The organism is Moheibacter stercoris (assembly GCF_040545805.1).
Lineage (GTDB): Bacteria > Bacteroidota > Bacteroidia > Flavobacteriales > Weeksellaceae > Moheibacter > Moheibacter stercoris.
This window is the reverse complement of record NZ_JBEPMO010000002.1, coordinates 57672-115342: the sequence shown is the minus strand read 5'-3', so window position 1 is coordinate 115342 and position 57671 is coordinate 57672. Positions and strand designations below refer to the sequence as shown.

The following is a 57671-nucleotide window of genomic DNA, read 5'->3' as shown; positions in this document are numbered from 1 at the left end:
TTCGTCAAATTCCTCTTCTTCCAAACTATATTGTTCCAATAGTTCTAACATTTCAGAATGACTTTTTCCCGATTGAACATCTGGGTGAATGCGTTTTTTCGGCAAAGCCAAAAGCGTCATTTCATAGATCATTTGGGCGATATTAATCGTGAATTCACCTTGCGGTATTACCCAAACTTCATCATCGGAATCATCGAATTCACTTCCAAATTTTACGATGATTGAGCTTTTCCCACTGATTTTTTCCTCGTAAGGCTCATTGGTTAAATCACAATTCACTTCAATGGTTCCCGATAATTGAAAATGCAATTCCAAAAAATTGTTTTTCTTATCCAAAACCAAATCCAATCGTAAATTCGGATGTTGAAAATCCTGATCAAATTCAAACAAATCAAAGAACGACTGAGTAATTGGAAACTCAAACTCATGTTGTCCCAAAGGCAAACCTGCAAAGGAAACATTATAATACCTGAACTTCTCCATAACTCAAACGGTCGGCAAAGATAATACATCTAACTGAAAAACAAGAAGGTTTTTGGGTTAAATTTTACTTTGCCTTAAATTTTATCTTGTATTAAATTAAAATTCTGAGATTTATTCTCTTTTTAGAAAGAAGAAAAACAAAATCTATTTTTACCTTTCTCTTTCTGGTTTTAATTCTCTTGTCTTTAAAACATTACTCGTCAAATCCTTGTATTCTTTGCGTTTCTCATAGATGGAAACTGCAGTATACAAAGCTTCTCGGAAGGAAGTTTCGTCTGCAATTCCTTTGCCGGCAATGTCGTATGCCACTCCATGATCGGGTGAAGTACGTACAAATGGCAAGGAGGCTGTATAATTCACACCGTCTTCAAAACACAAAGTTTTAAATGGAATCAAGGCTTGGTCGTGGTACATTCCCAAAACCGCATCAAACATTTCCAAATTCGTTGGATTAAAGAAACTATCCGCAGCATAAGGTCCAAATACCAAGATTCCTTGTTCGTAAACAGTTTGAATCGCTGGTACAATGATTTCTTGTTCTTCCGAACCCAAAAGTCCGTTATCACCCGAATGTGGATTTAATCCCAAAACCGCAATTTTGGGTTTGCGAACCCCGAAATCCAATTTCAAGGAATCGTGTAAAGCCTTTATTTTTTGAACAATACCTTCTTTGGTAATTTGTTCAGAAACCTCTTTCAAAGGAATATGTTGGGTCACCAAACTTACTTTTAAGGTATCGGTTACCAAAAACATCAAAGGATTTCCACCCCAAACATCTCCTAAATATTCGGTATGTCCTGGGAAATTGAATTCTTCGGACTGAATGTTTTTCTTGTTAATCGGTGCTGTAACCAAAACGTCACAATCCCCATTTTTCACAGCTTCGGCAGCGGCTTTTAAGGATTCGAAAGCCATACGTCCAGAAATTTCGGTTGCTTTTCCGAATTCCATTTGAACAGGTTCTTTCCATAAATTCACGACATTGATTTTGCGGTCAACTGCTTTATCAGCCGAATTGATTCCAAAAAATTGAATGGATTCTTCTTTGACTAAATTTTTAAAATGATTCAAATGTTTGGTAGAACCAAAAATGACCGGCGTGAAGAAATCCAAAATGTTTTTATCCTTCAAAGATTTTACAATGATTTCATAGCCGATGCCATTGATGTCTCCAACGGAAATGGCAATTCTCGGTTTTCTATCCTGTGTATTCATAGAATCAAATAATTTGTGCAAAGTTAGGATTTATGTTCTGAGTTGAAAATGGAAGCAAGGAGTTTTTTGAATTCTACTTCTTAATTCACCAATCCTTTCTTCATCCAAGCGATTAAATCCCAATAGTTTTGAGGGACAATTCCGTGGCCGCTTCGGTATTCGTGGTATTCGTTTTGGATGCCCAATTCATCTAACATTGGTTTTCCTTTTCGTGCCCATTCGACTGGAATTACCATATCGTCAGTTCCGTGAGAAATGAAGAAATCTAAATTGGAATAATCGCGATTCACGTCCAAATCTCCAATGAAATTCGGTTCCGGATACCCACTTAGACAAGCGATGTGTTTTACTTTATTCGGATAATTCAATGCAATCGAATAGCTCAAAATGGCGCCTTGACTAAATCCGCATAGCCAAACATTTTCATCGTCTAGATTTTCTTGTTGAATGATTGCTTCGATGAAATCAACCAATTTGTCACGCGAAGCAAGGCCTTGTGGAACATTGTTGAATTTTTCCATATCCACGAAATTGATTTCGTACCAAGCATACATCCCAAATTGTAGCATATGCATTCCTTGAACGCTGATCACGTGGAATTCGTCAGGTAAATCTTCTGCGAAACCAAACAAATCTTCTTCATTACTTCCGTATCCGTGAATCAAAATAATCACCGGATTTTTCTCTTTCTGCACGCGCGGTTTGCGCTCCAAATAATTGATGCCCACTAAATTTTTCATTCAACAAAATTATTAATTATGCGGTGGAATTTAATTTAAAATTCTAAATTTTGAATTTTGAATGATGATTAATAAGTTTCTTCCTCATCATCATCGTAGGTTTTCGCGATTTTTTCGATGTTCAAACTTCTCGCCATTGCATCAAAAATCTCTTTGTAAACACCGTTTTGATCATAAATTTCGTCGTGCGGACCAAATTCCATCACCTTTCCTTTTTCCATTGCATAAATTCGGTCGGAATCGATGATTTGGGAAATACTATGCGAAATAATAATTACCGTTCGATTCTTTTTAATCGCATCCAAACTGTTTTTAATTTGTTCGGTCGCAATCGCATCCAAACTCGCCGTTGGTTCATCCAAAAAGATAATCGGCGGATTTTTCAAAAACATTCGCGCAATCGCAATTCGTTGTTGTTGTCCACCTGAAAGTAGCAATGCATTGCTTTTGAATTTATCGGGCAATCCCATCACTTGATCGTAAATATAGGCTTGTTTCGCCGCTTCCATCACTTCCTCTTCGCTTGCGTGCGGATTTCCATATCGGATGTTTTCCTCAATCGTTCCCGAGAAAATGTGGTTCTTCTGCAAAACCAATCCAATATTGTTTCGGAGGAATTGTGTATCGTAATCCTTCAATGGAACGCCATCCAAATAAATTTCGCCCGAAGTCGGTTCGTAGAATTTATCCAACAAATTGATAACCGTACTTTTTCCAGCACCGCTCAATCCGACCAAAGCTGTAATCTTGTTGGGAAGAATTTCCATATTGACATCAAACAAAGCTTGGGTTCCGTTCGGATAATGGAAATCTACGTTTTTCATTTCAAATCTTCCTTCCAATTTCTCCGGAATATAGGTTCCGGAATTTTCTTTTTCCTCGTCGGCATTTAGAATTCCGAAAAAACTTTCCGAATAAATCATTGCATCGTTCATTTCGTCAAAAATGCGGTGCAATTGCCCAATCGGTGCGGTTACATTGCTAAACAACAAAATATGAAACATAATCATCCCGATGCTCATTTGCCCATCCAATACCAAATAAGCCGTTAAAATGATGATGATCACCACGCCAATTTGTTCCACAAAGGTTTTGATTCCATTGAAAAGGAAAGATGTTTTCTGGGTTTTCAATTGGTTTTCGGTCAAATCAATTTGAATTTGATTTTGTTTGGCCGATTCGATTTGTTCGCGATTAAAAGACTTAATTACGGTAATAGATTGTATGATATTGACAATTCCTTGACTTTTAGATTCACGGAAATTTCGCATATTTCTACGCCATCCGCTCAATGTACGCGCTTGTTTGATGGTGATGTACATATAAACCGGAACGATCATCAATCCTACAAAACCTACCCAAAAATTCGCATTGAACATCAAAATCAAAGCAATAAGGGAATTCGCAAAAAGCGGTAAAATATTGATGAAAAAGTTCTGAACCAAACGCGTCAAACTTTCAATTCCACGGTCAATTCGGGTTTGTAATTTCCCCGATTCGTTGTCTTCGGCAGTATAAAAAGCCATTCGGTACGTCAAAACTTTATCAACAACGGCTTGTGCCAAATCTCGCGAAACATAAATTCGGAGCTTCTCACCATAGAATTTCTGTCCAAAAGTGATGAAAACATTCACGATCTCCTTTCCCATCAAAATCAAGGTAATCGTAACGAGAATGTAAAATCCGGTTTCAACGCCTTCGCCTTTTTCGACCAATTTATTGATTTCGTCAACGGTATATTGTAGGGTCAAAGCGTTTACCTGAGCGGTAAATGAACCAATTAAGGTTAAAAACAAAGCAGCAAAAACCAGCCATCGATAGGGTTTTACATAAGGCCATAGGTTTTTAAAAAGTTGCATTAAAGACATAACTCAAATGTAGGAAATCTTGTGATGTAGCAAAAAATAAGAAGTTGAATTTTACTATGTAACCTAAGTTACTGTACAGGATTTTTTGGACAATTACTTTTGCCTCATAAAATTAGAAGATTATGTTTTTTCAACAAGTTTATGAGAAATCTTTGGCACATTTCAGTTATGTAATTGGTTGCCAAATGACGGGTGAAGCGATTGTAATCGACCCCAAAAGAGACATCGATACCTATTTAGAAATCGCAAAAGCGGAAAATCTTTCCATCCAATACATTGCCGAAACCCATATTCACGCAGATTACCTTTCGGGGAGCCAAGAATTGGCACACGTGACGGGAGCGCAACTTTTGTTGTCCGATGAAGGTGGAGCTGACTGGCAATATGATTTTCCACACATCGGATTGAAAGATGGCGATTCTTTTAAAGTAGGAAATTTGGTTTTTGACATCTTGCATACGCCAGGTCATACGCCTGAAAGCATCAGTTTTTTATTGACTGACACGATGGCTTCGCCAGAACCGGTGATGATTTTTACAGGTGATTTTGTTTTCGTAGGTGATGTAGGTCGTCCTGATTTATTGGAGGAAGCAGCTGGAATGATCGGAACCAAAGAAGTTGGAGCAAAACAATTATTTGAATCGATTGAGAAATTCAAAGCTTTGCCCGATTTCGTGCAAGTTTTTCCGGCTCACGGTGCTGGTTCTGCTTGTGGAAAAGCTTTAGGAGCGGTTCCAAGTTCAACAGTTGGATACGAGAAAATGCGAAATTGGGCTTTGCAATATGGTGAGAATGAAGCGGGATTTACCGAATTTTTATTGAAAGATCAGCCCGAGGCTCCTTTCTATTTCGGAAATATGAAGAAATTGAACAAAACCAAGCGTTCCTTGTTGGCAGGTGTTCCGAAATTGAATCAATTGACAGCTTTGGAGTTTGAAAAAGTAAAAGATTTCAGATTGAAATTAATCGATACAAGATCCAAACAAGCCTTTTCTGAAAAGCATTTTCCAGGTTCTATTAACATCGAAAATTCGAAATCCTTCAATACTTGGATGGGTTGGATGGTGAATTATGAAGAACAAATTTTATTGATCGCGAACGAAAATGAAGTAGAAGATTTGGTTCGAAAACTAATGCGAATTGGGATGGACAACATCTACGGATTTATCACACCCGAAGAATTATTTTCTTCTGACCTGGAAACTTCTTCGATTTCGATCATTGATCGTGTTCAAATGGAAGCCTATCTGAAGGATTCTTCGGTTCAGATTCTGGATGTTCGTTCCAAAAAAGAATTCGAAGCAGGACAAATTCCGGGTGCAACTTCTATTTTTGTCGGACATTTGAAAAACAAATGGACAGAATTAGATCCAAACAAGAAAACAATTCTGTATTGTCAATCGGGAACGCGTTCGGCAATTGCGAGCAGTTTCTTGGCAGCAAAAGGATTCAACATTGAAAATTATAGCGGAGGTTACCAAGATTGGTCTTGCCAAAATGTAAATAAGAACTAAATAAAATGGAATTTATCTCTGAACCTTGGCCGTGGTACGTAGGCGGTCCTTTGGTAGCCATCATTATGTTGCTATTGATTTACTTGGGGAAAAGCTTCGGATTTTCCTCGAACTTCCGAACGATCTGTTCGGCGATGGGAGCGGGGAAATCTTGTGATTTCTTTGCCTTTGACTGGAAATCCCAAAAATGGAATCTATTGTTTTTGGTAGGAGCCGTTTTAGGAGGAATTGTTTCGGTGACCTTTTTGGGCGGAGAGCAAATACCTGAAATTTCGGCAGCAACCACGCAAAGTTTACACGAAATCGGAATTCATTCAGTCGGTGAAACTTATTCGCCAACCGAAATTTTCAAAACCTATTCTTGGGGAAATATTTTGTTGTTGTTAATCGGTGGATTGTTTGTCGGATTTGGAACGCGCTATGCGGGCGGATGTACTTCTGGACACGCGATTTCAGGATTGAGTAATTTACAATTGCCTTCCTTGATTGCAGTCATCGGATTTTTCATCGGTGGTTTGTTGATGGTTCACCTAATTTTCCCATTCATTTTTTAAGTTATGCGTAGTTTAGTATATATCCTTTTAGGACTGGTTTTCGGTGTTGTGATGTACAAATCTGAAACGGCATCTTGGTTCCGAATTTATGAAATGTTCCGATTTGAATCCTTTCATATGTATGGATTCATCGGTTCGGCTTTGGTCGTTGGATTGATTGGAATTTGGTTGATGAAAAAATCGGAAGCCAAAGATGTGGAAGGAAAGAAAATTGAAATTCCAAACAAAGACAAATCCATTGCGCGTTATTTGATCGGAGGAATTTTCTTTGGATTGGGTTGGGCATTGGTAGGTGCTTGTCCAGGACCTATTTTCGTTCTTTTGGGATCGGGTTATTTTTCAATGATTATCGTCATAATTGGCGCGCTTCTTGGTACCTATTTATACGGATTCTTCCGAAAAAATTTACCACATTAGCAAAATGATCAAAGAAATACTGAAACAAACTTATCCGCATCAATTCGAAGAAGAATTATTAGATGAAATCAATGAATTTGGAAAGATTATCGATTTTAAAAAAGACGATGTTCTCATTGACATTGACCAATTCATCAAAGGAATGCCCATCATCATCAAAGGTGCGCTCCGAATTCTTCGTGAAGATTTAGACGAGGGAGAATTGTTGCTGTATTTCTTGGAAAAAGGCGATACCTGTGCGATGACGATGGCCTGTTGTTTGGGCAATAAACAAAGTCAAATTCGTGCAATTGCCGAAACCGATGGGGAAATTGTGATGATTCCGATTCAAAAAATGGACGAATGGTTGGCCAAATACAAATCTTGGCGAGAATTTGTCTTTATGAGTTACAACAATCGTATGGAAGAAATGCTCAGCGCGATCGATAGTTTGGCGTTTGGAAACCTGAAAGATCGATTGAAAAAGTATCTTTTGGATGTGGCGACCATCAACGAATCCAGAACGGTTCCCAAAACCCATCACGAAATTGCCTATGCGTTGAATACCTCTCGAGTTGTGATTTCGAGAGTATTGAAATCCTTGGAAATGGAAGGCTTTTTACAGCTCAACCGAAATTCTTTGACGATTTTGGGATAGTTGTGTAACATAAGTAACTGTACAAGAAAATTTTGTGTAAGACCTTTACACAAAATTTTTTTATGAACGAAATTTTAGGCTATTTCCTGATTCTAATCGTAGGCATCACGCTGGGAATGATGGGAAGTGGCGGTTCTATTTTAACGGTTCCGACTTTGGTCTATACGCTAGGAATTGCGCCTTCGGACGCAACGACCTATTCCTTATTTTTAATTGGGATGACGTCTATATTTGCGAGTTATACCAAATTCAAAAACAAAGAAATTGATTTTGGATTGGTGCTTCGATTTGGTTTGCCGTCGATGGTCTCCATTTTTCTAACCCGAAGTTTTATTTTGCCCTTGATTCCAGAATTTATTGAAATTCCGTTTTTAGGCGAAATTTCCACCGATACACTTTTGATGATGTTATTTTCTGTCGTTATGGTGGCGGCAGGTTGGAATATGATGCGCAAAAAATCAGACAATGAAGTTGTAGATGAGTTGAAAAAGTCCAATGGAAGTTTGGGTTTGATTCTATTGGCGATTTCGATTGGATTTTTGTCGGGTATTTTGGGAGCGGGAGGCGGATTTTTAATCATTCCAAGTTTGATGATTTTTGCCAAAGTTTCACTTCGAAAAGCGATTGCAGCTTCCATCGTGATTGTGATGTTGAATTCCTTGATTGGATTTGCCGGTGATTACCAACAATTTTCAACCCTTAATTTTCAAATCTTAGGCTTTTTGTTGATTTTTTCTGTTGTGGGCGTGTTTTTGGGGAATTATTGGGGAAAGAAAATTCAAACCCAAACTTTGCAAAGAGGATTTGGGTATTTCGTTTTGGCATTGGGATTTTTATTGTTTTTCATCGAAATGAATTCCGTTCTCAATTAATAAATGTAATTTTACAAAAGTTTGAAATCAATTTTAAAACATAGCAAGAATTCATCTCATCCTATCCAGTTCAAATGGTTGGCGATGGCATTTTTTGTATGGTTCGCACTAAGTTCTTGCGCGACCAAAAATTTTGTTTTAGAAGAGATTCAGTTAACCTACACCAAACCGTTGAACAAAACGGTTTCCCAATCTTCTTGTCAGACTTTCCAATCCGTTGATTTGGTCAAACAACAAACACAAGAAGTCAAATTGGTCGATTTAGCGGTGGCCAATCAACCCAATCAACTATTGGGTGAAGTTTCTATCCAAGCCTTTACACAAAAGGAAAAGGAACTTCCTTTAACGAATAGTCCACCAAGATTTATCCTTTTTAAACAGCTCAAATTGATGGAATGTTAACGAATTCTTTTAACCAACAAAGAAATTTCGTTTAACATTTAATATAAGTTTATGAATCCTACTACAAACCAGTATTCAACTGCTGGTCTTATCACATTATCCGTTCGTTTGGTCATCGGATGGACCTATTTTTCTGCTTTTTGGCGACGACTAATTCTTGAAAATAAATTGATTCCTGAAGAAGCAGGATATATCGGCGAGAAATTCAATCATTTCTTGCCCAACGCACTTGGAATTAAACCTTTGATTGAACATTTGGTTTCCAATCCCGATCAATTGCAAACTGCAATGGTAGCTTTTACCATCATTGAAGCCATTGTCGGTTTGTTCATAATGTTGGGCTTGTTTACTCGACTGATGAGTGTCGGGGTATTTAGTTTGGCAATGGGAATTTTATTGGGTTCAGGATGGTTAGGAACCACTTGTTTGGACGAATGGCAAATTGGTGTTTTGGGAATTGCTTCTGGATTTGTCTTGTTTTTGAGCGGTGGAGGTTCGGTTTCATTGGACCATTATTTAAGCCAAAAAGGCGATGCATTTACCTATAAAAAATGGTTTTCTTGGTTGGGTTCTGGCACTTTGCCAATTGCCAATTTGAAAAAAGTTTCGGTTGTCGGAGCGATTTTGCTATTGGGTATGACCTTATTTACGAACCAATATTTTCACGGAGGTGTTTTTGGGAAATTGCACAATAAATCGGTGAAACCAAAAGTCGAAATTTCCAATGCTTCGATTCAAAATAATGAATTGGAATTTCAAGTTTTCCGTGTAGAAGGAGCTGATGTTTATGGTTCGTTTTTGATTGGAATTGAAATTTTGAATGATAAAAAGGAAGTTGTACAAAAATGGTCGATGGAAGATTTGGCAAACTTAGAACCCGAACAGATTCACAACCATTATGTGTCCAAAGTGAAACCTGGAAAATACAGTTTGATTTTGCCTTTGGGAGCAAAAGCCGATTTAACTTTGAAATTGAATGATTCCATTGTTCCAACTGAAATCAAAACATTGAAATTAATCGATATCAGTGGAGCCGAATGGCAAATTAATTTAAATCAATAAAAATGAAACAAATCATGAAATTCTTATATAAAAATAAGTCGAATCTGCTCTTTTTTGCGCTCATTCTGGTTTTGGTGTTTTCAACAGATGCCAAAGCTTTGTTAAGTCAAGGTTTGATGAAATTGGGCTTTTATCAACCCAAATTAGAAGAAGCGATCGCGCCGAAAGAAGTCTCTTCTTCTCTTTATTTTGAGATGTTGGATGCCGATGGAAATTCGGTGGAACTGAGTGATTTAAAAGGAAAAGTGGTGTTCATCAACTTTTGGGCAACTTGGTGTCCGCCTTGTATCGCCGAAATGCCTTCGATTCAAAAGATGTATGACAAAGTGCGCGATGATGAAGAAATCGTGGTTTTGACGGTGGAAGTTCAAGGAGCTAAAGAAAAAGCGATGAAATTTATGGAACGTAAAAATATGGATTTGCCAGTGGTTTATCCAAATACTGCAATTCCAGAAGAGATTTTCCAAGGTTCATTGCCTACGACAGTGATATTTGACAAAGACGGAAATATAGCACATACCACAATGGGAATGGCGGATTATTCGGGGCAAAATATCCTGGATTTTTTCGAAGAATTGAAGACTAAATAAAGCTAAAAATTATATGAAACATCTATCAAAAATATATTGGGTAATTACCTTACCACTTTTATTACTCCAATCAAATTTACAAGCACAAAGCTATTTTTTTGAGCGTGTATATGATGAAACCTTAGCTCAAGCAAGTTTTGTCATAGGAGATTTGAAAACCAAAGAAGCGATTGTCATCGATCCACAAAGAGATATTGACATGTATTTAGAAATTGCTAAAACAAATAATCTGAACATTACCAAGATTTCGGAAACGCATATTCACGCTGATTTTTTAAGTGGCTCGCGCGAATTAAAAGCAGTTACCAATGCCGAATTATTGCTATCAGATGAAGGCGGAGCTGATTGGCGGTATCAGTTTCCTCACACAGGTTTAAAAGATGGGAGTGTGATAAAAATTGGGCAAGTGGAATTGACTGTTATGCACACACCGGGACACACTCCTGAAAGCATTACGTTTTTGGTTCGAGATACAAAAGATTCAAAGACACCTACAAAAGCTATAACGGGAGATTTTATTTTTGTTGGAGATGTAGGTCGTCCCGATTTATTGGAAAAAGCAGCTGGACAAATAGGTTCCCAAGAGGTAGGTGCGAAACAGCTTTACGCATCCATTCAGAAATTTTCCCAATTGCCCGATGATATTGAAATTTGGGCTGGACACGGAGCCGGCTCGTTTTGTGGAAAAAGTTTAAGCAATATTCCGTATTCTACCTTAAAAAATGAGAAATTACTTAATCCAGCTTTTCAATTTAGAAATGATGAAGAAGGATTTGTAAAATTTATTTTGGATGGACAACCCGCTCCACCCAAGTATTTTGCGGTAATGAAACATCTTAATAAAGTGGAACGTCCGTTATTGATTCAGGTACCAATTCATCCAAAACTCAATCAACAGGAATTTCAAAACGCAATTGAAAACAATTTAATGATAATTGATACGCGAAATAGAGCGGAAGTTGCCAAAGGATACATTCCCGGAAGTCTTCATATTGAAAATGGGAAATCTATTTCTACTTGGTTGGGTTCCTTGGTAGATTATCAAGAGCAAATCGTATTGATATCGGCAGAAAACCAAATGGAAGATTTGACCCGAAAACTGATGCGAATTGGTATGGATAACATCTATGGTTTTGTGACAGATTTGGATCAAATGAATCTACCCTTAAAGAAATCAAATTTTGTTTCCATTGATGAATTGAAAAATTATTTGGTTAAAAAAGATGTACAAATTATAGATGTTCGAACCGAAAGCGAATACAAGGCTGGACACATTAAAGGTGTGGAAAATATCGTTTTAACGAGCCTTGAAACCAATCTTGATAAAATCAAGAAAGACAAACCAGTGATTGTACATTGTCAAAGTGGTGCTCGTGCGGCAATTGCACATTCAATTTTGCAAAAGAATGGTTTTGACAATATAAGTATTTATTCGGGAGGAATTAATGAATGGGTAAAAACCGAAAGTGAATTAGTCGAAGAAAAATAATCCATTCCTATTGAGGAAAAAGCAAAAGCTCTCTGAAAAGGGAGCTTTTTTATTTGGTGAACTTCTCAAAAACACCCAAACCAAAGAGCGCATAATCGTATTTTGTAGGATCATTTGGGTCAAATTCTTTCAATTTATGATGCAATTCCATCGCGGCTTTCCAGTCCGATTGCTTTCGAGTTAAAATGCCCAAATGACGCGCCACATTTCCAGAATGAACATCGAGCGGACAAACCAATTGCGAAGGTGAAATGGAATTCCAAATTCCAAAATCGACTCCTTGATTGTCCTTTCTCACCATCCAACGCAAAAACATATTGATTCGTTTCGCAGCGGAACCTTTCGCAGGACTGGACAAATGTTTTTGGGAACGGGTTTCGTGGGGAATTTCTAAAAATATGCTTCGGAAATTTTCGATGGCATTTAGCGAATCTTCATCGGTTTCCAAAAAACTAAAAACCGTTTCCAAACCACCGTGATTTTGGTAAATGTTGCGAAGTGAGCGGATGTAAAAATCCATATCAACAGAATTCAAAGTTCGGTGTTTGAAACTTTCAATCTTTTCGAATTCATTTTCCGAATAATTCATCACAAAATCATAAGGCGAATTTCCCATTCGATCCATCAATTCAGAAGTTTTGTTGATAATCATTTTGCGATTTCCCCACGCCATAGTCGCTGCTAAAAATCCCGCAATTTCAATATCTTCTTTTTGTGAAAACCGATGCGGAATTTGAATCGGGTCGGACTCGATGAAGTCGAGGTTGTTGTATAGTTGTGCTTTTTCGTCTAAAAATTCTTTCAGTTCGTCAAAATTCATTCGTCTAATTTTTCAGCGTAAAATCCGTCTTTTACATCATTTGTTCGCATTTGTGGCCTAATTTGGAAATATTTTTTGAAACTTTCAATCATTTTTTGATCTGCTGTTGGCAATTCACCATCACCTGTAAACCAATAAAATTCCTCAGTTGTTTTGGGCGAATGATACTGCAAATTTCCTTCTTGTTTTAATTCGAATTCAAAATCTTTTCCAGAATTTTTTGGCGGTATGATCAAATTCTCCAATTGAAAAGCAAAGGTTTGATCAGCGGAATTTTTTTGATTTTTAATCTTTTCAATATTCAAGGGAACAAACAAAGTCAGAATTGGTAATAGCGCAAAGAAAAAAACAAATCCGATGACATATTTTGGTCGATTCAAAAACAATTTCGCGAACATATACAAGCTCATCCCGATGATCAACGGAAAGAAAAATCGGTATTGAGGAGAAATGAAAAACAACAAAAAGAATTGAATCAAGGCATAGATATACAACCAGAACAAGGTTTTGTTCTTGTAAATATAAAAGGGGAAAATCAGTAATAAAACTATAATTAACTTATTGAAAATCGCACGTAATCCTGGTTCAACCAGCCATTCTTTTAAATATTGCCAAGTATTGAGTTGGGCCGTTTCTTCGTGTGAAAGATGAATCAAGCTTGCAATTTTGTTTGGTTTAAAGGCTTGTTGCACCTCCAATGGTAGTTGCCAATCTACTGAAACGAGATTTCCTAATAATTCAGTCGGATAGAATAAATAACCCGAAATGATATAGTTTTTTAGGCAAAATGCGATTAAACTAATTAATCCGATACTTAAAAAGAAACTAAGTTCATTCTTCCACAAACGATGTTTAATCAATAAAACTAATGGTAAAATGAGCAATGGAGTAACCGATATTTTCGCCAAAATTAAAAAGACTGAAAGAATCAATAAGAGACGGAACTCTCCTTGATAATCCACAGAATTCTTGTAAAAAAGATAGAAAATGATTGGTGATAAAATGAAAATAGGAAAGTCAGGTGAAGGAATGTTGATGAATTGAAAAAACAGAAGATTGAGAATGGGAATCAATCCCAAAAACAAATCCATTGTGATTTTGCTTGTGAAAAATCGGTTGAGATGGTGCAATGAAAAGAAGGTGCAAACGACCAAAAGGAAACCATTGATTCCGTTCAAAGAATCAGAAATAAATCCAAAATTGAAACCCGCTTGCAAAATATGCCATCCCGATTGTTGCCCTAAAAAGATATGCAAGTTGGCCAATCCTTTGACTAGTCCATATTCGTTTAGCCATTTGATGGTCTGAACATAGTAGGTTTCGTTGTCGATGAGGTAAGGTTTGGTAGCAGATTGAATCAGAATTAAAACCGTTAGTAAAATGCTCAAAATCTGAATGGATTTTTTCCAATTCTTCCAATCTTCCAAATAAGTTTTGAGTTTTTCTTTTAGATAATTTCTATTCGAAAAAATTCCCAAAAGAGCAATTCCAGAGCTGATTCCATAATAAATTGCGTTGATCGGAAAAAAGATCGCATAAAAATGAAGGAAAATAAGATTTCCGAAAAGTCCCAATAAAAGGGTGTAGAATATATTGGGTTTTTGAGGTAGAAATTTCTGTACAAAGATTCCCCATCCAAGACTTATGAATAGCAAATAAATCCAGGAAAGAAGAAGCAGCAACATAGATTAAATTTCAAATCGTCCGTCTGTCATGACCAATTTACGATCGGCCATGTTGGCCAATTCTTCGTTATGCGTTACAATCACGAAAGTTTGCCCAAATTCATCTCTCAAACGGAAAAATAATTGATGCAATTCTTCCGCATTTTTTGAATCCAAATTCCCAGAAGGTTCGTCAGCAAAAAGAATGCTCGGTTGGTTGATCAAAGCTCTGGCAACCGAAACACGTTGTTGTTCACCTCCCGAAAGTTGCGAAGGTTTATGTTCCATGCGATGTCCAAGGCCAAGAAATTCTAGTAATTCTTTGGCTTTCTCATGAACTTGAGATTTCTTGTTGTTTCCAATATAACCTGGAATGCAAACATTTTCAAAAGCTGTAAATTCAGGTAGAAGCTGATGAAACTGAAAAATAAATCCAATGTTTTCGTTTCTGAATTTCGACAAATCAGCATCGGAAAGATTGGTCAATTCTTGTTTCTTTACTCGGATTTGGGTGTAGTGTTTTTCAGGCTCAGATGGTTTTTCCAAACTTCCTAAAATCTGTAAAAGCGTTGTTTTTCCTGCACCCGAAGCGCCAACGATGGACACAATTTCCCCTTCACTTACGTCAAGCGAAACTCCTTTTAAAACCTGTAATCCTTTAAAATCTTTGAAAATATTTTTTGCCGAAATCATATGGCTAAATTAAGCTATAAAATTTGAAGTGGGAAATTTGATGTTCAGTTGAATGATTATCCTTTTCTAACACTCTGTTCAAACGAGAATAAATCCTCTGGATCCCATTCTGATTTTAACTTTTGTAAGCGCGAATAATTTTGACCATAATAAGCCGTTTGCCAATTTGGGAAATTGATGTCTGGATAATTTCTGTATTGAGCTTGAATTCCATGTCGATGAAAAACCTGTTGGATTTCTTCGAATTTCTCCAAAAATCCAGATTCTTGAGAAGGCTTTTCCCAATAAGATTGCAATTCACTTAAATAGGAATATTTACGATGCGGATAGGAAGAATTCCCTTCAAATTCTGAATTTTGAATGGCTCCTCCCAATGTGTTAATTTGATAAATCATACCCGATTTGGACGTGACTTTTTGGAAAACTTCAGGTAAAATTGATTCGATGTCTTGAATCCCATGATACAATCCAGAGGATGCATTTTTGAAATACAAAGGGTCTTTACGTCCATAATATCGTTTCAAGGCTGTTGCCAAATTCTGGTTGTAAGTTGGACTATAATCATCCGCTAAACTTTTTAAGGTGTCAAAACTTGATTCAAATTCGGAGCTATGATTTTGGAAGTTTGTAATTAAAATCGTCAACGTTTTTCCATTCAAAACAAATGCTGAAAAAGCTTCATTGCGTAAATTTTCGGTGAAATCAAACCAATTTCGAATCAAATTCATAAAACGATCTTCAGTCAGATTTCGAAACCTTAAGCGATAACTACTAAAGGAATTGGGTGCAGGATGCGTTTGATAATGCATTTCGGTAACGACGCCAAAGTTTCCATTTCCGCCACCACGGCAAGCCCAAAGCAAATCTGGATTTTCTTGGGAATCCAATAGTTCTCCTTTGCCATTGACCATTTTAATTCGGGTTAGATTATCGCATGTCAGTCCATATTTTCGGCTGAAAAAACCATAACCGCCTCCCAAAGTCAATCCGGCAACGGCTACTGTTCCACAAGAACCAGCGGGAATGATTCGTTTTTTTGGAAGAAAATCGGCATAGATTTCTTGCAACAAACAAGCAGGTTGAAGGATGACATTTTCTTGGTCTTTCCATTGGATTTTATTCATCTTGGAAAGATTAATCAACATAGAATTTTCACCACAAGAAAAAGATTCAAAACTATGTCCGCCACTTTTTACGGCTATTTTTAACTTCTCTTGATTTGCTTTTTGGATGGCTGCTTGAACCCCGATTTCAGTGAAACAAACAGCAATTACTTGAGGGAATCGGTCAAAACGTTTGTTAAATCCCAATCGCAATTGATTGTAATTTTCATCATTTCGAGTAAGAAAAATCACATCATTTTCAGTAAATGAAATTGCTGGTTGAGTGGAAGCTTGTTCAGAACTTGAATTGGAATTTTCGTTCATTGGAGATTCATCAATGGGTTCTTCTTTTTTGGAATCATAACATTGCCAAAAAACCAAGCCTAAACTTCCCATTCCCAAAAGTTTTAGGAATTCACGTTTTGTCATTTTTTTTCTTGAATTCATGTGTTGATTTTAGTTTGTACAATTTAATACAAACCTGCCTCACTTACCAAAAATATGGTTGGAATATGAATCGTTAACCCAAATTTAATTCCCTCAAAAGAGGTGTATTTGTGATCACGAAATTGAAAAGAATAGCCAACATTGGCTTCAACAATTCCAATCAAAGCGATTCCAATTTCTGGCGTAACATTCCAAGGAGAAACATTGACACGAGCCGAATAAAATGTTCCGTTCATGTATTCACGATAAGGGTCGATTCTATTTTTTACTTTTTGCGCATTGAATTGATATCCGATTCCTAGTTCGGGAACCACCACAAATTTATCTTTGAAATAGGCCATATTGGCGGTTGCGCTAAGGTCAATCAAGTTGTCGTTGGGTTGAACCAAATAAACTTCTGGACCCAGTTTGAAATAATTCCCATTTAAATTGGAATACCCGACATTGATCAATAAATGGCTCATCAAGCCACCTTTTTCCTGGGCATTTATAAATCCAATGGATAGCAAAAAAAGGAAGGTTAGAATCTTTTTCATGAGTTCAAAGATACGAAAAACGGCACAACCTTGTGAGATGTGCCGAACCTAAAACTATGAAAACATAACGGTTTAGTCCAATGTAAATCCTCTTGTATAAATTCTACCATAATGGTCAACGTAACTTACAGATACTTTGCCTTTATGATTCTTAAGGATCTTATCGATATCGTCTTGACTGCTAACGTCTTTGTCGTTAATTTTCAAGATGATATAGTCATTGTCTATTCCTATGCTATTCAATTTACTTCCTTGGTTTAAGTTTTTCACCATGACTCCATGATCAATTCCAAAGCTTACTTTTTGACGATCTGTAAGAGGCTCAAAATCTGCTCCTAATTTTTCAGAAACCGTCATATCTGCTAAGGAACGCTTCGTAGTATTACCTTTTGTATCACGTAAAGTCACCACATATTCTTTTTCTTTTCCATCACGTAAAACCTTAACGGTAACTTTGTCACCAGGATTTTTACTTCCTACAGCAGTAGTCAATCGGTTATAACTTGTGATTTTTTGACCTTCAATTTCTATAATGATATCACCTTTTTCCAATCCAGCAGCTTGTGCACCACCTTTGTCTGTTAGACGTTGGATCAACACACCTTGTTGAGATTTTAAATTGGTTCCATTTTGACGATTGTATTGTTTTACTAGGTATTCATCATTCAAATCAGTTACTTCAACTCCTAAATATCCGCGTTGAACCAATCCATATTTCTTGATGTCTTCCACTACTTTTTTAACCAAGTTTGATGGAACGGCAAAACCATATCCAACATAAGAACCAGTCTGAGAAGAAATCGCTGTATTGATTCCCACCAAATCTCCATTGGCATTGACCAAAGCTCCACCACTGTTACCAGGATTGATGGCAGCATCGGTTTGAATGAAAGATTCAATCGGACTTGTAGCATTTCTTCTTAAAATATCAATACTTCTTCCTTTTGCAGATACAATTCCTGCGGTAACGGTAGAGTTCAAACCAAATGGATTTCCTACCGCCAATACCCAATCACCTACGTTAATGGCATCTGAATCCACAAATTTGATGAAAGGCAATCCAGAATCTTCAATTTTTAATAACGCAATATCGGTGTTTGGGTCAGTCCCAACCAATTCCGCTGTATAGGATTTTTGATTGTTTAAAATCACTTCAATTTTCTCTGAACCTTTGATCACGTGATTATTGGTCACGATATATCCATCTTGAGAAATAATAACTCCAGATCCTTGACCTGTTGGTAAATCTGGATCACGTTGTCTTTGTTGAGGAAATCCGAAGAAAAATTCAAACGGATCCTGAGATCTTGTGGTCGTTTGTTTCGAGAAATTATTGATACTAACCACTGCATTTACTGATTTATGTGATGCAGAAACAAAATCAGGTGCATTTAAGCTATAATTTCCTCGATAATCAACAAATGAAAATGCGCCATTTTCACGATCGCCAGCCGCTGTTACAATATTACCTGAATCTTCATTGGAAATATATTTCATTCCGACAATTGAAAAGGTTGCACTAAAAAGCCCAACCAATGCATACCCTAAATACTTTTTCATAAGTTAATTTTCTATTTATCTTGTTTTTTGAACAAATCAAATTTAATACCAAGAATTCGTTTAAAACAAGCGGTTTAACTGTGTTTTAACAATTTTTAATGAAACTTTAATGGTTTCAAAATCACCATTTCAATTCCACTTCCAATAACCTTTAAAATTTCCTAATTTTGTCTAAAATTAAGTGCGTTGAAAATTCCCTTTTTTAAATACCAAGGTGCTGGAAATGATTTTGTGATGATTGATGATCGGTCCGAATTCTTTCCCATCAATCAAAAAACCATTGAACAAATCTGTCATCGAAATTTCGGCATTGGCGCAGATGGTTTGATTTTATTGCAAAACGACCAGAATTCCGATTTTAAAATGCTTTACTTCAATTCCGATGGTAGACAAAGTACGATGTGCGGAAATGGTGGTCGTTGCATCGTGCGTTTTGCGGAAGATTTGAACTTAATACAATCTCAAACCTCATTCAATGCCATCGATGGTTTGCATCATGCCTTTATCAATCCAGAAGAAATTCAATTGCAAATGATCAATGTTTCCGAAGTTCAGGTATTTTCATCTCATTTGTTTTTGCATACCGGTTCTCCGCATCATGTCGAATTTGTGCAGGATGTAGAACAAGTGGATGTTAAAGGGAGAGGAGCTCAAATCCGGTATGGAAGTCCTTATTTTGAAGAAGGAAGCAATGTGAATTTTGTCCAAGTATTGGATGGTCAAACCTTGAAAATTCGTACCTACGAGCGTGGAGTGGAAGACGAAACTTTGGCTTGTGGAACTGGAATTACGGCAGCTGCAATTGCGGCATTTGTATCCGAAAAAATTAAAGTCAATCAAGTAAAAGTTCAAGCAAGAGGAGGGAATTTACAGGTGCGATTTGAAGAAAATCCTTCTCAGGGATTTGAAAATATTTGGTTAACAGGTCCTGCGAAATTTGTGTTCAAAGGCGAAATAGAAATCAAGAAATAAACATGAAAAACTATACGAAATTTATTGCAATTGGTCTATTGGCAACTTCATTGACGAGCTGTAGCTTCTTTCAAGGTTCAAAAAAATTGGTCAAAGAGGATGCATATTTGTACATCCGAACAGAAGCGAATTTTGAGGAAGTAATGGACTCTTTGAGTACCAAAATGACGGATTTGGATGTTTTCCGAAACTATGCAGAATCAAAAGATTTACCTGAGAAATTGAAACCTGGGAAATACAAATTGAATGAATCCGACACCAACAAAGAATTGGTCAATCGTTTGATTTTAGGAAGCCAGGAAGAGGTGAAATTGAGGATTAAAAATGAACCGACCATTTTTCATTTGGCAAGTTCAGTTTCCAAAAAAATTGAAGCCGATTCAGCTGAAATAGTTCAAGCCATTGTGGATTGGGGAATGAAAAAAGATCCCAATATGACAGCCGAAACAGTCAAAATTTATTTTGTTCCCAATACCTATCATTATTTCTGGAATACGTCTGGAGAGAAATTTGTGGAGAAAATGACAGCCGAATTTGACAAAGTTTGGAACAAAGAACGCCAACAAAAAGCTGCTGCGATGAATTTCACACCTTTGCAAGTTTATACTTTGGCATCCATTGTTCAAATGGAAGCTTCCAAAGTAGACGAACAGCCCAAAGTGGCTCAAGCTTACCTCAATCGTTTGGCAAAAGATATGCGATTGGAAGCCGATCCTACATCGATTTATGCGTATAAATTGCAGAATGGATTTGACAATAAAATTCAACGTGTGTATCATGGACATTTGGCAATTCCATCTGATTATAATACCTATAAAGTGAAAGGATTGCCTCCAGCACCTATCTGCTTGCCCAATACGACAGCTGTGGATGCCGTTCTAAATCCTGAGGAACATCCGTATGTGTATTTTTGTGCTGACCCAGATCGCCCAGGATATCATAGTTTCACCAATAGTTATGCAGAACACGAACGAAATGCTGCGAAATACCGTAAATGGTTAAACGATAGAGGAATTAAATAATTAGGGATTTTCAATCTGAATAACCTTGGAAACGTAGGTGGTTCCGATTGGACTATAATGAATCCCAAAATTTGCGTGGAATTTTCCATTCTGATCGATTCTTGGAATTTTAATTTGAATTTTTTCTTGCTCAAATGGTTTCAATTCAATGGTTTCCGATGAAATAGGTGTGGAAGCGATGACATTGTACTGATGATCTTGGTAATAATTCAAATTCATTTTCAAAAGAGAATTGGGTCCAATTTCAATCGATCTATCGTGACCATTTGTGATGATGATTCCAAGAATCATTGTGTCCTTTGAAAATTTTAAGTTGTTTACGTCTGTTCTAATTTCAATCAAATGATAGGTCTGATAATTCTCAATTTTTTTGATGAAATAATCTCGGTTTTTCAATCCTTTGAATGAATGTTCAGACTTTACCCAAGGTGAAATGTATTCAACGGTTTGTCCATTAAAACTTTCTTCCCAATCCCACAAAGTGTATTGACTCTTTCGATTTCCCAACGTTCGGTGTACCGCAACTTCACGTTGAGGATTGTAAAATAAAAACAAAGAAGCTTCTTGGTATTTTTCCAATACCACCTTTTCAGATGAAAGTTTTCCAGCTGTTAATGCGAAATCTTTGTCTTTGTATAAAGGCGAAATTGAAGGCATTGCAATCAAAATTCGCAGAAGGAAAATCAATCCAATTCCAATCAATCCTAAAACATAAAAGGTTTTGTTTTTGGGTTGTTTGTTCCAAAACCAAAAGCTAATAAAGGCCATTGCGACAAAACTGATCAGCAACCATTGCGGCTGGACATTGTCTTTGAAAGTGCTAAACAGAAAAAATACTACGGGAAGAATCGCCAATGCTTTCACTGATTTTTCGAATGGATTTTCTATTTTAAATCGAAAAATAGCTTTCCAAATAAAATAAACCAAGAAAGGCGCACAACCCAAAAAGACCATTCCAATATAATTCACCAATTTGATGATTTCAAATTTTTCATCTGCACTTCGTTCAGAGAAATGATAGGAAATTGGTGAGAAATCATGTTCGTAAAGCCAATTCAAATGAGGAGCGTACAAAACCAAACTAAACAAAATCGCTAGGTAGAATTTTGGATTTCGCCAAAGATTGGAAAGGATGGGAAAAAGCGTGAAGCCTATAACCAAAATCCCGTGGTATTTGCTATACATAATTCCGGCGAAGGCAATTCCTATGAGAAACATGGTTGTCCAAGTATTTTTCTCTAAAAAGTTTTTGAGCGTGAAAAGATAGAAAACCGTAAAAAATAAAAGGGGCGCATCGGGTGTAGTTAAAAATCCAAATGCATGAAACACCACACAAGAACCCAAAATCAGTCCGAATAACTTTTCTTCTTGTTTGGTTTTGGGTTGAAGAATTTTCCAACAGAGTAAAATGGTCATTCCACTCATAAAGGCACTCAGAAATCGAACGCCTAATTCATTTTGAAAGATGGAATACCCCAATGAAATCCACCAAGCAACCATAGGTGGATGGTCAAAATATCCCCAATCCAAATGCTGCGACCATACCCAATAATAGGCTTCATCTTCTGCCAGCGGAGTTAAAAACGCTTGCAATAAATTGATGAATATGACAAGTAAAATTCCTAGTATGAGTTTTTTTGAAGGCACAAAAAAATGGATTTATTCGACAAAATAAACCCATTTTAAGAAAATATAAACCATTAAATTCTTTTTGTTCCGTAATTCTTTAGGTCATGATAGGAAATTCGTTCACCCGAATCCATTGTAGAAGGATTCTTTTTGAACCAATGTTTCATGCGATTGTAATCTAAAAAGTAACTAATTTTGATCGAGAAACTATTCAATTGTGGCTGGTCAAACATATAATTGAAATTATCATTGAAACTTCGCTTGGAGAATTCTTCATAACTCTCTACCGAATTTCGGTACAACAAGGACAATTGACTTCCAGGTGCAAACCACCAATTGAATCGTAGATCTACATTCCAGTTGTTATAGGTCGCATTGTGATTGTTTGTGTAATTTTCAGCCAATGTTAAACTTCCATCTTGATTCAAAGTATTGATTGATTCATAAGTTACATCGGTGAAATAATGTCTAAAAGCCAAATTCAACGCCATTTTTTCATTGAAAATATACTGAGCTTCTAAGGAATTTTCCAAAGTATTTCGATCACGAACTCCGATGAAAATATCCTCTCCCGATTTTCCTACAAATCCATTTTCTTTGTCCGATAAAGTTGCATGGAAACTATAGAAAACTTTGAAGCGGTCAGAGAATCGATAGCGAGGGGCGAAATCCAAAATCAATCTTCCTCTACCTTTTTGGTCGTATTTGTACCAATCGATGGTGGCATCAATGGCTAATTTTTTGCGGTAATCGGTCGAAATCCAAGCCCAGATATCATAAAACATAGGAACTACTAAATGTCTTCCAAAAGTTCTTGGTTCGTAGATTTCATTGAATTTGAATAGAGTTGTTTCAAATCCGCCTCCAAAACCAAAGAATTCCTTGGTATTGAAACTTGAGTTAAAATTTAGGTTGGAATTATAATGCAAATCAGGCTCAATTCTACGATTGTAATTCAAATTAAAGTTCAAATACATCGAATTCAGAAATCCTTTGGGTTTCAACAAACGATAGCCATAATACAAATAGTAATTCATGTAATTGGTCGGTCCTGTATACCCCAAATCATCGATGTTGTAATCTTTGGTTCTAAAAAACATACTGGCTTGATAACGATGGGCTCCACTGATTTTCGCTACCCCAACATTTCCTTCCATTCCAAATTTGGTTTTGTCCTCCATGACCCAAGCGCCTTCTAAGTTTCCAGCAAAATTCCAAGTATTGGATTTGTTGGTGATATTGGCATAGATTCCCGTAGCATTCGCATCTCGAAAATTTCCTTCGCGCATGGTATTGGTGTTCACCAAAGAAATGGAACTGTTTTGTCCAAATCGTTGATCCAATACAAAGACATTGTAATTGGCTAGAGGTTCAATCAATTCTTTTCTCGTTTCGCCCGTTAGTTCATTTTGAACCTTGGCATAGGTTTTTTCGGTAATCGCGTTAAAAACTCCAATTCCTAAATTTTTATCTGTTCGACCGGAAACTTTCAATGCGTTCAGCAAATCAATTTTTGCTGGATATTCCGAAATCACTTCATTTTCGCCAAGTAAGGGTTGTCTGGATGGACTACCTCCAATTCTTCTCGAATAGAATAAATTTCCTTTGGAAAACATTTCGGTTCCTTCTGTGAAAAATGGACGCTGTTCCACATATTGAACCTCAAAAGCTGATAGATTTAATACTGCTTCGTCAAATTTGGTTTGACCAAAATCGGGCACCAAAATCATATCCAAAGTAAATGCATCATTGATTCCATATTTCAAGTCCAAACCACCATTTACGGTAATGTCAGATTTGCCATCATAATGGGTGAAATAGCTCGAAACATAGGGTTGAAAAGAAAGTCGAGTAGGAGGATCGATGCTGGAAATCCCATGAATTTCACCGTCATAAAAGGCAAAACTACCTTTGGTGTTGTCTACTGGACTCCAAACATAACGCTTACGCGTTCTTCTCACTTCACGTTCTATGTTCAATCCCCAAACTTGTTGCTCTTTATCGGGAAAACGAAGTTCTGAATAAGGGATGAAGATTTCCGCTACCCACCCAAAATCGGTAATTTGAACTGCGCTATACCAAACCCCATTCCAAGAACTGTCTTCATTTTCATTGGTAATTTTGGAGTCGTATTGGTTTCCGCCTGCTGTAATCGCAAATTGCAAACTTTGTTGACGGTCGTTGTATCCATTGATGAGAAAATAGATAAAATCAGAATTCCCAATTCCATCGCGTTCGGTCAATTCTTTCAAGATTTTTTCAGGTTCTGAGTCAAACATGGTCGCACCCAAATAAATTCCCAAATCATCGTACAAGATTTTTACTTCCGTTCGTAAGGAATCGGGTTCTGGATTGCCATTGGTTGGCGTTCTTTCTACAAAATTTTTGGCAATGGGAGCATTTTGCCAAACAAATTCATCTAAAAATCCGTCGATTTTTGGACGTTCATTTATTTTTTCAACTTGAATCATTTTTCGCGAAATGCTATCTTGGGCGTAACCAAAAATTCCCATAAGAAATAAGCTGAGCACTAAGATGAAATTAAGGATTGTTGACATCGTAATAAGTTTTTGAATAGACGATTGATTTTTTCTCTTGTTACAGTTGATTGGGTAGAAGGAATTTTTTTATGGAGTCTTAGGGACTTTTGGTGGTTTTGGAGATTCGAGTGCATTGGAAATTTTATCACCTAAATTCTCCAATTGAGTCAAAAAGGATTTCGTTAGTTTCTTTTTATCTCCTTCGATTAAAATTCGACCAGAAGACAAACTGATGTAATATCCTTTTCCTTCCCAAATGGTTTTGGTGCTAGTTGTGGTTTGAGGTTTTCCCATTTCCTTTTGAACCAAAGTCTGAATGGTCGAGGTTTTTTCTTCATCAAATTTGGCCAAATAACTATAATCTGAATCTGTTCCACTAATCGAAACCGAAACTTTGGTTGATTGATGAGTCGTATTGTTTTGTGCCATAACACAGATTCCAATAAATAAACTAATAAGGAAAATAATTGCTTTCATACTGTTGATTATTTGATAGAGCAAATATCTATCAATGAAAATCGAATGTCGGTTAATCTTAAGTTAATGAAGGGTTAATGATGCTGAATGAACGTTGCTTTCTCATTTCGTTTTCTATTTTTGTTGTGTGAAAAAGAACAATCAACTTCGGTATTTAACCATAATTTGTGTCGCTATTCTGGCAGGTTTAATTGCGATTCAATACTTTTTGGTTAGCAATACTTACAATCTTAAGAAAGAAGAATATGTCAAAGAAGTAAAGGATTCTGTCAGTATTTTGGTCAATGCTCCTCAAATCGATACGTTGGAACTTGCGTTTCAGGATATCGTCAAGGATTTGAAGATTCAAGAATTGAAGGATAGCATTACGTCGGCTGAATTTCATGCTTTGTTAAAAAAGAAAACAGATTCGATCAGAAATTTGACGCAAGCCTTTTTGAATCTTCATCGTAAGGATTATCCGATTCTAGATGAAATTAATATACGAGGTAAGTTCAACATGATATATTTTCGAAACGATACGATTTCCGATACCATCATAAGCATTTCCAATGCGTCATTGATTTACATTGGGAAGGAATTAGAATCATCCGAAATTTTTCGTTTAGGCGGTGGATCTTTTTTGAACAATAGCGATTGGATAAGTGATGATTATAGGACTCATACGCGAGAGAAATACAACATCAAAATAGACCATGTCATTGATTTTGATATCAACAATTGGAAACGAGAAGTGTTGTCGCGAATGGCTTGGATTTTAATCGCCGCGATCGTTCTACTTATTTCGGTCGTAGCCTTGTTTTTCTGGATGTATAGAGCCATGATCAAACAACGTAAAATTGCTGAAATCAAAACTGATTTCGCCAACAATATTACCCACGAATTAAAAACACCCTTGACTTCTTTGAATCTTATCGTGAAATCCTTTCAAAACGAACAATTGTTGCAAAATCCCGAAATGATGGAATCTCTGATTCAATCCATGAGTCGTCAGAACAACCGAATTCAACAGATTTTTGATCGAATTTTGGAAACCACTGTTGACAATCCAAAAGTGAATTGGGAAAACATCGAAATTGTTCAGTTTTTAAAAGATCATGTAAAGGATTATCAGTCCAATACGCATGATATCGGTTTAGAATTGGAGCCCAAAGAATTATTTCTTCAAACTGATTCCTATCAATTGGGGAGAGTTTTGCAAAATATTTTGCAAAATGCAGAAAAATATAGTCCTGAAGGTTCTGAAATTTGGATCAAAGGAAAAGAGCGTCAAAACGAATATTGGATTGAAATTCATGATTTGGGTCGAGGAATTTCTCCAGCTGAAAAGAAGAAAATATTTGAGAAATTCTACCGCGTATCCCAAGGAAATTTACATGATGTAAAAGGTTTAGGCTTGGGCTTGTATTTAAGTAAGCAAATCATAGAAAGCTTAAACGGAAGCATTTCGGTTGAAAGTCAAATCGGAAAAGGAAGTATATTTACATTGAAACTTCCTATTTCTTAGGTTAAAAAAGGTTGCATGATGACAAAAGTTTTAATCGTTGAAGATGATTTAGATTTAGGGAATTTGCTGAAGCAATATTTGGAATTGAACCAATTTCAAGTCAGTCGAGTTTACAATGGCGAAGAAGCGCGTGCAATTTTGCTTTCCGAGGAATTTGATATTTTGATCCTAGATGTGATGATGCCCAAAGAAGATGGTTTCACTTTGGCGAAAAAACTCCAAACGCATTATCCGCGTCTTCCTTTTTTGTTTGTAACGGCCAAAAAGCTCAAGGAAGATATCATTACCGGATTGCAATTGGGTGCAGATGATTATGTAACCAAACCTTTTGATGCAGACGAATTAATTCTTCGAATTAAAAACATTCTCAAACGAAAAAATCAAGTTGTAGAAACACCAAAGGCAGATTCCTATCAGATTGGTAAATTCAGATTTGAACCTGAAAATTTAACGTTAAAATCGGCCAAAACGGAAAAGATTTTGACCGAAAAAGAAGCTCAACTATTGCATTATCTCATTCAAAACAAAGACAAAATCATCCGTCGAGAAGACGTTTTGGGATTGTTATGGGAAGAAACTGATTTCTTTTCGGGGAGAAGTTTAGATGTCTTCATCAGTCGATTGAGAAAATACCTTTCACAAGACCCCAATTTGCAAATTGAAAGCATTCGTGGAGTTGGTTTTCGGATTAATTTCTAAGCAAAACCTATTCTGACGAAAATCAATGCTTTATTTTAGTGAAAATCCAACGATTTTCTTACTTTTGTGGCTACGTAAAAATTTTTAGAAATGAATCTTCACGAATATCAAGGAAAAGAAATCTTAAACAAATACGGCGTAAAAATCCAAAGAGGAATTCTCGCTACTACACCTGAAGAAGCGGTTGAAGCTGCTAAAAAATTGACAGAAATGACCGGAAAAGAAGGTTGGGTTGTCAAAGCACAAGTTCACGCAGGAGGTCGTGGTAAAGGAGGAGGAGTGAAGTTTTCTCCAAATTTTGACAAATTAAAAGAAAACGCTCAGAACATCATCGGAATGCAATTGGTAACTCCACAAACTTCAGCAGAAGGGAAAAAAGTTCACCAAGTATTGGTTGCAGAAGATGTGTACTATCCAGGTGAAACAGAAACTTCTGAATTCTATGTATCGGTTTTATTGAACCGTGCGACAGGAAAAAACATGATCATGTACTCGACTGAAGGAGGGATGGACATTGAAGAAGTAGCAGAACATACCCCAGACAAAATCTTTACAGAAGAAATTGATCCAGCTGTAGGTTTACAAGGTTTCCAAGCGCGTAAAATCGCTTTCAACTTAGGGTTGAGCGGAGCTGCTTTCAAAGATTTCGTAAAATTCATTGACGCTTTATACAAAGCATTCGTAGGAATCGATGCTTCTATGTTTGAAATCAACCCAGTGTTGAAAACTTCAGACAACCAAATCATGGCAGTTGATGCAAAAGTTTCGTTAGATGGAAACTCTTTGTTCCGTCACCCAGACTTAGCCGCATTGCGTGATACACGTGAAGAAGATGCAACAGAAGTTGAAGCTGGTGAAGCCGGATTAAACTTCGTAAAATTGGACGGTAACGTAGGTTGTATGGTGAACGGAGCCGGATTGGCAATGGCAACCATGGACATCATAAAATTGTCTGGTGGTAACCCAGCAAACTTCTTGGACGTTGGAGGAACTGCAGATGCGGAACGTGTTGAAAAAGCATTCCGTATCATTTTGAAAGACGAAAACGTAAAAGCTATTTTGGTGAACATCTTCGGAGGTATCGTTCGTTGTGATCGTGTAGCTCAAGGTATCTTAGATGCTTACCAAAACATGGGTGATGCAATCAAAGTTCCAATCATTGTTCGTTTACAAGGAACCAATGCTGAAATCGCAAAACAAATGATTGACGATTCAGGATTGAAAGTAATGTCAGCGATTACATTACAAGAAGCTGCAGACCGCGTAAAAGAAGTGGTAGCTTAATTTAGTATCAAGTATCAGGTACAAAGTATCAAGATAAAAACATAAAGAAAAGGAATCCATTTTGGGTTCCTTTTTTCGTTGAAATAACTTAGTGAACCTTTATTTCTTCTTTATGACGCTTTGTGTTTAAAAAATAATTCTTCACTTCGCGCCCCTTTGCGTAATCTTCACGAAACTTTGCATAACAACCAATTCCAATACCTAAAAATTCCTACATTTATACCGAATACAATCCTACATAAAACATCAAAAATGCAAGACCCAAAATCATTAACATCCGTAGCCGAATTCCACAAAACCTTCCAACATCCCATTTTAGAGACTCCACAAATCCCATCCGAAGCAAGATGCAAATTGCGTGTTTCCTTGATTCAAGAAGAATTAAACGAACTTCAAGAAGCCATTGACAACAAAGACATCGTAGAGGTTGCCGACGCACTTTGTGACATTCAGTATGTTTTGGCGGGAGCTATTCTTGAATTCGGATTGCAAAATAAATTCTCCGAATTATTTGACGAAGTCCAACGTTCCAATATGTCCAAAGCCTGCAAAACTGTCGAAGAAGCTGCTGCTACTATGCAACATTATTTAGAAAAAGATGGAACCCAGAGCTATTACAAAGAAAAGGATGGACTTTATTTGGTCTATCGCAAAGACGATGACAAAACCTTGAAGTCTGTAAACTATTCGCCAGCTGACTTAAAAACGATTATAGAAAGATAAACTATGTATTGGGCGGGCTCTCGTCTCGTTTTAAGACGAGACGAGACCGGGCTATCCGTTCCTATCTTTTTGGCTTAAATGGATTGACTGAAAATTCAAACTAGAGGAGAAATGCAGTTTCGGTAAATAAATGGTGGCTGAGCATTTGATAATAAGAGGAGAAACGCAGTTTCGGTAAATAAATGGTGGCTGAGCATTTGATAGTAAGAGGAGAAATGCAGTTTCGGTAAATAAATGGTGGCTGAGCATTTGATAGTAAGAGGAGAAACGCAGTTTCGGTAAATAAATGGTGGCTGAGCATTTGATAGTAAGAGAAGAAATGCAGTTTCGGTAAATAAATGGTGGCTGAGCATTTGATATTAAGAGGAGAAACGCAGTTTCGGCAAATTTATGAAGGCTGAGCATTTGATATTAAGAGGAGAAACGCAGTTTCGGTAAATAAATGGTGGCTGAGCGGAGTCGAAGCCAAAAAGGATATCTACTTTCCTCCCTGCCCGATTTTTCCCACACTTGTAGAAAGCCCTAACAGGGTTTCAAACCCTGTTAGGGCTAAATAGTAAATAAAAATATTCTAATTAGAAAAAAAGAAAACTAGACCTTCACCTTCTTCCATCTTCCCATTTTGAAAAGAATCAAACCGGCGATTGAAATCAGTGTTTCTGCCACAGGAATTGCAATAAATACTCCTGTTTCCTTTAGATTCATTGTATTGGCCAAGAAGTATGCAAATGGAATTTGAAACAACCAGAATCCAAAGAAGTTAATCCAAGTTGGCGTCCATGTATCGCCCGCACCATTAAATGCACTAACCATCACCATTCCCACACCATAGAAAATATAACCAGCGCTCAAAATGTATAAAGCACGAGTCGCGATTTTTACAACCTCTTGATCGTTGGTGAAAAACTGCATGATGTCAGCTGCAAATACATAGGATATAATCATTACAATCGCCATGTACATTACATTGTATTTGGCTGTTGTATAAACAGATTGTGTGGCTCTTTCAACTTGTTTAGCTCCCAAATTTTGCCCCACAAGAGTGGCTGCGGCATTGCTAAATCCCCATGCGGGTAGCATAAAGAACATCATGACACGAAGCGCTGTTTGGTATCCAGCAGATGCTTCGTCGCCACCCGATTCAGCTACCAATCTCGCTAAGAAAATCCAACTACAAGAGGCGATGACAAACTGCATCACGCCAGGAGAAGCTACTTTTAAAACAGCTTTTATTTGGTTGAAATTCGGAACGAAATGTCCAAAGTTCATTTGCAATTTACTTTTGGGTGAGAATAAATGCCATAACTGATAGGCAACTCCCGTTGATCGACCAATGGTCGTAGCAATAGCTGCGCCGGTTAAACCCCATCCGTCAAAATTTCCAATTCCTGAAATCAAAATAGGAGCGAGGATAATGTTCACGCCATTGGCAAGCCACAAACTTTTCATCGCGATGGCAGCATCCCCAATTCCCCTGAAAATCCCGTTGATGAGAAACAACAAAACGATGCTAAAACTTCCACCCATCATGATTTGTACAAAGGTTTTTCCATATTCGGCAGATACCTCCGAAGACCCCATCAAAAGAAGAATTTCCTTGGCATAGATAACGCCAAATATTGTGATAATCAGATTGATTCCTAGAGAGATCAATAAGGTTTGCGCGCCTGCTCTGGCTGCTGCTTCTGGATTTTTTTCTCCAATCCTACGAGCTACAATAGCTGTAGCTGCCATGCTCAATCCTATGGAAATCGAATAAACAATGGTTAAAACGGATTCGGTTAATCCTACGGTTTGAACTGCAAAACTGCTGTTTTCCAAATGACCGACAAAATACAAATCCACCAACGCAAAGACAGATTCCAAAACCATTTCCAACATCATAGGAATGGCAAGTAGAAGTACAGCTTTTTTTAAATTTCCAGATGTGTAATCATAGTTGGCCTCTCCTTTTAAGGCTTGCCAAACGATTTTAAAATAATAAGATAATTTATGTTGTGATTTTATAGATGACATAATACAATAGCTTTTGATTGAAATGGAAGTTTATTTCTCAAGAATGATTCTTACGCAAAGAATCCAAAAGCTATGATGTACATGGTTTTGATGAATTTGACAGCAAAGGTAAAAAAAATATTAAGTATGTTACGATCAAAAAAAATAAGGCGATCCTATGACCGCCTTATTTTTATCTTATTGTAATCTCTTATTTTACTATTTATTTCCCTTTGTAAGGACTAGCATTGTAATATTCCATTGCTTTTGGCATGATTTTTTGAATCTGCGCAATTCTGTTTCCAGGATTAGGGTGCGTACTCAAAAATTCTGGTGGAGATTGTTTCCCAGCAGAAGCATTTTGCATTCTTTCCCAGAAAGCTACTGCTTCTTGAGGATTATATCCAGCCATAGCCATCAAATACAATCCTGCTTCATCGGAATCCAATTCCATGCTTCGGCCATATTTCAACATTCCCAATTGTGCACCTACCGGATATAACTGATTGAAAACATTTTTCCATTGTTCATTTGAGATCGCAACATTTCCGCCCAACATTATTCCTTGCGCTAACATTCCGTTTGATACTTGTTCTGCACTATGACCCGCCAAAGCATGTGCTACTTCGTGACCCATGACAACCGCAACACCATCTTCATTTTTACAAACAGGTAAAATTCCTGTGTAAAACGCAACTTTTCCACCTGGCATACACCAAGCGTTTAATGCATCATTTTTGATCAAGCTAAACTCCCATTCATAACCTTGCAAAGAACTTCCTTGACCGATTTGTGCATAGAATTTTTCTGCCGCAAATTTTATTCGTTGTCCAACTTCATTGACCATCTTGGCATCTTTTGATGTTTTATCAACCTCGCTTTCTCCTAATACTTGGTCATATTGTGCAAATGCTTGAGGGAATAATTGTGCATTGGAAACCAATGATAAAGATTGTCTACCAGTTAACGGGTTGGTAGCGCAAGATGTAATCACCAAAATGGCTCCTATCATCAAAGCTAATTTTTTCATATGTATTTTTTTGAAGGTTCTATTTTTTGTTTTACAAAGTTTGTTCCAATTCAATTATCGACCTAACTTTCTTTTGATTTCGTTTAGTTTCATAAGTGCTTCAACAGGAGTCAAGGTATTGATGTCAATTCCCAATAATTCTTCACGTATCGATTCCAAAATAGGGTCATCTAATTGGAAAAAACTCAATTGCAAATTTTCTTCAGTAGTTTTTTGCGCTTGATCACTCATGTTTTTTTGCGTAGGAGATTTCTCCAAGGTTTTTAAAACTTCATTGGCTCTTTTCAAAACCCATGCAGGCATTCCAGCCATTTTCGCTACGTGAATTCCAAAACTATGTTCACTTCCACCTGGTACTAATTTACGCATAAAAAGAATCGTATCCTTTGCTTCTTTGACACTCACATTGAAATTTTTGATGCGAGGAAATGATTTGGTCATTTCATTTAATTCGTGATAATGCGTGGCAAATAAGGTTTTTGGTCGAAATTTATGTTCATGGATGAATTCAGAAATCGCCCATGCAATAGAAATTCCATCATAGGTGCTCGTTCCTCTTCCAATTTCATCCAAAAGAATTAAACTTTTTTCAGACAAATTATTGAGAATACTAGAGGTTTCATTCATCTCCACCATAAAGGTTGATTCGCCCGACGAAATATTATCAGATGCTCCAACACGTGTAAAGATTTTGTCTACAATCCCAACTTGAGCATTTTTAGCAGGAACGAAACTTCCCATTTGCGCCATCAATACAATCAAGGCTGTTTGACGTAACAATGCTGATTTTCCCGACATATTTGGACCTGTAATCATGATGATTTGTTGGTCGTTGGGTACAAGTGAAACGCTATTGGCAATGTAGGATTCTCCAGGTTTCAATTGCTTTTCAATTACAGGATGACGACCATCTTCAATGATCAAATCATTTCCTTCCGAAATTTCAGGTTTAACGTAATGATTCGTCTGAGCCAATTCGGCAAAGGAAGACAAAACGTCAAGTTGTGCAATAGCACGAGCCGAATTTTGAATTTCGGGTAGTTCATCCACCAATTCCTGAATCAATGTATTGAACAATTGGGTTTCAAGAGAAAGAATTTTTTCTTCTGCTCCTAAAATTTGATTTTCGTATTCCTTTAATTCTTCTGTAATATAACGTTCTGCATTGACCAAGGTCTGTTTTCTGATCCAATCCGCAGGGACTTTGTCCTTATGCGTATTTCGAACTTCAATGTAATATCCGAATACATTATTGAACGAAACTTTGACACTTGGGATGCCTGAACGCTCTGATTCACGGATTCGAAGCTCTTCTAAATAATCCTTTCCCGTGTTTTGTAGACCTCTTAAATGATCCAATTCTTCTGAAATCCCCGAAGCAATAACATTTCCCTTGACCAATTGATGAGGTGGATCTTCGGTTAATGCTTGAAGAACTTTACACGCAACCTTTGACCAATCTTTGATTTCGTTGATCAAATGTTGAATTCTTTTTTCACCACTAAATTCTTCTTTGATTTCTGTAATGACTTGAAGACTTTGTGCCAAATAACGAAGTTGTTTCGGAGTAATTCTACCCGTCGAAATTTTGGCAGCCATTCGTTCCAAATCCGATAGTGATTCAATTTTTTCACGTACTGAAAAACGATGTTCATCTTCTTTCAAAAAGAACTCAACCACTTCTTGCCTTGCTTTGATCCTATCAGCGTCTTTCAGCACCATTACCATCCATCTATTCAACAATCTTGCACCCATAGCAGATTGTGTATGATCCATGATGGACAATAATGTTTTGGCATTTTCGTGAGGCGAATAAATCAATTCTAAATTTCGAATGGTAAAGGGATCCATCCAAACAAAACTATTGGCGTCCAATCGTTGAATTTGGGTGATATGTTGGATGTCGAAATGATGAGTTTCGTCCAAATAAGAAAAAATTGCTCCTGCGGCAATCGTTCCCAATGTCAAATTTTCAATTCCAAATCCTTTCAGCGATTTGACCTTGAAATGATGGGTTAATTTATCAATCGCATAATCCAATTGAAAAGCCCAATCTTCAATTTGAAAGGTACTTTTAACTTCAGGAAATTCAATTTTCTTTCGTTTCTGATAGATAATTTCACTTGGTCGAAAGCTTTGAATCAATTTATGAAAATGATCTTTTGAACCTTCTGAAACCAAAAATTCACCTGTCGAAATGTCCAATAATGCCACACCATATCGATCTACTTCCATATGGACAGCCATCAAGAAATTATTGGTTTTGGCTGAAAGAACTTCGTCATTCAGTGCAACCCCAGGCGTGACCAATTCCGTAACACCGCGTTTGACGATAGTTTTGGTCATCTTAGGATCTTCCAATTGATCACAAATCGCGACTCGTAAACCTGCACGAACCAATTTCGGCAAGTAGGTTTCCAAAGAATGATGTGGAAAACCAGCCAGTTCAATATGAGAGGCAGAACCGTTTGCTCTTTTGGTTAGAACAATGTCCAAAATTTTGGAACAACGGATAGCGTCTTCTCCAAAGGTTTCATAAAAATCACCCACACGAAATAACAATAAAGCATCTGGATATTTTGCTTTGATGCTGTTGTATTGCTGCATTAAGGGAGTTTCTTTTTTGGACACGGCTAAATTTTTAAGGTTGCTAATTTACTTAAAGCTTTTCAAGTAAGGAATTTCTTTGCGTAACTTTGCGCCAACTTTTTTCGATGGAAAAAGGACTTCATACAATTTACAAAAAGAGAATTAGGTCTGCAACGGTTTGGCTATGAAAAAATTAAAGTTAGAAGAGTTAGGAAGGATTTCTGTAGAAGAATTTAAAGAAACTGAAAAGATTCCAGTGGTGATTTTGATGGATAATATTCGCTCTGCCCATAACATTGGTTCCGTTTTTCGTACAGCCGATGCATTTCTGATGGAAAAAATCTACCTCTGTGGGATTACCGCAACTCCTCCCAACAAAGAAATTCGAAAAACTGCTTTGGGCGCAACCGAAAGTGTGGATTGGGAATATGTAGAAGATATTCATGAATTAATTCCACAACTGAAAAACAATGGATTTAAAATTTTGTCCATTGAACAGGTTGATGGAAGTCAGAATTTAATGGAATTTCAAGTTCAACCTAACGAGAAAATAGCTATCGTACTTGGAAATGAAGTTGAGGGAGTACAACAATCAGTAATCAATATGAGTGATGCTTGTTTGGAAATTCCACAAGATGGCACAAAACATTCCCTTAACGTTAGTGTATGTGCAGGAATTGTGATGTGGGAGTTTTTTAGAAAGTTTAAATAGTATCCAATTTCTCAAGATACACCACATCTAGCGTTTAATGATTAACTAAACAGTTTTTTGGTGCTGAAAAATTTCGATTCAAGACTTCCATTAGAAACCATGATGACGACAGAGAGAAGATAATTTGAATATTATTTCTCTTGCAAGAATTTTATGGTGACAGAATTCTTAAATTTGCTTTTTATGCAAAGAATTCAACAAATACTAATTCTGCCTTTCGTTGGTCTAGTGCGCTTTTACCAATTGGCCATTTCGCCATGGATGGGAAGCAATTGTCGATATAGTCCAACATGTTCGCATTATATGTTGGAGGCTTTAAAAACACACGGATTGTTAAAAGGTTTATATTTGGGGTCGAAAAGAATTTTAAGTTGCCATCCTTGGGGTGGTAGCGGATATGATCCTGTTCCTAAAAAAGAAAAATTATGACAGATTTATTTTTAGCCATTACGTGGAATGCTGATCCGGTAATGCTTGATTTCGGATTTTTAAAAATCCATTATTATAGTGTGTGTTGGATTATCGCCTTTGTTTTGGGATGGTATATCATGAAGAATATCTTGGAAACAGACAAACAAGATGTCAAGATTTTGGATCCATTGTTTCTATACGCTTTTATCGGGGTAATTGTTGGAGCAAGATTGGGAGAATTGTTTTACAACATAGACCATTATCAGAATATGCCTATATCTGATGCTCTTATTCAAATCTTTTTACCTGTTCACCCCAATCCAAATTCATCTGCCATATTTGGTCTATTACAAGGATATGAATTTTCTGGATTTAGAGGATTGGCGAGTCATGGTGCGGCATTAGGGTTTTTATTGTCTGCCTTTCTCTTTAATCGTAAATATTTAAAGAAAAATCTATTTTGGTTGTTAGATCGTGTTGCCTTAACGGTGCCATTGGGAGGAGCAGCAATTCGTGTGGGGAATTTCATCAACTCCGAAATTGTTGGTACTGAATCCAATTTGCCATGGGCAGTGAAATTTGAACGATTGATTTCCGAGTATGGAGATGCCGATGTTGCGCGTCATCCATCGCAATTGTATGAAGCAATTTGCTATGTGATTATCTTTTTCATTTTGTGGAGAATCTATAAGAAAACCAATAGAAAATACCAACAAGGATACCTATTTGGATTGTTCTTCACCTTGTTATGGTCAGTTCGTTTCTTTGTGGAATTCTTCAAAGAAAATCAAGGAGATGAATTTGTAGCGCAAAGCTTAAATATAGGATTAAACAATGGTCAAATTCTCAGTATTCCTTTCATCTTATTGGGAATTTATGTGATGATGACTTCAAAAAATAGAACATATCAAGATTAAAATCTATGAAAAAAATTGGAATTAGTTTATGCTTGGGATTGTTTGTTATTTCATGTGGAAATGACACGCAGAAAGTAGAATCAGTAGGAACAGTTGATGTAGTTGAAATTCCTTTTACCAAAGAAGGAGAATTGGAATTCATCAATGCAAATGGCGAGGCTTTTCATAAAATAAACATTGAAATTGCAGAAACAAACAATGAACGTGCAAGAGGATTAATGGATCGTTCTTCAATGGAAGATGGCAATGGTATGTTATTCATTTTTGGAGACGATGAAGTTCGCAAACATACCTTTTATATGAAAAACACACGAATTCCATTAGACATCATGTATTTTTCGGCCGATTCAACTTTGATCAACATTGCTCGAAATGCTCAACCTGGAGCAGATTCAGAAATGAGCCCCGGAGGAACAGTAGCGGCAGCGAAAGAAAATTCGAAATTTGTAGTTGAGATCAACGGTGGTTTATCGGAAAAGCTGGGAATGGTTGAAGGAGAGACCAAAATCCGTTGGACAAGAAACTAATTTTGTATATTTAAACTAACTTAATTTATTTTAATATGGGAATGATCAAAGAATTCAAAGAATTTGCTTTTAAGGGCAATGTAATTGACTTAGCAGTCGGTGTCATCATCGGTGCTGCATTTGGTAAAATTGTATCTTCATTAGTAGATGATGTGATTACGCCTTTGTTATTGAATCCAGCATTGAAAGCTGCGGGAGCAGAAGATATTGCGAAATTATCATGGAACGGTGTTGCATACGGAAACTTTTTATCGGCTGTGATAAGTTTCCTATGTATTGCAATGGTATTATTTTGGTTGATAAAAGGAGCAAATAAAATCAATAAAAAACCAGAAGAAGCGCCAGCAGGTCCTTCAAACGAAGAAGTATTATTGACTGAAATTCGCGACTTATTAAAAAATAAATAATTTTTAAATAATTCATACAATTGAAAAGCCGGATTTACTCCGGCTTTTTTTTTGTGTTTTATTCTTAGAAATTTCGAATTGAATCTTTCCAAGTAAAGTGCAAATTGAACCCTATCTATGGTTCAAAATCTCAACGATTGCAAGGGTTTCAGTAAGATCACTGTTTTCATAACAATCCTTCTTCAATCATAACTAAACTAGTAGAATAAAAACTTGCTTAAAATAAAAAAGAGGCACAATTGGCGCCTCTTTTTTGTTTTATGTTTGGAATAATTATTCAGAATATTCTACTCCTTGGATTGGGTCACCGTAAGGTTTGAAAACAACACGACGATTTTCCAAGTTTTTCCAAGCTGGACAGTTGGTGTGAGGATCACATTCTTTATGTTTCAAGTCTGATTCCCCTTTTCCAACAGCAATTAACTGATCAGCAGAAATTCCTTTGTTTACTAAGTAACGTACAACAGCAGCTGCTCTTCTTTCAGAAAGACCTTGGTTGTATTGAACAGAACCAGCAGCATCTGTATGACCTTCTACATAGAATTTGTAGGTAGGATGAGCTTGTAAGATGTTAAAGGCAGCATCTAATTTAGGGTAAGATACCTCTCTGATGGTTGCTTTGTCATAGTCAAATTCAATTCCTTGAATAACCCCTGTTAAATTATCAGCGATAGATCCGATACTAACTTCCACGATTGGAGTAGGACATCCGTTATTTGTTGGAGGACCAGGAATAGTAGGACATTCATCAACTGAATCATAAACACCATCATTATCAGTATCCAATGGACAACCTGCTCCGTCTACACGGATTCCTTCAGGAGTTCCTGGACATTTGTCATATAAGTTACAAACACCATCATTGTCATCATCTGCACAAGGAATGTTTTCAGAAACAGGCGTAGAAGAAATAGAGGTCAAAGGATCATGCCATTGCAAAGATTCTTTGTGACGACCAATTTTGTAATGAACACCCAATGATAAAGTAATCATGTTGTCATCACGACCTTCTTCAATGTCAGCCAATGTCCATACTCCTGGTTTTGGATCACCTGAACCATCAAATTCCTCATCCCCAGTCATTACATACATACTACGTAATTCTAAGTCAAATCTTTGGCTCATTTTGTAACGTAAACCTAAACCAGCTTGTGCGTAGAAAGATTTGTCATTCAATGAAATATCACTAACAGTATTCCACTCATTATAAGAAGTAGGATTGTTGTGATAAACGTATCTAGCCTTTCTTTCGTTTTTATAGGCTAATAAACCCGCACCTGCGTATGCATGTAATGCCCATCTGTAAGGAGAATCATTGTCGATTCTTCTAAAAAGATTGCTCAAATTTAAATCTCCCAATAAACTGATACCGTAGTATTCTGTTTTGGCATCCCAAGCATTGGTGTAATTGACTTGTGTGCCTTCACCATATTGACGCGTGTTTCCGTATTGTCCCATTAAGGAAATCCCAAATGCATGGGTAACTTCTTTTGTTACATGAAATTGAACGTCATATCCAGGTAAAAATTTACCATCTCCCCAAGTTACAAGATCTGTGTTTTGAAGAGCATTGGTACCGGCAAACAAAGCAATGTGCCAATCGTTAAATTGTTTAACGTCGTTTGTGAATTTTGTCGTATTAGGTTTCGTTGTCATCTGGTTCTCAGTCTCTTGTGAAAAAGCCACATTGAAAGACAGGAACGCTAAAGAGAGTAAGCATATTTTTCTCATAGATTATTGTTTGGGTAGGTTATTACTTTTAACAATTATAAATATTTGGGCAAATTTAATAAAATTATGGGATTAAATAGTAATTCAACATCTTTTTTATAAAATCTCTTGTTTTTATTTGTTCATGAGGAATTTTAAGTCTAGAAGATTTGTACGTCAAATCATTATAGAAAATTATGTCAATGTCAATGATTCGATCCTGGTAATTTTGATCTGTGGGGAGATATTTTCTACCCATTTGTTTTTCAATGACTTTGATTTTATCCAATAATTGTATTGGCGAAAGGGAGGTTTTAACAGTCAATAATTGATTTAAAAATAAATTATCTGAATCAAAATCAACGGGTTCAGTTTCCGTGATTTCAGATTCTTTGATTTGTGCTCCAATCTGCAGTTCAATCTGCATTTTTGCATCTTCTAAATTCTTTTTTTTATTATTTAGGTTGGTACCTAGTAACAAAATGACTTCATTGATCGACATATTGCAAAGTAATATAATTCACAGTGTAAATGAAAAAGTTTTTTGGAAATGTTTTGGCCGTCATTTTAGGCAATTTATTGACTTTTATTTTTATTGGTTTAGTTCTTGGTGCGTTCGCAATGTTTTCTTTGGCTGAAGGTTTATTTCAAGATAATGGACCGAAGAATGGGTCTGTTTTAGAAATTACCTTTAATAGTCCCATAAAAGAAAGTACGATGGAGAATGAATCCTCTCTTTTTGGGCCTGCGCCAGGTTCAGAAGTTTATTTCAGAGATATCATTCAGTCCATTCAAGCTGCAAAAGAAGATGATAAAATCAAAGGGATTAGTTTAAAGGTCAATAGTTTTATGGGAGGATTTTCCCAATTGTCTGATGTTCGAAATGCTTTACTCGATTTTAAAAAATCTGGAAAATTCATCTACGCTTACTCTCATAATTCGGATCAAGGTGGATATGCCATTAATTCCGTAGCGGATTCAATTTTCCAAAATCCTTTGGGCATGGTGTTGGTTCAGGGATTAAGTGCTGAAGTTATGTTTTACAAAAACCTGGGTGAAAAATATGGTATCGATTTTCAAGTGATTCGTCATGGGGCTTATAAATCGGCAGTTGAACCCTATATGAGAGAAGATTTATCTCCCGAAAATAGAGAGCAATTAACGGAATTGTTAAATGAAATATGGAATAATTTGGCTAGTGATATTGCGCAATCAAGAAAAATTTCACCTGAAGCTTTTAAAATATCGGTAGATAGTTTGCATAGTTTTAATCCTCAAAAAGCTTTGGCTAACAAATTTGTCGATAAGATTGTTCATGAAGGGGAATATGATCAAATGATTGCCGATAAATTAGGTTTGGAAATAAATGAGAAGAAATCTTTTTATGATGAATTGAAAAAATACTCCATCAGCTTGGAAAAATATGCCAACCAAATAAAACCTCAAACAGGAAGAGATCAAATTGCGGTTGTATATGCTTCAGGAACCATCATGCCAGGTGAAAGTTTTTCTGGAATTCAGTCAGAAGTATACAAAAAAACAATTCGAGATCTTCAAGAAAATGACAAAGTAAAGGCAGTTGTTTTGCGTGTGAATTCTCCTGGTGGAAGTGCTGATGCTTCGGAAGAAATTTTATATGAACTAAGACAATTACGCAAATTAAAACCAATTATTGTTTCTTTTGGAGATGTTGCTGCTTCAGGCGGATATTATATTGCAATGGAGGCTGACGAAATTTATACAAGCCCTAATACCATCACGGGATCAATTGGAGTTTTGGGTATGATTCCTAGTGTTAAAAAGCTAATCAACAATGTTGGGCTTACCACCGATTATGTGAAAACCAATGAGAATTCTGAGTTTCTTAGAACAATATTCACACCGATGTCCAATACGCAAATGGAAGTGATGACAGAAATGACCGAGTCTGTTTACAAACAATTCGTAAACCATGTTGCCAATGCACGCAAGATGAGTTTTGAAGAAGTAGATGCAGTGGGTGGAGGTAGAGTATGGACTGGTAATCAAGCAAAGAAAATTGGATTGGTTGATCAAATCGGAACTTTGGAGGACGCTATTTTGGCAGCAGCGAAACGTGCTGAATTAGACAAATACGCGGTAACGAGTCATCCGTATAGAAAAGGGGGATTTGAAGAATTTATGGAGCAATTCCAAGGGGTAAAAGCTGAAGCAATTATCAAAGAAGAAATTGGTGCGGAAAACTATTCGATTTACCAAGATTTAAAAGCCATGAAAGAAACCAAAGGAATTCAATTGAGAATGCCTTACGATATTAAATTTCTTTAAGAAATGGTTTAGATTAAATTGATAAGATAGATTTTATATAATAAAAAAGGAGTGATGATTCACTCCTTTTTTATTGGGTATATTTTTCATGCCCTACAAAGATGGCATTTCCATATCCATTTCCCCTGCTTCTTGACGCTCTTGTTTTCTTGCGTCACGCTTGGATTGGTTGAATCGATAGGTAAATGTCAAATTGAAAGATCGTACATTCCAACGATTGGTGCTTTCCATATAGAAATCTTCTCCAAAAGACGTGAATTCCATTCTTCTTGTATCAAATAAGTCACGTACACTTGCTGTAATGGTCGCATTGTCGTTGAATAAATCTTTGTTGATTGACAAATCCACTCCATAAACTCCTTTTCGTTCTCTTTGTGCAGTTTTCATTCCTCCACGGTAATTAGCCGAAACTTGAACGTTGAAATTCGCTGGTAAATTAAAGGTGTTATTCAAACGACCAAACCAACTAAATCCATCTCCATCAAAATTGGTTGTTCTTGTGATAACATCTCCCGATTCATTGGTGTAGGTATCCACATGTTGACCTTCTGTTTTATATCCGAAAACATTAACATTCCCCATAAAGTTCCACCATTTAAATGGACGATAGGTAAAGGTTAAATCACCACCGTATCTTTCTTCTGTTCCAACATTAATTGGTCGAGTAACCAAAACTCCGGCTTCGTTGATAGATTGGTAACGTTGGATGTTGTCTTGAGTGTTGGAATAGTAAACATTTGGTGTTACCATAAATTTTCCAATTTTCGCTACATAGGATAATTCATATGAATCTGTATATTGCGGATTCAAATTTGGATTTCCCATAAACAAGCTTCTGTTGTTGGAATACGATGTGAAAGGAATTAAATCCCAACCTCTTGGACGTCTTACACGACGGCTATAACTAGCTTGCAATTGATTTTCATTTTCAAATTCATAATTCAAGAATAAACTTGGGAAGAAATCCACATAATTTTTACGTGTAACGCTATTGTTTAGGATTGATTTCACGGTAATATCTGAATTTTCCATACGCAATCCTGCGAAATAAGAGAAACGTCCGAAACCTTGACCAAACTGAGCGTAGGCAGCATATACATTTTGTCTATAGTCGGTTCTGTTGGAAAATAAATCTTTAGAAACCCATTCTGAACCAGCTAAACTATCAACTTTGAAGTCCGTAAGAGTTCCTTCCATTTCACCTCTTGCACCCAATTCAAATCTTCCTTTATCTCCAAACGGATATACATAATCCGCTGAAATGATTACTCTGTTTTGGTATTCAGCGCTCAAAGAACGTTCTGTAGCATCTACAAATTCTCCAACTTCTCGTAGTCTTCCATCTTCAGATTCTTCTGAATAGGTTGCGCGTAAATCAACTGTGAATTGATGACCTGGATCTAAAAAGTCATGTTTGAAATTAAAGGTTCCTTCTAAACTATAATCATCTTCTTTTTCATCTTCGGTACGCAATGAACTTGCAAAAGGATTCATATTGAAATCATAATCGGTATAACGAACCTCGGCTAAATTTTCATTTTTCCCATTTCGGTAGCTACCAGAAACGGAAAAAGTATTACGATCATCTAAGAAATATTCGGTCCCCAACATGAAATTGTATCCATTGTTGATACGTTTTCCTTCATTGTTCATGTCCTCATATCGAGGAATTCCGTCTGAATTATATCGGGTCGTAAATGATTTGCTTTCACGATCACGTTCTGCGTAACGATATCCTAAATTGGTAAATAAATTCCATTTTCCAGTACGGTAGTTCAAATTAGCTGAAGCTCCCGCTGTCAAAGGAATACCTCCATTCACATTTATAGAACCGTTGAAACCTTGCAATTTACCTTTTTTCAAAATGATGTTGATGATACCCGCTCCACCTTCTGCTTCAAAACGAGCAGATGGGTTGGTCACTACCTCAATTCGATCTACCACATCGGCAGGTAAACTTTGTAAAGCTTGTGCAGGATCTGAAATTCCTACCAGAGAAGAAGGTTTTCCATCAATTAAGATTCGAACACTTTCATTTCCTCTTAAACTCACATTTCCTTCGCCATCAACTTCAACAGATGGAACATTTTGCAAGGCATCTGAAACAGAACTTCCTTTAGCCATCGCATCTTTAGAAAGGTCATAAACTTTTTTGTCAAGTTCCATTCTATACATGCTTGTATTTCCTGTAATTGTCGCTCCTTCCAAGGTTACGACTGAAGTTTCTTCCATTTTGATTACGCCCAAATCTACATGTCCATTGACAGATAAAGGTGCTTCATAGTGCGTTCCTGAGAATGTTTCGATGTATATCAAATATTCTCCTGCAACAACATCTACATTGAATGTTCCTGTGGCATCAGTTATACCACCCGAAATTTCATTGTAGGTGTCTGGATTTTGAATTGAAATGGTTGAATACTCCAATGGTTGATTGGACTTGTCGGTTACTCTTCCTTTGACAGAGAAACTCTGTGAATAGGCAAATAGACCTACCAATAGGACGGCAATGCTTAAATACTTTTTGGCTAACATTTGTCTTAAAAATTATTTATCAATAAAAATGCCTTCAAATTAATTGAGAAGGCATTAGGTTGTTATAGAAATCCTGAAAATTATTTGGATTTTAAAGCCGCGTTAGAACGCTTTAATTCCTCTTTTTTCAATTCATATTCTTCATTTAATTTTATTTGCTCTGGTGTCAAAATACCTTTGATTTCTTTATCTCTACGTTCATTGATAGATTGGAAATCTTTTGCAGTACCTGTACCACGAATTTTTTGCTTTTCAGCTGAATACTTTTCAGTAATCGATTTGAATTGTGCAATTTGCTTGTCTGTTAACTTCAAAGCTTCACTCCACTCATCAAAATTATTTTTCTTTTCCACTACTTGTGTAGCTTCAGCAGAAACCGCTTTTTGTTGAGCATTTGATACTCCTGCAAAAGCTAAAAATGCCGCAAAGAAGAAGATTTTTCTCATAATGTTAATTTTAGTTGTTTTTTTATTCCAATTTTTAAGCCAAATGTAGCTACGAATATAATAAAATATTGTTAAACTATTAATATGCTTTGGCAAAAAGAACTTTGAATTTCGCAGGTTTTCCTGAATAAAAATCAACTTTATCTTCTAAATCTACCTCTCCAAAAGGAATGCAACGTATCGTCGCTTTGGTTTCTTGCTTTATTTTTTCCTCTGTTTCAGAATCTCCATCCCAATACGCAGAAATAAATCCACCTTTATTTTCCAAGATGTCTTTGAACTGTTCGTAAGTTTCGACTTCTGTTGTATGCTCTGATCTGTGGTTCAATGCTTTTTGGAAAATGCTTTCTTGAATTTCGTCAAGTTTTTGCTCAATTGTATCGGCCAAACCTTCAATTTTTTCGAAAGATTTCGTCAAAGTATCGCGACGAGCCATTTCCACTTGTCCATTTTCTAAATCTCTTGGTCCAATGGCAATTCGGATTGGAACTCCTTTCAATTCGTATTCGTTAAATTTCCATCCTGGTTTTACATTGTCATCATCATCAAATTTGACCGAAATATCTTTTGCTTTTAAATCTTGAACCAATTTTTCAGCTACTTCAGAAATGGCTGCTTTTTGAGCGTCATCTCTGTGAATTGGAACGATCACCACCTGAATCGGAGCCAATTTTGGAGGTAAAACCAATCCGTTGTCATCACTATGTGTCATGATCAACGCTCCGATTAAACGAGTGGAAACTCCCCAAGAAGTTGCCCATACATAGTCCAAAGTTCCTTCTTTGGAAGCAAATTTCACATCAAAAGCTTTGGCAAAATTTTGACCTAAAAAGTGAGAAGTACCAGCTTGCAATGCTTTACCATCTTGCATCAACGCTTCGATACAAAGTGTTTCTTCTGCTCCTGCAAATCGTTCATTTGGAGTTTTCATTCCTTTTACCACTGGAATTCCCATGAAACCTTCTATGAAATCAGAATAAACATCCAACATTTTCGTTGTTTCTTCCCAAGCTTCTTCTCTGGTAGCATGAGCAGTATGTCCTTCTTGCCATAAAAATTCGGCCGTACGTAAAAACAAACGCGTTCTCATTTCCCAACGAACTACATTGGCCCATTGGTTAATCAAAATCGGTAAGTCTCTATAGGATTGAATCCAGTTTTTATAAGTACTCCAAATAATCGCTTCCGAGGTAGGTCTTACGACTAATTCTTCTTCCAATTTCGCTTCTGGGTCGACCATTAATTTCCCTTCTTTGTTAGGGTCATTTTTCAATCGATAGTGGGTGACAACAGCACATTCTTTGGCAAATCCCTCTGCGTTTTTTTCTTCTGCTTCAAATAAGCTTTTGGGTACAAAAAGTGGGAAATAAGCATTTTGGTGACCTGTTTCTTTGAACATACGATCCAATTCTGCTTGCATTTTTTCCCAAATGGCATAACCATAAGGTTTGATTACCATGCAGCCTCTAACTTTGGAGTTTTCTGCCATACCCGTTTGGGTGACTAATTCATTGTACCACTTTGAATAATCTTCGCTTCTGGAGGTTAATTTCGCCATTTTAAATTTTAACTATTTGCAAGTTTAACATAATATATATTGGCATAGTAATTGCCAATTATTAATTAATTCCTAATTTTAGGGTTTCAATCTTAAATTAGGTTGCAAATTTAAAGAATACTATAATTGTAAAATGATAAAAATGAGCAAAGTTTACATCTATCCTCAAAAAATCTTCCAATATGTGGTTTTAGTTGCTATTGGATTGGGAGTAACCTCTTGTGCATCAACTCAAACTACGGCTGCCGCAAGTGGAGAAACTGATGGGGTTTATTATAGCCCATCCAAAGATGGTCAAGTTGAGTCTGTTGCTTCAAGTTCTACTGAGTCCTATGATATCCAAGTGGGAAGTCCTTATTTTGATGGAAATGGAAATGGGGCAGAAGAATTCTACTATGATGTTCAACCTTCTGAAACAGCTCAAACCAATGTAAATGTTTATACAGGTGGGAGTAATGTCTATGTTACACCAGGTGGTGGAACTGATTGGGGAAGATACGACGGAATTGATATAACGGTCAACAACTACGGTTGGAATGATCCTTTCTGGGGAATTGGGTACAACTCTTGGTATTGGGGTTATCCAAGATTCAGAGGATTCTACAGCTTTGGTTGGGGCTGGGGTGGATATTACAATAACTGGTACAATCCTTATTGGGGTTGGGGAGGTTATTATAACAACTGGTACAGCCCATACTATGGAGGTTGGGGTGGATATTATGGATATGCTCCACATTACCATTACCCAGGTTACTATGGATATTACAACAGAGGTACAGCAGTTCGTTCAGGGTATAGACCAGGTTCTTCTTTGGCTTATGCTGGAGGAAGTCCATATAGAGAAGGAATTAGAAGGACATCTAATATGACAGGTTTCAATCAAAATCCAGTAAGGCAAACCAGAACTAGCACACTTAACAATACTGGTGTTAGACCTGTAAGACAAACGGTTGGGAATACTAACCAAACAGGGACTATTAGAAATTCGGAAGGAAATGTTCGTAATACTCGTCCAGAGACAAATACAATTGGAAATACATCGAATTCTCAAGTAAGACCAGTTCGTACAACTCGTCCAGAGAATGTTCGTCCAAATACACCTACGAGAACGGAACAAAATTCAAATATCCGAAATAACTCAAATTCGAATATTCGTACAAATTCAGGACAACAACCTACAAGGAATTCGAACATAAGATCCAATGATTCTTATTCGCCTTCTCGAAATACTTCTCCATCGATTCGTTCAAACTCATCGCCTGCTCCAAGCAGATCTATGGGTACATCGAGTGGTGGGTCACGTAGCGGAGGTAGTTCAAGAAGATAAAAATTTCAAAGGCCAGCATTTATTTCGCTGGCTTTTCTCAATAGATTAAATCAATAAATTTCAATGAAAAAAATTGTTATAGGAGTTATTTGTTTGGCAGGATTTGTTCAGGCGCAAACAGTTCAAGATTTAAATTCTTTATCGGCTTATTCCAATGAAATAAATGCAGGGAGTGCAAGATATCTTGGTATGGGTGGTTCCATGGGGGCATTGGGAGGAGATATTTCTTCAATTGAACAAAACCCTGCGGGTTTGGCCGTAGCCATCGCATCTGATGTGAATGTGACAGTAGGATTGAATACGTATAATAATCAAGCAAAATTTGGGAATACCTACGAAACGAAAGATAATAATCTCATGTTTCAAAATGTTGGGGCAACTTTTGTATTTAAACCCAATGCCGGAAACTGGAATCGTTTTTCAGTCGGAATTAAATATTCTCAAGAAAATTTAGATAACTGGATTCGTTTGGGAAGAAATGAAAACATCAGAACTTCTTTGGTTGATTCGATTGGTACAACCAACTATACGATGAACGGATACCAAGACCAAGTTGTTGGATTCAAAACCAAGATGTCTTTGAATTTTGGTGCAACGTATAATGAACGTTTGTTTTTAGGTTTGGGATTGAACATGCACGAAACCCAGTACGATAATTATATTGTGTTTGATGAAGACACAAATGGACAAAACTATCGCTACGATTTAAATGGTAGTCCCTATTCAGCAATTGGAACGGGAGTTTCTGTTAGTGCTGGGGTGATTGGAAAAATCAACGATAATGTTCGATTAGGTTTGGCCTACCATAGTCCCGTTTGGTACGGAAATATTGAAGAAAATTACTATGCAGATTTAGAAGTGAGCGAAAACAATTACGTTTACGATTTATGGTATTCTCAATATGACCGAAATTCGAATGGTCGTTTGGTAGCAAGTGCTGGTTTTGTTTTGGCGAAATCCTTGGCTTTGAATCTTGATTATACGTTGAACATGAATTCATCGACCAAATTGAAACCATCTGGAAATTTCAATACCGTAAATTCCTTTTTGGAAGATAATTACAAATCGAGTTCAGAAGTTCGTGTAGGTGGTGAATATCGCTTGGATAAATTTAGACTTAGAGCCGGATACAACTACGTTCAAAGTCCTTTTGATGAATTGTCATTGGCTGCCGATATGGGGAATGGTCAAGCGGGAACTTATAATTTTGATAATGCAATTCGTGGCGATATTAACCGCTTTAGTGTTGGAGCTGGATATGATTTCGGTGGATTCTATTTGGATGCGGCTTATCAATTCCAAAATCAAAAATACAGTTATGTATTTGGTAATGGAGAATACGTAGATTATGATGCAGGAGATGTTTATCTAGCAACGATTCCTTTGCATGCAGATCATAATTTTGTTTCAGAAATTGAAAATAAAAGAGGATTGTTTTTGTTAACCGCAGGTTGGCAGTTCTAATTCTTCCAAATGATAGAAATAAAAATGGTGACCTTTTGGATCACCATTTTTTTATGCTTGAATTTTATTTTAATTCGAATAATTCGGAGCTTCTTTGGTAATGACCACATCATGCGGATGACTTTCATTCAATCCTGCATTGGTTATTTTCACAAACTTTCCATTCTTAATCAATGAATCGATATCTGGAGTTCCACAATATCCCATCCCAGCGCGTAAACCACCACAAAGTTGATACACAACTTCAGACAAAGAACCTTTGTAAGGTACTCGACCTTCGATTCCTTCTGGAACCAATTTGTTGGCATCTGTTTGGAAATAGCGGTCTTTGCTTCCGCGTTTCATTGCTGACAAAGAACCCATTCCTTGATAGGTTTTGAACTTTCTTCCTTGGTAAATTACTTCTTCACCTGGAGCTTCATTGGTTCCAGCAAATAAACTTCCGATCATCACAGCTGAAGCTCCCGACGCAATTGCTTTTACAATGTCACCCGATAATTTAATTCCACCATCGGCAATGATGGAAACTCCTTTTGTGTTGGCATATTCGTATACATCGTAAATAGCCGAAAGTTGAGGTACTCCAACACCTGCAACGACACGAGTAGTACAAATAGACCCTGGTCCAACACCCACTTTTAAAACATTGGCTCCGGCATCAATCAAATCTTTTGCTGCCCAACCTGTTACGATATTTCCTCCGACAATGTCCAAGTTTGGAAAAGCATTGCGAACTTCACGAACTTTATCAATTACACCTTTTGAATGTCCGTGCGCAGAGTCCAACGCGATAATGTCTACACCTTTGTTGACCAAAGCTTGAACTCGATCCATCGTTTCAGCGCCTACACCAACACCCGCTCCTACGCGAAGTCTTCCTTGGCTATCTTTACAAGCATTGGGGAATTCGGTTAAGTTGTCAATGTCTTTGATGGTGATTAAGCCAATCAATTTATAGGTTTCATCGACAATAGGTAATTTTTCAACTCTATTGCGAAGCAAAATATCTTTGGCTTTATGTAAATCTGTGTCGATATCAGACGTGATCAAATTTTCTTTGGTCATCACATCTTCCACTTTTAAATCCAAATTTGTTTGGTATTTGATATCTCGATTGGTGATAATACCTACCAAAGTTTTATCCTCTTCAATAACAGGTAAACCCGAAATTCGGTATTTACGCATCAATTCTTCTGCATCTTGTAAAGTATGGTGACGAGAAAGCGTGATTGGGTCTGTAATCATTCCGCTTTCGGAACGTTTTACACTGTCCACTTCAGAAGATTGTTCTTCAATGGACATGTTTTTATGAATGAACGATAGTCCACCTTCGCGCGCCAAAGCAATGGCTAATTTGGATTCAGAAACAGTATCCATAGCAGCAGAAACCAAAGGAATGTTCAACTGAATGCTTTCAGTCAATTTGGTTTTTAAGGAAACTTGATTGGGTAAAATTTCTGAATAAGAAGGGACTAAAAGGACGTCGTCAAACGTGATTGCGTCTTGTATAATTTTGTCTGATAAAGGCATCGCTTTTTGCCAAGCAAATTTATGAAATTATTTTGGAATAATTTAAGTCAATAGAAATTGAATGATTTTTTTTTAACATGTCCATTTCTAAAAACGAGGGTTTACCCTCTAAAATCGCTTTTGTACAGGTTCTAATTTTGTCAAAATAATTGAAATGATGAACCGATATAAAATTACATTTGTTCTGTTATTCTTGTTTGCAATCCTAAGTTGTAAAGATGCCAATGCTCAAAAATATACTTACCAATTTTCTGAAAAAGCTGAAAAAAATATTTCAGGTGATGTTGTAATCCTACCTTTTGGAAATAGCTATCCTGTAAAAGTGGGAGAGCTTTCCGGAGGGAAATTGACGATGGATTTAGAAAATGTTCAATCAGATGTTTCCAGACAGATCATAGATGATCACACGACGAATATAGTGGAACAAACACCATTTTCTTGTGAAGATTATGATGATAGCTTGCCGAAATCAGAAGTGGCTCTTGCGGGCTCATTTGTGGTATTGGCAAAAGACGGGCTTATGATCGCAGAATTATTTGCTGTAACAGATAAAAGTCTGAAAGATTGGTTTATTTCGGGTGGGCATGAATCGCCTGTTAAATCTTCATTTTACGAAATGATGTATTCTGATTTTGATGTAGTCATTCAAGATCATTGCCAAAATTATTCAGAAAACGGTCAAAAAATCATTCAAAATCATCAAATGGATTTGGATTTAAAGAAGGGATTCAATCGTATTGAATTCAGAATAGAAGAAGTAGGGAAATCTGAAAATGGTGATTTTGATATTCCAGTTAAAACGATGGTAACCAATAAAAAAATGGACTGGAAAAATGTGAAATGGGTGTTGAATCCAATCGAAGGACACTAATAATTTAAACTATATAAAATATGAAACTAAATCAATTTTTTACAATGCTTTTATTCGCAGGACTTTTTTTTACTATTTCCTGTAGTAGTGATGATGATAATCCTGAAAACGAAACAGATACTTCCGGTAGTTTTACGGCCAAAGTAGATGGAGGAACTTTTGTAGGGGCAGATTCAAAAGCAACTTTAACCAGCGATTATATGGTCATTTTAAGTGAGGGACAAGACGGAAGACTTCTAACCGTTACGGCAAGTCTGTTTAGTGGAGTCGGCACTTATGAAATCATAAAAGTGGACGGAATTGACTTGGGGAGCGCATTTTATCAAAGCGGAATGGGCAGTGTTTGGGTTGCACCTATGTCGGAAAACGTACAAGAAGGCGTACTGAACGTTTCTAAATATTCCGGCGGAAAAATAAGTGGAACTTTCTCGTTTACCGGAACGAATCCGGTAGACGGAACAACAAAGTTAATCAGCGAAGGAAAATTTGAAGACATAAATTCCTATGTGCTTCAATAATAATTATTTAAAATTTAATTAAAACTATAAAAATGAAATTCAATTTATTGAAAATTAGCAATTTGAAGAAGTCATTATTGACGATGATAACTTTTATGACGGGCGCAATTTTTATCGTACAAGCTCAGGAATATAACTTTCAATTAGTGAAAGATCTAAATCCGGGAAGCGTACACAGCAATCCCAAAGAAATGACAGTTGTCGGAAATAGTATGTTTTTTGTGGCAGACTGGGACAATGGTCAGCAAACACGTCTTTATTTATGGAAAAGTGATGGAACGACTTCAGGAACAGAACTAGTTCAAAGTAATTTTTCTGAAATTTATACGCCGGAAAATTTAATTCTCCATAACGGTTGGCTTTATTTCAGCGGTGCAGATGAATACGATGGTAATGAACCTTGGAAATCCGATGGAAGCCTTTCAGGAACGGTTCCATTTAAAAATATAAATCCTACAACTTACGCAGGAAGTAATCCTGAGCATTTTACGAGTTTCAATGATAAAATTTATTTTGCTGCCAATAACGGAACAGTCGGAAATGAATTATGGATTTCAGATGGAACTTCTGTAGGAACTGCATTGTTGAAAGATATCAGGACTGGAGCAAATTCAAGTAATCCCCAAAATTTTTATCCTTTTAATGGGAAACTATATTTTGAAGCCAACGATGGTGATTCCGGATTTGAATTATGGGTAACAGATGGCACATCTTCCGGAACACTTTTGCTAAAAGACATCGGAGACGGAAACAACGATGGTCAAATTGATTTTTTGACAGAATTCAACGGAAAACTCTATTTCTCTGCATGGAACCTCGCTGCAGGTAAAGAACTTTGGGTAACAGACGGAACAACTGCCGGAACACAACTTGTGAAAGACATCAACCCAAGTGCGGGGTCATATCCTTCTTATCTGACCGTTTACAACGGAGCTTTATATTTCGTGGCAACAGTTGGAAGTGTAAAACAACTTTGGAAAACGGATGGAACAGAAGCCGGAACGACACTTGCTTGGAACGCCAGCTTAGATGTTTTGGACATAAAAGATTTGATGGTGTACAACGGGAATTTGTATTTCAGTTCCGAAAATGAACTGGAAGGTTATGAAGTTTGGAAAACAGATGGCACAACAAGCGGAACAGTACGATTAAAAGACATAAAAGTGGGATTTGACGGAAGTGACCCGGAATATTTCCACGTGTATAACGGATTACTTTACTTTACGGCAAATGATGGCTCAAATGGAAGAGAGCTTTGGGTTTCAAATGGAACGGAAGCAGGAACCGTGAAAATCGCACCAAACGTGGCTACCGGAAACAGCCCACTTGTGGAAAATCCTAATTTCACAGAATTTAATGGTTCTTTATATTTCTCGGCTGGATTTGATGGAAATGGTGTAGAGCTTTGGAAATTGACAACTGAGAATATGAGTACTCAAGATTTAGCAGCTGCGCAACTTTCAACTGTTTATCCAAATCCTGTTAGAGATTATTTGACAATTGATTTGGATAAAATTAAATCTTCACGTATTCAATTGTTTGATTTACAGGGTAGATTGATGCAAGATCAAACAATAGAATCGAAAGGAAAACTAAATATGTCAACACTTCCTTCAGGTGTTTACATTCTTAAGATTGAAGCTACTGGAGAGACCAAAAAGATCATCAAAAGGTAGATTTTTTTTTCATTTAAGCCGATTTAGAAATGAATCGGCTTTTTTCAGGGAATCCTCCCACAAGAAAAAATACATTTAACATCAACTTTGTAAAAAATAAATTATGAGAACAATATTTATCCTAATGGTGGGAATTTTATTCCTAACTGCTTGTAAAGGCGACGATGATAATAATCCTGTAACTCCAGATATAGCAGGTAAGTGGAAAGTTACAAAGATTACAAGCGAAATGACAACTTCGAGTATTTATGCGATAGGAGAAGGAATTGATTACAATGGTTATATGACTTTTGAAAGTAATCCCAATAAAGTTTTTGGCGAAGGAGAAGTTTTGTTGGAAATCAAAATGTACATAGATGGAGTACTTGTCGAAACGATGCAACAAACCATCAGTCTTGCTAATCAATTTGAAACAGGTCAATGGGAGATTTCGGGAAATAATCTGACCCTTTCTGGTCAGAACAGCGACGTTACCATGACCATAACGGAAATCAATAACAATACAATGAAATTAACATACACACCAACTGATACGAATGTTGTGAAGTATGAATTTACACGAATTAATTAATCCTAAAAAAAATAAACAATTAGAATTATGAAAAAATTTATACTATCATTTTTAATGATTTCGGGTGTTGCACTTACGGCAAATGCACAATTCAAAGCGGGTATTCATTTCGGTTACGGAACAGAAATCGAACGTCCGGCAATAGGTGTAAATGCAGAATTTAATCTAATGGAAAAATTATCAGTAGCACCTGATTTTACTTATTATTTCACTGAAAAAATTAGTTATGTAACTACAAATTTATGGGAGTTAAACCTGAATGCTCATTATTATTTCCTAGGACAAGATAAATTCAAAGTATTTGGTTTGGGAGGTTTGAATTATGCGCATTACAACGTGAAGTCCGAGATAGATATTCCATTTTTTGGAGTGAATACGGCAGCAAGTGATGGTAAAATAGGATTTAACGTTGGGGGAGGAGCTACCTATCAATTAATTGAGAAATTGGAAGCTTTTAGTACCATCAAATACACGGTTTCAAGTACAGATCAAGCCGTATTCTATGTTGGAGCTCGTTATTTATTCTAATTTGAATTTGTATGAAATTGAAAACAAATATTTATCTGATTTGCCTAGTATTTTCCTTCATTGCTTTTTCAAGTTGTAAAGGGGATGACGAAGGAAATAGAAGAACGGCAAATTATATTCATTTTTCAGTAGATGGATCGCTCATGCCTGGTGTTTATGATATAAGACAAGAAGTAGATGAAAATGATGACTATTGGGCAAATTCAGGTATGGTGACAGGTATTGTTACGCCAAATGAGAATGGTGAGAAAGTAGCTATTTTGGGATTTACAGATAATGCTCAGAATTTAGCTGTGACCATAAGTGTTCCAGCTAAAAAAGGTATATATGAAATGGGTTTAAGTGATTTGGAAAAATACATTTCTATAACCAATACAAATACCAATAATATGGGTGAAGATTATACGCTTTTAGTTTCAAAAACGATGTCGCTAAATGTGAAAGAAATAGAAACGAGTACAGGAATGTTTGCTACGGTTAGACATATAAAAGGAAGTTTTAACGGTGTGATGGTGCATATTGATTCACAGACTGATATGGAATATGCACATACCGTTACTGGTGAATTTGAAATCAATCAATTCTTTTAATTCAATAACCTCTTATCAAATAACATATTTACCATTTCGGCTGGATTTTTATCCGGCCGATTTTTTTAGGGAAAACCCTCGTACGAACAGCTGAAAATTGAGAGAAATTTGTGATTATAAAAACTTAAACATGAAACTAAAATTTGTGATAATCCTTTTTTCAATCGTTTTTACTGGATGTAAAAATGAAGAAAATAAACCCGATTCAGAATTAAGTAAAACGAAAAACTCTGAAGTGAACAGTGGGAAAGTGAAGTCTTGTTTTGAATCCTTTCAGTATGATTTGGACAAGATACTTACGAAAGATGAGGTGCTGAAATACATAGATGATTCGCAGCATAGTCAGGTAGAAACCGAATTTAAGAACCGAAACAGTAGCATGAGTGAGCTTATTTATTCCTACCCAAGCGAACGGACACATACGATTTCTGTTGGGAAAATGTCTCAAAATGTTCCGGATAATAACATTATCAGTTTAAAAGGTTTGTCTTTCAGTAAAATAGATGAAGAAAAAACCTTGGAGCTATTTAATAGGAAATATAAAAAGCTGACCGAAGAAGAATTTCAAGAAATGAAATCCAATTTGGAAAAACAATACGCTGATAAGCCCAAAGCGGAACTAGAAACAGCTCTGAAATTTTTGGAAGTCAGAAAGAAATTTAATTCGATTCCAGTAGAAGGGCTGGGGACGGCTGCTTATTGGAAAAACTTTACCGTTAATGAAAATGACTATGGTGTGGAACTATTTGTATTGGCGGGTACAGTCGAATTTTTAGTACACGTTAAAATCTCTGATAACGATGAAATAAATTCAAATACGGCTATCGAAATAGCAAAAGACATTCTGGCAAAATGTAAATAAATTCAAATAATTAATTCGAAAAAAATAAAAAAATGAAAAAAATTGCTACCCTTATGATTTTTCTCTTACTGGTAAGTTTGGGGAAAACTGCGAACGCTCAATTCCTTGAAAAATTAGGAAAAAAAGTGGAAGAACGAGTTGAAAATACAATTATCAACAAAACAGCAAACAAGGCTGAAAAAGAGACAGGTAATGCCATGGATGGTGTTTTGGAGCCTAAGAAAAAAAACGAGTCTAATTCTGGGTCTAAACCTCAACAACAATCTCAACCTTCTCAAGGGAGTTCTACTTCCTCAAAGCTTAACTCTTCTTATGCATTCAGTTATCAATATCAATTGACCATGAAAACCAAGGAAGGGAATATGATAATGGATTATTTCGTTGAACCCAAAAAGGAGTATTTAGGTGCTCGAATGAGTATGTCTGGGATGGAACAGTTCATGATTTTCGAAAACGATAATATCCATACTTTCATAGAAATGAATGGGATGAAAATTTCCCAAACCATCAATCCCAATCAATTTATGGGAAATGTAGGAGAGGATATAGATCAAAATGATTACCGCGTTTCTGAGATTCCTGGAAAAACAATTTTGGGCTACAAATGCAAAGGAATGAAAATGGAAAATAATGAATATGAATTCAAAATCTATTATACAAATGACGCTCCTTTTTCATTGAACAATACATTGAATTCGAATCAAATGGTTCCAGAGAAATTCAAAAATATGATGAACGATAAAACACTTATGATGGAAATGCAAATGGTGGATAAAAAGAATAGCAAAAATAACGCAACAATGGAGTGTACGGCTGTCAAAGAAAATAAATTCAATTTTTCAACCCAAGGATATTCAACTTTTTAATACATAAAACTATGGAATCAGTAAAAAAGATAGAACCGCAAGAATTGACGGTTTCGGAAGAAGGAAAAAACATTGCGATGATTTCTTACCTCACCATCATCGGACTCATCATCGCATTTATTCAAAACGGCGAAAAGAAAGATCCGTTTGCGGCTTATCACATCCGACAATCCATAGGATTAGCGATTGTTGGATTGGGTATTTC

Annotated in this window: 54 protein-coding genes (2 of these 54 cut by a window edge); 32 read left to right on the top strand and 22 right to left on the bottom strand. The window is 36.5% G+C overall.

Annotation, left to right across the window (positions count from 1 at the left end):
• From ABID46_RS02425 to ABID46_RS02410, 4 genes are all read right to left on the bottom strand, one after another.
• Positions 1–483, bottom strand: the 5' portion of a protein-coding gene (locus ABID46_RS02425; RefSeq protein WP_354506693.1) for a YceD family protein. Its footprint begins 96 nt before the window's first position; 483 of the gene's 579 nt are visible here — the first part of the coding sequence; the start codon lies at positions 481–483; its stop codon lies beyond the left edge, outside the window.
• A gap of 150 nt (positions 484–633) precedes the next feature.
• A complete protein-coding gene (gene pdxA, locus ABID46_RS02420; protein ID WP_354506690.1) occupies positions 634–1698 on the bottom strand; it encodes a 4-hydroxythreonine-4-phosphate dehydrogenase PdxA in 1065 nt (354 codons plus the stop codon).
• 80 nt (positions 1699–1778) lie between these two features.
• Positions 1779–2438 carry an alpha/beta hydrolase gene (locus tag ABID46_RS02415; protein WP_354506687.1) on the bottom strand — a complete coding sequence of 220 codons (660 nt, stop codon included), beginning with the start codon at positions 2436–2438 and terminating at the stop codon, positions 1779–1781.
• 68 nt (positions 2439–2506) lie between these two features.
• A complete protein-coding gene (locus ABID46_RS02410; RefSeq protein WP_354506685.1) occupies positions 2507–4306 on the bottom strand; it encodes an ABC transporter ATP-binding protein in 1800 nt (599 codons plus the stop codon).
• A 122-nt stretch (positions 4307–4428) separates the two neighbouring features.
• On the opposite strand from ABID46_RS02410, the gene ABID46_RS02405 reads away from it, so the two are divergent.
• The 9 genes from ABID46_RS02405 (at position 4429) to ABID46_RS02365 (ending at position 11843) form a co-directional block, all read left to right on the top strand.
• A complete protein-coding gene (locus ABID46_RS02405) occupies positions 4429–5820 on the top strand; it encodes an MBL fold metallo-hydrolase (RefSeq protein ID WP_354506682.1) in 1392 nt (463 codons plus the stop codon).
• Between the two features lie 5 nt (positions 5821–5825).
• The gene (locus ABID46_RS02400; protein WP_354506679.1) at positions 5826–6374 is read left to right on the top strand and encodes a YeeE/YedE family protein; all 549 of its coding nucleotides are present in this window, start codon (positions 5826–5828) and stop codon (positions 6372–6374) included.
• Positions 6375–6377: 3 nt separating this feature from the next.
• Positions 6378–6791, top strand: a complete 414-nt coding sequence (locus tag ABID46_RS02395) for a DUF6691 family protein (protein WP_354506676.1) — start codon at positions 6378–6380, stop codon at positions 6789–6791.
• Between the two features lie 4 nt (positions 6792–6795).
• Entirely contained in the window at positions 6796–7428 is a 633-nt protein-coding gene (locus ABID46_RS02390; protein WP_354506673.1) for a Crp/Fnr family transcriptional regulator, read from the top strand.
• A gap of 62 nt (positions 7429–7490) precedes the next feature.
• Entirely contained in the window at positions 7491–8300 is an 810-nt protein-coding gene (locus tag ABID46_RS02385; RefSeq protein WP_354506670.1) for a sulfite exporter TauE/SafE family protein, read from the top strand.
• 84 nt (positions 8301–8384) lie between these two features.
• A complete protein-coding gene (locus tag ABID46_RS02380; protein WP_354506667.1) occupies positions 8385–8702 on the top strand; it encodes a hypothetical protein in 318 nt (105 codons plus the stop codon).
• A 51-nt stretch (positions 8703–8753) separates the two neighbouring features.
• Complete coding sequence (locus ABID46_RS02375; RefSeq protein ID WP_354506665.1) at positions 8754–9764, top strand: TQO small subunit DoxD; 1011 nt, start codon at positions 8754–8756, stop codon at positions 9762–9764.
• A gap of 2 nt (positions 9765–9766) precedes the next feature.
• On the top strand, positions 9767–10354 hold the full coding sequence (locus tag ABID46_RS02370; RefSeq protein WP_354506662.1) for a redoxin family protein: 588 nt from the start codon (positions 9767–9769) through the stop codon (positions 10352–10354).
• Positions 10355–10367: 13 nt separating this feature from the next.
• Positions 10368–11843 carry an MBL fold metallo-hydrolase gene (locus ABID46_RS02365; protein WP_354506659.1) on the top strand — a complete coding sequence of 492 codons (1476 nt, stop codon included), beginning with the start codon at positions 10368–10370 and terminating at the stop codon, positions 11841–11843.
• Positions 11844–11892: 49 nt separating this feature from the next.
• On the opposite strand, the gene ABID46_RS02360 is transcribed toward ABID46_RS02365, so the two are convergent.
• From ABID46_RS02360 to ABID46_RS02335, 6 genes are all read right to left on the bottom strand, one after another.
• Positions 11893–12663, bottom strand: a complete 771-nt coding sequence (locus ABID46_RS02360; RefSeq protein ID WP_354506656.1) for a TIGR02757 family protein — start codon at positions 12661–12663, stop codon at positions 11893–11895.
• Positions 12660–14348, bottom strand: a complete 1689-nt coding sequence (locus ABID46_RS02355) for a DUF8201 family protein (RefSeq protein WP_354506653.1) — start codon at positions 14346–14348, stop codon at positions 12660–12662. Before ABID46_RS02355 ends, ABID46_RS02360 begins: the two co-directional genes overlap by 4 nt.
• 3 nt (positions 14349–14351) lie before the next feature.
• Positions 14352–15020 carry an ABC transporter ATP-binding protein gene (locus ABID46_RS02350; protein WP_354506650.1) on the bottom strand — a complete coding sequence of 223 codons (669 nt, stop codon included), beginning with the start codon at positions 15018–15020 and terminating at the stop codon, positions 14352–14354.
• A 56-nt stretch (positions 15021–15076) separates the two neighbouring features.
• Complete coding sequence (locus ABID46_RS02345) at positions 15077–16570, bottom strand: FAD-binding oxidoreductase (protein ID WP_354506647.1); 1494 nt, start codon at positions 16568–16570, stop codon at positions 15077–15079.
• 23 nt (positions 16571–16593) lie between these two features.
• On the bottom strand, positions 16594–17106 hold the full coding sequence (locus tag ABID46_RS02340) for a hypothetical protein (protein ID WP_354506644.1): 513 nt from the start codon (positions 17104–17106) through the stop codon (positions 16594–16596).
• Positions 17107–17178: 72 nt separating this feature from the next.
• On the bottom strand, positions 17179–18666 hold the full coding sequence (locus ABID46_RS02335) for a Do family serine endopeptidase (RefSeq protein ID WP_354506641.1): 1488 nt from the start codon (positions 18664–18666) through the stop codon (positions 17179–17181).
• Positions 18667–18852: 186 nt separating this feature from the next.
• Between ABID46_RS02335 and dapF the strand changes: the two genes are divergently transcribed.
• Together dapF and mltG are read left to right on the top strand one after the other, a co-directional pair.
• Positions 18853–19638, top strand: coding sequence for a diaminopimelate epimerase (gene dapF / locus ABID46_RS02330; RefSeq protein ID WP_354506638.1), 786 nt, complete (start codon positions 18853–18855; stop codon positions 19636–19638).
• 2 nt (positions 19639–19640) lie between these two features.
• Positions 19641–20660, top strand: a complete 1020-nt coding sequence (gene mltG / locus ABID46_RS02325) for an endolytic transglycosylase MltG (RefSeq protein ID WP_354506635.1) — start codon at positions 19641–19643, stop codon at positions 20658–20660.
• On the opposite strand, the gene ABID46_RS02320 is transcribed toward mltG, so the two are convergent.
• The 3 genes from ABID46_RS02320 to ABID46_RS02310 form a co-directional block, all read right to left on the bottom strand.
• Positions 20661–22307, bottom strand: a complete 1647-nt coding sequence (locus tag ABID46_RS02320; RefSeq protein WP_354506632.1) for an ArnT family glycosyltransferase — start codon at positions 22305–22307, stop codon at positions 20661–20663.
• A 53-nt stretch (positions 22308–22360) separates the two neighbouring features.
• Positions 22361–24847, bottom strand: a complete 2487-nt coding sequence (locus ABID46_RS02315; RefSeq protein WP_354506628.1) for a DUF5916 domain-containing protein — start codon at positions 24845–24847, stop codon at positions 22361–22363.
• Positions 24848–24916: 69 nt separating this feature from the next.
• The gene (locus ABID46_RS02310) at positions 24917–25306 is read right to left on the bottom strand and encodes a hypothetical protein (RefSeq protein WP_354506625.1); all 390 of its coding nucleotides are present in this window, start codon (positions 25304–25306) and stop codon (positions 24917–24919) included.
• A 127-nt stretch (positions 25307–25433) separates the two neighbouring features.
• Between ABID46_RS02310 and ABID46_RS02305 the strand changes: the two genes are divergently transcribed.
• The 4 genes from ABID46_RS02305 to ABID46_RS02290 all read left to right on the top strand — a co-directional run bounded on the left by ABID46_RS02305 (position 25434) and on the right by ABID46_RS02290 (position 29519).
• Entirely contained in the window at positions 25434–26813 is a 1380-nt protein-coding gene (locus tag ABID46_RS02305) for a sensor histidine kinase (protein ID WP_354506622.1), read from the top strand.
• 18 nt (positions 26814–26831) lie between these two features.
• Positions 26832–27512, top strand: a complete 681-nt coding sequence (locus ABID46_RS02300) for a response regulator transcription factor (protein WP_435529318.1) — start codon at positions 26832–26834, stop codon at positions 27510–27512.
• Positions 27513–27602: 90 nt separating this feature from the next.
• Complete coding sequence (gene sucC / locus ABID46_RS02295; protein WP_354506616.1) at positions 27603–28796, top strand: ADP-forming succinate--CoA ligase subunit beta; 1194 nt, start codon at positions 27603–27605, stop codon at positions 28794–28796.
• Positions 28797–29048: 252 nt separating this feature from the next.
• Positions 29049–29519 carry a pyrophosphohydrolase domain-containing protein gene (locus ABID46_RS02290; RefSeq protein ID WP_354506613.1) on the top strand — a complete coding sequence of 157 codons (471 nt, stop codon included), beginning with the start codon at positions 29049–29051 and terminating at the stop codon, positions 29517–29519.
• A gap of 591 nt (positions 29520–30110) precedes the next feature.
• Here ABID46_RS02290 and ABID46_RS02285 read toward each other — a convergent pair.
• The 3 genes from ABID46_RS02285 to mutS form a co-directional block, all read right to left on the bottom strand.
• Positions 30111–31535 carry an MATE family efflux transporter gene (locus ABID46_RS02285; RefSeq protein WP_354506610.1) on the bottom strand — a complete coding sequence of 475 codons (1425 nt, stop codon included), beginning with the start codon at positions 31533–31535 and terminating at the stop codon, positions 30111–30113.
• A gap of 202 nt (positions 31536–31737) precedes the next feature.
• Entirely contained in the window at positions 31738–32544 is an 807-nt protein-coding gene (locus tag ABID46_RS02280; protein ID WP_354506607.1) for a M48 family metallopeptidase, read from the bottom strand.
• Positions 32545–32598: 54 nt separating this feature from the next.
• Positions 32599–35151, bottom strand: a complete 2553-nt coding sequence (mutS, locus tag ABID46_RS02275) for a DNA mismatch repair protein MutS (protein WP_354507043.1) — start codon at positions 35149–35151, stop codon at positions 32599–32601.
• Between the two features lie 166 nt (positions 35152–35317).
• On the opposite strand from mutS, the gene ABID46_RS02270 reads away from it, so the two are divergent.
• The 5 genes from ABID46_RS02270 to mscL all read left to right on the top strand — a co-directional run bounded on the left by ABID46_RS02270 (position 35318) and on the right by mscL (position 38107).
• A complete protein-coding gene (locus ABID46_RS02270) occupies positions 35318–35845 on the top strand; it encodes an RNA methyltransferase (protein ID WP_354506604.1) in 528 nt (175 codons plus the stop codon).
• Between the two features lie 183 nt (positions 35846–36028).
• Entirely contained in the window at positions 36029–36274 is a 246-nt protein-coding gene (gene yidD, locus ABID46_RS02265; protein WP_354506601.1) for a membrane protein insertion efficiency factor YidD, read from the top strand.
• Positions 36271–37173: a prolipoprotein diacylglyceryl transferase gene (gene lgt, locus ABID46_RS02260; protein WP_354506598.1), complete on the top strand. Its 903-nt coding sequence runs from the start codon at positions 36271–36273 to the stop codon at positions 37171–37173. The genes yidD and lgt overlap by 4 nt, the downstream gene beginning before the upstream one ends.
• Before the next feature lie 5 nt (positions 37174–37178).
• Positions 37179–37700 carry a DUF192 domain-containing protein gene (locus ABID46_RS02255; protein ID WP_354506595.1) on the top strand — a complete coding sequence of 174 codons (522 nt, stop codon included), beginning with the start codon at positions 37179–37181 and terminating at the stop codon, positions 37698–37700.
• Positions 37701–37735: 35 nt separating this feature from the next.
• Positions 37736–38107, top strand: coding sequence for a large conductance mechanosensitive channel protein MscL (mscL, locus tag ABID46_RS02250; protein WP_354506592.1), 372 nt, complete (start codon positions 37736–37738; stop codon positions 38105–38107).
• Between the two features lie 273 nt (positions 38108–38380).
• On the opposite strand, the gene ABID46_RS02245 is transcribed toward mscL, so the two are convergent.
• Complete coding sequence (locus tag ABID46_RS02245) at positions 38381–39763, bottom strand: OmpA family protein (RefSeq protein WP_354506589.1); 1383 nt, start codon at positions 39761–39763, stop codon at positions 38381–38383.
• A 139-nt stretch (positions 39764–39902) separates the two neighbouring features.
• Positions 39903–40319: a 2-amino-4-hydroxy-6-hydroxymethyldihydropteridine diphosphokinase gene (folK, locus tag ABID46_RS02240; RefSeq protein WP_354506586.1), complete on the bottom strand. Its 417-nt coding sequence runs from the start codon at positions 40317–40319 to the stop codon at positions 39903–39905.
• Between the two features lie 29 nt (positions 40320–40348).
• Here folK and sppA point away from each other — a divergent pair, with 29 nt between their 5' ends.
• Positions 40349–42124 (top strand): signal peptide peptidase SppA, encoded by a 1776-nt coding sequence (gene sppA, locus ABID46_RS02235; RefSeq protein ID WP_354506583.1) that lies wholly within the window; start codon positions 40349–40351, stop codon positions 42122–42124.
• Between the two features lie 93 nt (positions 42125–42217).
• On the opposite strand, the gene ABID46_RS02230 is transcribed toward sppA, so the two are convergent.
• The 3 genes from ABID46_RS02230 to proS all read right to left on the bottom strand — a co-directional run bounded on the left by ABID46_RS02230 (position 42218) and on the right by proS (position 46663).
• Positions 42218–44659, bottom strand: coding sequence for a TonB-dependent receptor domain-containing protein (locus ABID46_RS02230; RefSeq protein WP_354506580.1), 2442 nt, complete (start codon positions 44657–44659; stop codon positions 42218–42220).
• 80 nt (positions 44660–44739) lie between these two features.
• Positions 44740–45201: a hypothetical protein gene (locus ABID46_RS02225; protein ID WP_354506577.1), complete on the bottom strand. Its 462-nt coding sequence runs from the start codon at positions 45199–45201 to the stop codon at positions 44740–44742.
• Complete coding sequence (gene proS / locus ABID46_RS02220) at positions 45185–46663, bottom strand: proline--tRNA ligase (protein ID WP_354506574.1); 1479 nt, start codon at positions 46661–46663, stop codon at positions 45185–45187. The genes ABID46_RS02225 and proS overlap by 17 nt, the downstream gene beginning before the upstream one ends.
• Positions 46664–46805: 142 nt before the next feature.
• Between proS and ABID46_RS02215 the strand changes: the two genes are divergently transcribed.
• Entirely contained in the window at positions 46806–47990 is a 1185-nt protein-coding gene (locus ABID46_RS02215) for a hypothetical protein (protein ID WP_354506571.1), read from the top strand.
• Between the two features lie 63 nt (positions 47991–48053).
• Positions 48054–49454 carry an OmpP1/FadL family transporter gene (locus ABID46_RS02210; RefSeq protein WP_354506569.1) on the top strand — a complete coding sequence of 467 codons (1401 nt, stop codon included), beginning with the start codon at positions 48054–48056 and terminating at the stop codon, positions 49452–49454.
• A 69-nt stretch (positions 49455–49523) separates the two neighbouring features.
• Here the strand turns inward: ABID46_RS02210 and guaB are convergent, their stop codons facing one another.
• Positions 49524–50984 (bottom strand): IMP dehydrogenase, encoded by a 1461-nt coding sequence (gene guaB, locus ABID46_RS02205; RefSeq protein WP_354506566.1) that lies wholly within the window; start codon positions 50982–50984, stop codon positions 49524–49526.
• A gap of 154 nt (positions 50985–51138) precedes the next feature.
• On the opposite strand from guaB, the gene ABID46_RS02200 reads away from it, so the two are divergent.
• From ABID46_RS02200 to ABID46_RS02160, 9 genes are all read left to right on the top strand, one after another.
• Positions 51139–51855, top strand: coding sequence for a hypothetical protein (locus tag ABID46_RS02200; RefSeq protein WP_354506564.1), 717 nt, complete (start codon positions 51139–51141; stop codon positions 51853–51855).
• Between the two features lie 44 nt (positions 51856–51899).
• Complete coding sequence (locus tag ABID46_RS02195; protein ID WP_354506562.1) at positions 51900–52373, top strand: DUF6252 domain-containing protein; 474 nt, start codon at positions 51900–51902, stop codon at positions 52371–52373.
• 32 nt (positions 52374–52405) lie between these two features.
• On the top strand, positions 52406–54049 hold the full coding sequence (locus ABID46_RS02190; protein ID WP_354506559.1) for an ELWxxDGT repeat protein: 1644 nt from the start codon (positions 52406–52408) through the stop codon (positions 54047–54049).
• Between the two features lie 103 nt (positions 54050–54152).
• Positions 54153–54620 carry a lipocalin family protein gene (locus ABID46_RS02185; RefSeq protein WP_354506555.1) on the top strand — a complete coding sequence of 156 codons (468 nt, stop codon included), beginning with the start codon at positions 54153–54155 and terminating at the stop codon, positions 54618–54620.
• Between the two features lie 27 nt (positions 54621–54647).
• Positions 54648–55148 (top strand): outer membrane protein, encoded by a 501-nt coding sequence (locus ABID46_RS02180; protein WP_354506552.1) that lies wholly within the window; start codon positions 54648–54650, stop codon positions 55146–55148.
• A gap of 143 nt (positions 55149–55291) precedes the next feature.
• Positions 55292–55738, top strand: coding sequence for a hypothetical protein (locus ABID46_RS02175; protein WP_354506549.1), 447 nt, complete (start codon positions 55292–55294; stop codon positions 55736–55738).
• Positions 55739–55868: 130 nt separating this feature from the next.
• Positions 55869–56600, top strand: coding sequence for a hypothetical protein (locus ABID46_RS02170; RefSeq protein WP_354506546.1), 732 nt, complete (start codon positions 55869–55871; stop codon positions 56598–56600).
• A 32-nt stretch (positions 56601–56632) separates the two neighbouring features.
• Complete coding sequence (locus ABID46_RS02165) at positions 56633–57466, top strand: hypothetical protein (protein WP_354506543.1); 834 nt, start codon at positions 56633–56635, stop codon at positions 57464–57466.
• An 11-nt stretch (positions 57467–57477) separates the two neighbouring features.
• On the top strand, positions 57478–57671 hold the 5' portion of the coding sequence (locus ABID46_RS02160) for a DUF4870 domain-containing protein (RefSeq protein ID WP_354506540.1). It continues 166 nt past the right edge of the window; the window shows 194 of its 360 coding nt (coding positions 1–194); the start codon lies at positions 57478–57480; the stop codon falls past the right edge of the window.

Coding starts and splice junctions, on each gene's coding strand:
- ABID46_RS02200 (WP_354506564.1), top strand. CDS start 51,139: ATGATGAACCGATATAAAATTACATTTGTTCTGTTATTCTTGTTTGCA.
- ABID46_RS02245 (WP_354506589.1), bottom strand. CDS start 39,763: ATGACAACGAAACCTAATACGACAAAATTCACAAACGACGTTAAACAA.
- ABID46_RS02395 (WP_354506676.1), top strand. CDS start 6,378: ATGCGTAGTTTAGTATATATCCTTTTAGGACTGGTTTTCGGTGTTGTG.
- mutS (WP_354507043.1), bottom strand. CDS start 35,151: ATGCAGCAATACAACAGCATCAAAGCAAAATATCCAGATGCTTTATTG.
- ABID46_RS02360 (WP_354506656.1), bottom strand. CDS start 12,663: ATGAATTTTGACGAACTGAAAGAATTTTTAGACGAAAAAGCACAACTA.
- lgt (WP_354506598.1), top strand. CDS start 36,271: ATGACAGATTTATTTTTAGCCATTACGTGGAATGCTGATCCGGTAATG.
- ABID46_RS02215 (WP_354506571.1), top strand. CDS start 46,806: ATGAGCAAAGTTTACATCTATCCTCAAAAAATCTTCCAATATGTGGTT.
- ABID46_RS02355 (WP_354506653.1), bottom strand. CDS start 14,348: ATGTTGCTGCTTCTTCTTTCCTGGATTTATTTGCTATTCATAAGTCTT.
- ABID46_RS02335 (WP_354506641.1), bottom strand. CDS start 18,666: ATGAAAAAGTATTTAGGGTATGCATTGGTTGGGCTTTTTAGTGCAACC.
- ABID46_RS02365 (WP_354506659.1), top strand. CDS start 10,368: ATGAAACATCTATCAAAAATATATTGGGTAATTACCTTACCACTTTTA.
- ABID46_RS02415 (WP_354506687.1), bottom strand. CDS start 2,438: ATGAAAAATTTAGTGGGCATCAATTATTTGGAGCGCAAACCGCGCGTG.
- ABID46_RS02210 (WP_354506569.1), top strand. CDS start 48,054: ATGAAAAAAATTGTTATAGGAGTTATTTGTTTGGCAGGATTTGTTCAG.
- ABID46_RS02310 (WP_354506625.1), bottom strand. CDS start 25,306: ATGAAAGCAATTATTTTCCTTATTAGTTTATTTATTGGAATCTGTGTT.
- ABID46_RS02340 (WP_354506644.1), bottom strand. CDS start 17,106: ATGAAAAAGATTCTAACCTTCCTTTTTTTGCTATCCATTGGATTTATA.
- ABID46_RS02370 (WP_354506662.1), top strand. CDS start 9,767: ATGAAACAAATCATGAAATTCTTATATAAAAATAAGTCGAATCTGCTC.
- ABID46_RS02230 (WP_354506580.1), bottom strand. CDS start 44,659: ATGTTAGCCAAAAAGTATTTAAGCATTGCCGTCCTATTGGTAGGTCTA.
- guaB (WP_354506566.1), bottom strand. CDS start 50,984: ATGCCTTTATCAGACAAAATTATACAAGACGCAATCACGTTTGACGAC.
- ABID46_RS02400 (WP_354506679.1), top strand. CDS start 5,826: ATGGAATTTATCTCTGAACCTTGGCCGTGGTACGTAGGCGGTCCTTTG.
- mscL (WP_354506592.1), top strand. CDS start 37,736: ATGGGAATGATCAAAGAATTCAAAGAATTTGCTTTTAAGGGCAATGTA.
- ABID46_RS02170 (WP_354506546.1), top strand. CDS start 55,869: ATGAAACTAAAATTTGTGATAATCCTTTTTTCAATCGTTTTTACTGGA.
- ABID46_RS02255 (WP_354506595.1), top strand. CDS start 37,179: ATGAAAAAAATTGGAATTAGTTTATGCTTGGGATTGTTTGTTATTTCA.
- sppA (WP_354506583.1), top strand. CDS start 40,349: ATGAAAAAGTTTTTTGGAAATGTTTTGGCCGTCATTTTAGGCAATTTA.
- sucC (WP_354506616.1), top strand. CDS start 27,603: ATGAATCTTCACGAATATCAAGGAAAAGAAATCTTAAACAAATACGGC.
- ABID46_RS02180 (WP_354506552.1), top strand. CDS start 54,648: ATGAAAAAATTTATACTATCATTTTTAATGATTTCGGGTGTTGCACTT.
- ABID46_RS02270 (WP_354506604.1), top strand. CDS start 35,318: ATGAAAAAATTAAAGTTAGAAGAGTTAGGAAGGATTTCTGTAGAAGAA.
- ABID46_RS02375 (WP_354506665.1), top strand. CDS start 8,754: ATGAATCCTACTACAAACCAGTATTCAACTGCTGGTCTTATCACATTA.
- pdxA (WP_354506690.1), bottom strand. CDS start 1,698: ATGAATACACAGGATAGAAAACCGAGAATTGCCATTTCCGTTGGAGAC.
- ABID46_RS02380 (WP_354506667.1), top strand. CDS start 8,385: ATGGCATTTTTTGTATGGTTCGCACTAAGTTCTTGCGCGACCAAAAAT.
- ABID46_RS02290 (WP_354506613.1), top strand. CDS start 29,049: ATGCAAGACCCAAAATCATTAACATCCGTAGCCGAATTCCACAAAACC.
- ABID46_RS02300 (WP_435529318.1), top strand. CDS start 26,832: ATGACAAAAGTTTTAATCGTTGAAGATGATTTAGATTTAGGGAATTTG.
- ABID46_RS02175 (WP_354506549.1), top strand. CDS start 55,292: ATGCCTGGTGTTTATGATATAAGACAAGAAGTAGATGAAAATGATGAC.
- ABID46_RS02390 (WP_354506673.1), top strand. CDS start 6,796: ATGATCAAAGAAATACTGAAACAAACTTATCCGCATCAATTCGAAGAA.
- ABID46_RS02315 (WP_354506628.1), bottom strand. CDS start 24,847: ATGTCAACAATCCTTAATTTCATCTTAGTGCTCAGCTTATTTCTTATG.
- ABID46_RS02350 (WP_354506650.1), bottom strand. CDS start 15,020: ATGATTTCGGCAAAAAATATTTTCAAAGATTTTAAAGGATTACAGGTT.
- ABID46_RS02285 (WP_354506610.1), bottom strand. CDS start 31,535: ATGTCATCTATAAAATCACAACATAAATTATCTTATTATTTTAAAATC.
- ABID46_RS02195 (WP_354506562.1), top strand. CDS start 51,900: ATGCTTTTATTCGCAGGACTTTTTTTTACTATTTCCTGTAGTAGTGAT.
- mltG (WP_354506635.1), top strand. CDS start 19,641: ATGAAAAACTATACGAAATTTATTGCAATTGGTCTATTGGCAACTTCA.
- ABID46_RS02185 (WP_354506555.1), top strand. CDS start 54,153: ATGAGAACAATATTTATCCTAATGGTGGGAATTTTATTCCTAACTGCT.
- ABID46_RS02165 (WP_354506543.1), top strand. CDS start 56,633: ATGAAAAAAATTGCTACCCTTATGATTTTTCTCTTACTGGTAAGTTTG.
- ABID46_RS02385 (WP_354506670.1), top strand. CDS start 7,491: ATGAACGAAATTTTAGGCTATTTCCTGATTCTAATCGTAGGCATCACG.
- proS (WP_354506574.1), bottom strand. CDS start 46,663: ATGGCGAAATTAACCTCCAGAAGCGAAGATTATTCAAAGTGGTACAAT.
- ABID46_RS02405 (WP_354506682.1), top strand. CDS start 4,429: ATGTTTTTTCAACAAGTTTATGAGAAATCTTTGGCACATTTCAGTTAT.
- ABID46_RS02410 (WP_354506685.1), bottom strand. CDS start 4,306: ATGTCTTTAATGCAACTTTTTAAAAACCTATGGCCTTATGTAAAACCC.
- yidD (WP_354506601.1), top strand. CDS start 36,029: ATGCAAAGAATTCAACAAATACTAATTCTGCCTTTCGTTGGTCTAGTG.
- ABID46_RS02345 (WP_354506647.1), bottom strand. CDS start 16,570: ATGAATTCAAGAAAAAAAATGACAAAACGTGAATTCCTAAAACTTTTG.
- ABID46_RS02190 (WP_354506559.1), top strand. CDS start 52,406: ATGAAATTCAATTTATTGAAAATTAGCAATTTGAAGAAGTCATTATTG.
- folK (WP_354506586.1), bottom strand. CDS start 40,319: ATGTCGATCAATGAAGTCATTTTGTTACTAGGTACCAACCTAAATAAT.
- ABID46_RS02280 (WP_354506607.1), bottom strand. CDS start 32,544: ATGAAAAAATTAGCTTTGATGATAGGAGCCATTTTGGTGATTACATCT.